The organism is Hydrogenophaga sp. (assembly GCF_011772445.1).
Classification (GTDB): domain Bacteria; phylum Pseudomonadota; class Gammaproteobacteria; order Burkholderiales; family Burkholderiaceae_C; genus Hydrogenophaga.
Genome location: NZ_WVZN01000003.1, coordinates 107,479 through 162,655, shown reverse-complemented (window position 1 = coordinate 162,655; position 55,177 = coordinate 107,479). Strand labels below are relative to the sequence as shown.

At 69.8% G+C, this 55,177-nt stretch carries 52 protein-coding genes (2 of these 52 running past the window's edge); 26 read left to right on the top strand and 26 right to left on the bottom strand.

What is annotated here, in order from left to right; all coding sequences use genetic code 11:
* The 4 genes in view from GTO19_RS01165 to wbaP are tightly spaced (at most 18 nt apart) and all read right to left on the bottom strand, a layout consistent with a single transcriptional unit that may run on beyond the window.
* Positions 1 to 139, bottom strand: the 5' portion of a protein-coding gene (locus GTO19_RS01165) for a lipopolysaccharide biosynthesis protein (protein WP_291016880.1). The gene continues 1,193 nt to the left of window position 1, outside the view; only the first 139 of its 1,332 coding nucleotides appear in the window; its start codon is at positions 137 to 139; its stop codon lies off the left edge, out of view.
* Positions 140 to 157: 18 nt separating this feature from the next.
* The gene (gene gmd, locus GTO19_RS01160; protein ID WP_291016877.1) at positions 158 to 1,306 is read right to left on the bottom strand and encodes a GDP-mannose 4,6-dehydratase; all 1,149 of its coding nucleotides are present in this window, start codon (positions 1,304 to 1,306) and stop codon (positions 158 to 160) included.
* Entirely contained in the window at positions 1,303 to 2,304 is a 1,002-nt protein-coding gene (locus GTO19_RS01155) for a GDP-L-fucose synthase (protein WP_291016874.1), read from the bottom strand. The genes gmd and GTO19_RS01155 overlap by 4 nt, the downstream gene beginning before the upstream one ends.
* Entirely contained in the window at positions 2,304 to 3,899 is a 1,596-nt protein-coding gene (gene wbaP / locus GTO19_RS01150) for an undecaprenyl-phosphate galactose phosphotransferase WbaP (RefSeq protein WP_291016871.1), read from the bottom strand. Before wbaP ends, GTO19_RS01155 begins: the two co-directional genes overlap by 1 nt.
* Before the next feature lie 345 nt (positions 3,900 to 4,244).
* On the opposite strand from wbaP, the gene GTO19_RS01145 reads away from it, so the two are divergent.
* Entirely contained in the window at positions 4,245 to 5,234 is a 990-nt protein-coding gene (locus GTO19_RS01145) for a helix-turn-helix domain-containing protein (protein ID WP_291016868.1), read from the top strand.
* Positions 5,235 to 5,495: 261 nt separating this feature from the next.
* Here GTO19_RS01145 and GTO19_RS01140 read toward each other — a convergent pair whose 3' ends face one another.
* The 7 genes from GTO19_RS01140 to GTO19_RS01110 form a co-directional block, all read right to left on the bottom strand.
* Positions 5,496 to 5,966 (bottom strand): hypothetical protein, encoded by a 471-nt coding sequence (locus GTO19_RS01140; RefSeq protein WP_291016865.1) that lies wholly within the window; start codon positions 5,964 to 5,966, stop codon positions 5,496 to 5,498.
* A 99-nt stretch (positions 5,967 to 6,065) separates the two neighbouring features.
* The gene (locus tag GTO19_RS01135; RefSeq protein ID WP_291016862.1) at positions 6,066 to 8,051 is read right to left on the bottom strand and encodes a hypothetical protein; all 1,986 of its coding nucleotides are present in this window, start codon (positions 8,049 to 8,051) and stop codon (positions 6,066 to 6,068) included.
* Positions 8,048 to 8,857 (bottom strand): hypothetical protein, encoded by an 810-nt coding sequence (locus tag GTO19_RS01130; protein ID WP_291016859.1) that lies wholly within the window; start codon positions 8,855 to 8,857, stop codon positions 8,048 to 8,050. The genes GTO19_RS01135 and GTO19_RS01130 overlap by 4 nt, the downstream gene beginning before the upstream one ends.
* Positions 8,847 to 9,305, bottom strand: coding sequence for a hypothetical protein (locus GTO19_RS01125; protein WP_291016856.1), 459 nt, complete (start codon positions 9,303 to 9,305; stop codon positions 8,847 to 8,849). The genes GTO19_RS01130 and GTO19_RS01125 overlap by 11 nt, the downstream gene beginning before the upstream one ends.
* Positions 9,302 to 9,940: a hypothetical protein gene (locus GTO19_RS01120; protein WP_291031033.1), complete on the bottom strand. Its 639-nt coding sequence runs from the start codon at positions 9,938 to 9,940 to the stop codon at positions 9,302 to 9,304. Before GTO19_RS01120 ends, GTO19_RS01125 begins: the two co-directional genes overlap by 4 nt.
* 103 nt (positions 9,941 to 10,043) lie before the next feature.
* The gene (locus GTO19_RS01115) at positions 10,044 to 10,625 is read right to left on the bottom strand and encodes a hypothetical protein (RefSeq protein WP_291016851.1); all 582 of its coding nucleotides are present in this window, start codon (positions 10,623 to 10,625) and stop codon (positions 10,044 to 10,046) included.
* Between the two features lie 194 nt (positions 10,626 to 10,819).
* Positions 10,820 to 11,323: an Lrp/AsnC family transcriptional regulator gene (locus GTO19_RS01110; RefSeq protein ID WP_291016849.1), complete on the bottom strand. Its 504-nt coding sequence runs from the start codon at positions 11,321 to 11,323 to the stop codon at positions 10,820 to 10,822.
* Positions 11,324 to 11,505: 182 nt separating this feature from the next.
* Between GTO19_RS01110 and GTO19_RS01105 the strand changes: the two genes are divergently transcribed.
* From GTO19_RS01105 to GTO19_RS01085, 5 genes are all read left to right on the top strand, one after another.
* Positions 11,506 to 15,102, top strand: a complete 3,597-nt coding sequence (locus GTO19_RS01105; RefSeq protein ID WP_291016845.1) for an indolepyruvate ferredoxin oxidoreductase family protein — start codon at positions 11,506 to 11,508, stop codon at positions 15,100 to 15,102.
* Between the two features lie 166 nt (positions 15,103 to 15,268).
* Positions 15,269 to 15,586: a preprotein translocase subunit YajC gene (gene yajC, locus GTO19_RS01100; protein WP_291016842.1), complete on the top strand. Its 318-nt coding sequence runs from the start codon at positions 15,269 to 15,271 to the stop codon at positions 15,584 to 15,586.
* Positions 15,587 to 15,713: 127 nt separating this feature from the next.
* A complete protein-coding gene (secD, locus tag GTO19_RS01095) occupies positions 15,714 to 17,597 on the top strand; it encodes a protein translocase subunit SecD (protein ID WP_291016839.1) in 1,884 nt (627 codons plus the stop codon).
* Positions 17,598 to 17,617: 20 nt separating this feature from the next.
* A complete protein-coding gene (gene secF, locus GTO19_RS01090; RefSeq protein ID WP_291016836.1) occupies positions 17,618 to 18,568 on the top strand; it encodes a protein translocase subunit SecF in 951 nt (316 codons plus the stop codon).
* A 95-nt stretch (positions 18,569 to 18,663) separates the two neighbouring features.
* A complete protein-coding gene (locus GTO19_RS01085; RefSeq protein WP_291016833.1) occupies positions 18,664 to 21,090 on the top strand; it encodes a DUF1631 family protein in 2,427 nt (808 codons plus the stop codon).
* A 22-nt stretch (positions 21,091 to 21,112) separates the two neighbouring features.
* Here GTO19_RS01085 and dprA read toward each other — a convergent pair whose 3' ends face one another.
* Both dprA and GTO19_RS01075 read right to left on the bottom strand, forming a co-directional pair.
* Positions 21,113 to 22,219, bottom strand: coding sequence for a DNA-processing protein DprA (gene dprA / locus GTO19_RS01080; protein ID WP_291016832.1), 1,107 nt, complete (start codon positions 22,217 to 22,219; stop codon positions 21,113 to 21,115).
* Positions 22,220 to 22,224: 5 nt separating this feature from the next.
* Positions 22,225 to 23,454, bottom strand: a complete 1,230-nt coding sequence (locus GTO19_RS01075) for a LysM domain-containing protein (RefSeq protein WP_291016828.1) — start codon at positions 23,452 to 23,454, stop codon at positions 22,225 to 22,227.
* Between the two features lie 273 nt (positions 23,455 to 23,727).
* Here GTO19_RS01075 and def point away from each other — a divergent pair, with 273 nt between their 5' ends.
* Genes def through GTO19_RS01050 form a run of 5 tightly spaced genes read left to right on the top strand, consistent with a single transcriptional unit; the run spans position 23,728 to position 26,813 of the window.
* Entirely contained in the window at positions 23,728 to 24,249 is a 522-nt protein-coding gene (gene def / locus GTO19_RS01070) for a peptide deformylase (protein WP_291016826.1), read from the top strand.
* On the top strand, positions 24,246 to 24,740 hold the full coding sequence (locus GTO19_RS01065; protein ID WP_291016824.1) for a hypothetical protein: 495 nt from the start codon (positions 24,246 to 24,248) through the stop codon (positions 24,738 to 24,740). Before def ends, GTO19_RS01065 begins: the two co-directional genes overlap by 4 nt.
* Before the next feature lie 36 nt (positions 24,741 to 24,776).
* Positions 24,777 to 25,745, top strand: a complete 969-nt coding sequence (fmt, locus tag GTO19_RS01060) for a methionyl-tRNA formyltransferase (protein ID WP_291016821.1) — start codon at positions 24,777 to 24,779, stop codon at positions 25,743 to 25,745.
* Positions 25,742 to 26,485: an AzlC family ABC transporter permease gene (locus GTO19_RS01055; protein ID WP_291016818.1), complete on the top strand. Its 744-nt coding sequence runs from the start codon at positions 25,742 to 25,744 to the stop codon at positions 26,483 to 26,485. Before fmt ends, GTO19_RS01055 begins: the two co-directional genes overlap by 4 nt.
* Positions 26,478 to 26,813, top strand: coding sequence for an AzlD domain-containing protein (locus tag GTO19_RS01050; protein ID WP_291016815.1), 336 nt, complete (start codon positions 26,478 to 26,480; stop codon positions 26,811 to 26,813). Before GTO19_RS01055 ends, GTO19_RS01050 begins: the two co-directional genes overlap by 8 nt.
* Positions 26,814 to 26,837: 24 nt before the next feature.
* On the opposite strand, the gene GTO19_RS01045 is transcribed toward GTO19_RS01050, so the two are convergent.
* Positions 26,838 to 29,504: a sulfatase-like hydrolase/transferase gene (locus GTO19_RS01045; protein WP_291016812.1), complete on the bottom strand. Its 2,667-nt coding sequence runs from the start codon at positions 29,502 to 29,504 to the stop codon at positions 26,838 to 26,840.
* A 111-nt stretch (positions 29,505 to 29,615) separates the two neighbouring features.
* On the opposite strand from GTO19_RS01045, the gene GTO19_RS01040 reads away from it, so the two are divergent.
* From GTO19_RS01040 to GTO19_RS01025, 4 genes are all read left to right on the top strand, one after another.
* Positions 29,616 to 30,329 carry a response regulator gene (locus GTO19_RS01040; protein ID WP_291016810.1) on the top strand — a complete coding sequence of 238 codons (714 nt, stop codon included), beginning with the start codon at positions 29,616 to 29,618 and terminating at the stop codon, positions 30,327 to 30,329.
* Positions 30,329 to 31,660, top strand: coding sequence for a histidine kinase dimerization/phospho-acceptor domain-containing protein (locus GTO19_RS01035; protein ID WP_291016807.1), 1,332 nt, complete (start codon positions 30,329 to 30,331; stop codon positions 31,658 to 31,660). The genes GTO19_RS01040 and GTO19_RS01035 overlap by 1 nt, the downstream gene beginning before the upstream one ends.
* 66 nt (positions 31,661 to 31,726) lie before the next feature.
* Positions 31,727 to 33,433: a phosphoethanolamine--lipid A transferase gene (locus tag GTO19_RS01030; protein WP_291016805.1), complete on the top strand. Its 1,707-nt coding sequence runs from the start codon at positions 31,727 to 31,729 to the stop codon at positions 33,431 to 33,433.
* Between the two features lie 62 nt (positions 33,434 to 33,495).
* Positions 33,496 to 34,695, top strand: a complete 1,200-nt coding sequence (locus GTO19_RS01025) for a phosphoglycerate kinase (RefSeq protein WP_291016802.1) — start codon at positions 33,496 to 33,498, stop codon at positions 34,693 to 34,695.
* 86 nt (positions 34,696 to 34,781) lie between these two features.
* Here the strand turns inward: GTO19_RS01025 and GTO19_RS01020 are convergent, their stop codons facing one another.
* From GTO19_RS01020 to GTO19_RS01010, 3 genes are read right to left on the bottom strand one after another with little or no spacing between them, the layout of a single operon-like run.
* A complete protein-coding gene (locus GTO19_RS01020) occupies positions 34,782 to 35,174 on the bottom strand; it encodes a YbaN family protein (RefSeq protein WP_291016799.1) in 393 nt (130 codons plus the stop codon).
* A 29-nt stretch (positions 35,175 to 35,203) separates the two neighbouring features.
* Entirely contained in the window at positions 35,204 to 35,905 is a 702-nt protein-coding gene (locus tag GTO19_RS01015; RefSeq protein WP_291016796.1) for a fumarylacetoacetate hydrolase family protein, read from the bottom strand.
* Positions 35,906 to 35,908: 3 nt separating this feature from the next.
* On the bottom strand, positions 35,909 to 36,967 hold the full coding sequence (locus tag GTO19_RS01010) for a cupin domain-containing protein (protein ID WP_291016794.1): 1,059 nt from the start codon (positions 36,965 to 36,967) through the stop codon (positions 35,909 to 35,911).
* 104 nt (positions 36,968 to 37,071) lie between these two features.
* Between GTO19_RS01010 and GTO19_RS01005 the strand changes: the two genes are divergently transcribed.
* Positions 37,072 to 37,542, top strand: a complete 471-nt coding sequence (locus GTO19_RS01005; RefSeq protein WP_291016791.1) for a MarR family transcriptional regulator — start codon at positions 37,072 to 37,074, stop codon at positions 37,540 to 37,542.
* A gap of 28 nt (positions 37,543 to 37,570) precedes the next feature.
* Here the strand turns inward: GTO19_RS01005 and GTO19_RS01000 are convergent, their stop codons facing one another.
* Together GTO19_RS01000 and GTO19_RS00995 are read right to left on the bottom strand one after the other, a co-directional pair.
* Positions 37,571 to 38,458 (bottom strand): alpha/beta hydrolase, encoded by an 888-nt coding sequence (locus GTO19_RS01000; RefSeq protein ID WP_291016788.1) that lies wholly within the window; start codon positions 38,456 to 38,458, stop codon positions 37,571 to 37,573.
* 72 nt (positions 38,459 to 38,530) lie between these two features.
* A complete protein-coding gene (locus tag GTO19_RS00995; RefSeq protein ID WP_291016785.1) occupies positions 38,531 to 39,133 on the bottom strand; it encodes a TetR/AcrR family transcriptional regulator in 603 nt (200 codons plus the stop codon).
* Positions 39,134 to 39,237: 104 nt separating this feature from the next.
* On the opposite strand from GTO19_RS00995, the gene GTO19_RS00990 reads away from it, so the two are divergent.
* On the top strand, positions 39,238 to 39,729 hold the full coding sequence (locus tag GTO19_RS00990; protein WP_291016782.1) for a hypothetical protein: 492 nt from the start codon (positions 39,238 to 39,240) through the stop codon (positions 39,727 to 39,729).
* Positions 39,730 to 39,736: 7 nt separating this feature from the next.
* Positions 39,737 to 41,107 carry a GAF domain-containing protein gene (locus GTO19_RS00985; RefSeq protein ID WP_291016780.1) on the top strand — a complete coding sequence of 457 codons (1,371 nt, stop codon included), beginning with the start codon at positions 39,737 to 39,739 and terminating at the stop codon, positions 41,105 to 41,107.
* Positions 41,108 to 41,125: 18 nt separating this feature from the next.
* Here GTO19_RS00985 and GTO19_RS00980 read toward each other — a convergent pair whose 3' ends face one another.
* The 4 genes from GTO19_RS00980 to GTO19_RS00965 all read right to left on the bottom strand — a co-directional run bounded on the left by GTO19_RS00980 (position 41,126) and on the right by GTO19_RS00965 (position 43,288).
* Positions 41,126 to 41,869: a hemerythrin domain-containing protein gene (locus tag GTO19_RS00980; RefSeq protein WP_291016777.1), complete on the bottom strand. Its 744-nt coding sequence runs from the start codon at positions 41,867 to 41,869 to the stop codon at positions 41,126 to 41,128.
* A gap of 173 nt (positions 41,870 to 42,042) precedes the next feature.
* A complete protein-coding gene (arfB, locus tag GTO19_RS00975) occupies positions 42,043 to 42,453 on the bottom strand; it encodes an alternative ribosome rescue aminoacyl-tRNA hydrolase ArfB (protein ID WP_291016774.1) in 411 nt (136 codons plus the stop codon).
* A 41-nt stretch (positions 42,454 to 42,494) separates the two neighbouring features.
* A complete protein-coding gene (locus GTO19_RS00970; protein ID WP_291016770.1) occupies positions 42,495 to 43,028 on the bottom strand; it encodes a cytochrome b/b6 domain-containing protein in 534 nt (177 codons plus the stop codon).
* Entirely contained in the window at positions 43,025 to 43,288 is a 264-nt protein-coding gene (locus tag GTO19_RS00965) for a PepSY domain-containing protein (protein WP_291016768.1), read from the bottom strand. The genes GTO19_RS00970 and GTO19_RS00965 overlap by 4 nt, the downstream gene beginning before the upstream one ends.
* Positions 43,289 to 43,417: 129 nt before the next feature.
* Here GTO19_RS00965 and mnmA point away from each other — a divergent pair, with 129 nt between their 5' ends.
* Together mnmA and GTO19_RS00955 are read left to right on the top strand one after the other, a co-directional pair.
* Complete coding sequence (gene mnmA, locus GTO19_RS00960) at positions 43,418 to 44,569, top strand: tRNA 2-thiouridine(34) synthase MnmA (protein WP_291016766.1); 1,152 nt, start codon at positions 43,418 to 43,420, stop codon at positions 44,567 to 44,569.
* A gap of 179 nt (positions 44,570 to 44,748) precedes the next feature.
* Positions 44,749 to 46,767 (top strand): sensor histidine kinase, encoded by a 2,019-nt coding sequence (locus tag GTO19_RS00955; protein ID WP_291016763.1) that lies wholly within the window; start codon positions 44,749 to 44,751, stop codon positions 46,765 to 46,767.
* On the opposite strand, the gene GTO19_RS00950 is transcribed toward GTO19_RS00955, so the two are convergent.
* A complete protein-coding gene (locus GTO19_RS00950) occupies positions 46,654 to 47,127 on the bottom strand; it encodes an NUDIX hydrolase (protein WP_291016760.1) in 474 nt (157 codons plus the stop codon). The two genes, GTO19_RS00955 and GTO19_RS00950, sit on opposite strands and share 114 nt — an antisense overlap.
* A gap of 103 nt (positions 47,128 to 47,230) precedes the next feature.
* On the opposite strand from GTO19_RS00950, the gene GTO19_RS00945 reads away from it, so the two are divergent.
* The 6 genes from GTO19_RS00945 to GTO19_RS00920 all read left to right on the top strand — a co-directional run bounded on the left by GTO19_RS00945 (position 47,231) and on the right by GTO19_RS00920 (position 53,032).
* The gene (locus GTO19_RS00945; RefSeq protein WP_291016758.1) at positions 47,231 to 48,364 is read left to right on the top strand and encodes a Re/Si-specific NAD(P)(+) transhydrogenase subunit alpha; all 1,134 of its coding nucleotides are present in this window, start codon (positions 47,231 to 47,233) and stop codon (positions 48,362 to 48,364) included.
* Positions 48,361 to 48,723 carry an aspartate 1-decarboxylase gene (gene panD, locus GTO19_RS00940; protein WP_291016755.1) on the top strand — a complete coding sequence of 121 codons (363 nt, stop codon included), beginning with the start codon at positions 48,361 to 48,363 and terminating at the stop codon, positions 48,721 to 48,723. Before GTO19_RS00945 ends, panD begins: the two co-directional genes overlap by 4 nt.
* Positions 48,724 to 48,738: 15 nt before the next feature.
* The gene (locus GTO19_RS00935) at positions 48,739 to 49,062 is read left to right on the top strand and encodes an NAD(P) transhydrogenase subunit alpha (RefSeq protein ID WP_291016753.1); all 324 of its coding nucleotides are present in this window, start codon (positions 48,739 to 48,741) and stop codon (positions 49,060 to 49,062) included.
* A complete protein-coding gene (locus GTO19_RS00930) occupies positions 49,059 to 50,480 on the top strand; it encodes an NAD(P)(+) transhydrogenase (Re/Si-specific) subunit beta (RefSeq protein WP_291016750.1) in 1,422 nt (473 codons plus the stop codon). Before GTO19_RS00935 ends, GTO19_RS00930 begins: the two co-directional genes overlap by 4 nt.
* A 99-nt stretch (positions 50,481 to 50,579) precedes the next feature.
* The gene (locus GTO19_RS00925; RefSeq protein WP_291016747.1) at positions 50,580 to 52,265 is read left to right on the top strand and encodes a long-chain-fatty-acid--CoA ligase; all 1,686 of its coding nucleotides are present in this window, start codon (positions 50,580 to 50,582) and stop codon (positions 52,263 to 52,265) included.
* A gap of 14 nt (positions 52,266 to 52,279) precedes the next feature.
* Positions 52,280 to 53,032, top strand: a complete 753-nt coding sequence (locus GTO19_RS00920) for a 5'-methylthioadenosine/adenosylhomocysteine nucleosidase (protein ID WP_291016745.1) — start codon at positions 52,280 to 52,282, stop codon at positions 53,030 to 53,032.
* Here the strand turns inward: GTO19_RS00920 and corA are convergent.
* Positions 53,024 to 54,010 (bottom strand): magnesium/cobalt transporter CorA, encoded by a 987-nt coding sequence (corA, locus tag GTO19_RS00915; protein ID WP_291016742.1) that lies wholly within the window; start codon positions 54,008 to 54,010, stop codon positions 53,024 to 53,026. The two genes, GTO19_RS00920 and corA, sit on opposite strands and share 9 nt — an antisense overlap.
* A 196-nt stretch (positions 54,011 to 54,206) precedes the next feature.
* Positions 54,207 to 55,177, bottom strand: the 3' portion of a protein-coding gene (locus GTO19_RS00910; RefSeq protein WP_291016739.1) for a patatin-like phospholipase family protein. Its footprint extends 280 nt past the window's final position; only the last 971 of its 1,251 coding nucleotides appear in the window; its start codon lies beyond the right edge, outside the window — the gene reads right to left on this strand; it ends in the stop codon at positions 54,207 to 54,209.

Here is a 55,177-nt window from a genome sequence, read left to right as displayed (position 1 = left end):
AGTGCAGGAACAGCGGCAAGGACACCAGTTGCGTGCCGATGCTGACCGCCTGCGCGTAGCCGTAGGCGCCCGCGCCCGAGGCCATGCGGCGGGCGAGTGGCGACTGGCGCAAGGCGGCGGCGCGCAGGGTGATCGACATGTCGTGGGCCTTTGGTGCTCAGTGCTCGCTGGACACGGCGACCGCGTAGCCGTGGTTCTTGAGCAGCGCGTGGCGCCGCGCCTCTTCCAGGTCGGCGACCACCATCTCCGTCACCATCTCCTGCAGGGCGATCTGCGGCACCCAGCCCAGCGCGGCCTTGGCCTTGGCGGGGTCGCCCAGCAGGGTTTCCACCTCGGTGGGGCGGAAGTAGCGCGGGTCCACCTTCACGACCACCTGGCCGGGCTTGAGCGCCGGCGCGTGCTCGCCCTCGACGGACTGCACGACGGCGCGCTCGTCCACGCCCTTGCCCTCGAAGCGGAGGGTGATGCCCAGTTCGCGCGCGCTCATGTCGATGAACTGGCGCACGCTGTACTGCACGCCCGTGGCGATGACGAAGTCCTCGGGCTGTTCCTGCTGCAGCATCATCCACTGCATGCGCACGTAGTCCTTGGCGTGGCCCCAATCGCGCAGGGCATCGAGGTTGCCCATGTAGAGGCAGTCCTCCAGGCCCTGGGCGATGTTGGCCAGGCCGCGCGTGATCTTGCGGGTGACGAAGGTCTCGCCGCGGCGCGGGGACTCGTGGTTGAACAGGATGCCGTTGCAGGCGTACATGCCGTAGGCCTCGCGGTAGTTCACGACGATCCAGTAGGCGTAGAGCTTGGCCACCGCGTAGGGGCTGCGCGGGTAGAAGGGCGTGCTCTCCTTCTGCGGGATCTCCTGCACCAGGCCATAGAGCTCGGAGGTGCTGGCCTGGTAGAAGCGCGTCTTCTTCTCCAGGCCCAGGATGCGGATGGCCTCGAGCAGTCGCAGCGTGCCCATGCCGTCCACGTCGGCGGTGTACTCGGGGCTCTCGAAGCTCACCGCCACGTGGCTCTGCGCGCCCAGGTTGTAGATCTCGTCGGGCTGGGTCTCCTGCACGATGCGGATCAGGTTGCTGGTGTCGCTGAGGTCGCCGTAGTGCAGCCTGAAGCGTGCGTTCTCGATGTGCGGGTCCTGGTAGATGTGGTCCACGCGCTGGGTGTTGAACTGGCTGCTGCGGCGCTTGATGCCGTGCACGATGTAGCCCTTGTCCAGCAGCAGTTCGGCGAGGTAGGAGCCGTCCTGCCCGGTGACGCCGGTGATGAGGGCGACCTTGGGTCGGGCGTTGGGGGTGGGGTTGGTGGTCATAGCGCGGCGAGGGCTGTGGGGTGTTGGGCGGTGTGCTTGAGGAAGTCCTGGTAGGTCAGGGCCAGCCCGCGTGGCAGGTCGACCCTGGCCTGCCAGCCCAGGCTGTGCAGGCGGCTGCTGTCCATCAGCTTGCGGGGCGCGCCGTCGGGCTTGCTGGCATCGAAGCCGATGCGTCCGGCGTAGCCGATGACGCGGGCGATGCTGTGCGCGAGCTCGGCGATGGTCATTTCCGAGCCCGAGCCCACGTTGATGTGGCTGAGCATCGCTTGCGTGTGCTGCTCGTAGCGCGCCTTGGGCAGGTTCATCACGTGCACGCAGGCCGCGGCCATGTCGTCCACGTACAGGAACTCGCGCAGCGGCTTGCCGCTGCCCCAGATGGCGACCTCGGGCGCGTCGTTCTCCTTCGCTTCGTGGAAGCGGCGGATCAGCGCGGGAATGACATGGCTGTTCTCGGGGTGGTAGTTGTCGCCCGGGCCATAGAGGTTGGTGGGCATGACGCAGCGGTAGTCCACGCCGTGGCTGGCCCCGAACTGGCGGTTGTAGCTTTCGCACAGCTTGATGCCGGCGATCTTGGCCACCGCGTAGGGCTCGTTGGTGGGCTCCAGCGGCCCGGTGAGCAGGGCGCGCTCGCTCATGGGCTGCTCGGCCAGGCGCGGGTAGATGCAGCTGGAGCCGAGGAACAGCAACTTCTGCACGCCGTTGCAGAAGGCCGCCTCGATCACGTTCGCCGCGATCATGAGGTTGTGGTAGATGAAGTCCGCGGGAAAGGTGTTGTTGGCGTGGATGCCGCCGACCTTGGCCGCCGCGAGGTACACCTGCTGCGGCTTGTGGCGCGCGAAGAAGGCGCGAACCGCGGCCTGGTCGACCAGGTTGAGCTCCGCGTGCGTGCGCGTGAGGATGCGGCTGGCGGGATGGCCGGCCGCAAGCAGTTGGCGCTCGATGGCCGAGCCGACCATGCCCTTGTGGCCGGCGACGTAGATGGTTTCCGGGGTGTTCATCAGCAGGCTCCCTCCTGTTTGAGGACCACCCGGACGGTGCGCAGCATGATCACGAGGTCGTACCAGAGCGACCAGTTGCGCACGTACCAGAGGTCCATGTTGATGCGGTGTTGAAAAGTGCTGGTGCTGCGGCCGCTGATCTGCCACAGCCCGGTGATGCCGGGGCGGGCCTTGCCGTAGGCGGCGATGCTCTTGCCGTAGTCGTCCAGCTCGCGCGGCAGCAGCGGGCGCGGGCCGACCAGGCTCATGTCGCCGCGCAGCACGTTGAAGAGCTGGGGCAGCTCGTCGATGCTGGTGCGGCGGATGAGGCGGCCGATGCGGGTGATGCGCGGGTCGTTGGCGAGCTTGAAGTTGCTGGCCAGGTACTGCACGTAGAGCTTCTCGTTCTCGGTCTTCCAGCGCTCCAGCGCGGCGTCCGCGTCCATCACCATGCTGCGGAACTTGATGAAGTCGAACAGTTGCCCGTCCACGCCCACGCGCTTCTGCACGAAGAACACCGGGCCGGCGTCGTCGCGCTTGATGCGCCACGCGACCCAGGCCAGCAGCGGCGACAGCAGCACCAGCAGCGTGGCCGCGCCCACCACGTCGAGCGCGCGCTTGAGCACCTGCGGGCCGCGGCGGTTGAGGTTGTTGCGGGCGCGCAGCAGCAGCACGTCGTGGCTGAAGAAGTGCGAAACCTCCATGCCGTAGATGGGCAGGCCGCCGAGCGCGGGCACCATGACGAGGTCGTCGCGCGTGAGCATGAGCTCCTCGGCCAGTTCGCGCAGCCAGTTGTTGTCGCGGATGCCGAGCACGCCCACCAGCTGGTGCGGGCCGGGCCGGGCGAGGAATTCGCGCACGCCCGGTGTGAGCGCCGTGGGCGCGACCATGTGCCCGCCACCGAGCTGCACCAGCCGCGCGCCGGGGTCGGGGCAGACCACGGCCACGGGCTTGTAGCCGAGCAGGGGGTCGCTGGCGAGCGCGGCGGCGGCCTTCTCGACGTCGTCCGGGTGGCCAATGAGCACGTAGGGCTGGGTGAGCAGGCCGGCGCGCAGCAGCAGCGTGCGCACGGCCAGGCGGGCCAGCGGCAGGCAGACGAGCACGAGGGCCCAGGTGGCGCCGGTCCACAGGCGAGAGAGCGGCCATTTGGCGAGGTAGATGACCATGGCGTCGAGCAGCGCCGCGAGCGCGACCACCTGGATCAGCTGGCGGGTCTCGTCCCACCAGGGCTTGCGGCGGTGCGTGCTGTAGTGGCTCTGCACGGCCCACATCCAGCTCACCATCGCGACGGCAATGGCGGCGAACAGCGTGAGGCGCAGGTGGCCGTTGGCGGCCCACCAGACGTTCATGGCCTGCGAGAAACTCACCTCGTCGCGCAGCCAGGCGGGCAGGCGCCCGGCGACGAAGCAGACGGCGAGCACGCACAGATCGGTGAGCACCAGCCAGGCCCTGGCCTGCTGTTCGCGCTGCGCGAGATTGGCCCAGGGGGCCAGGCTGTTGGCGAGGTCGTGCTCGTTGTAGAGCGGGACGACGGTGCCCGGGTGGTCTTCCGCGGGGGCGGGCCGCTCGATGCGCGGCTCGACCCGCTTGAGCGTGGGGGCGCTGGCGTGGGCCATGTCAGGGCCCCCCACGGATGGCGATGCACGGTGTGTGGGCCCCATGCGGGTGCATGGTTTGCACCCGCATGGCGCGCGCGGCTGTCTGACGGCTGATGCACGACATACATGTACTCCCGGCGTTTGTTGGAGACGGAAACGGCAACGCGGGCATGCAGCCCGCGCTGGTGATTTCATTCTTGGCATGCGGGCCGGGGCCACATGTAACGAAGCTTGAGTTAAGCCACGCGATGCACACGACGGGCGCGCGCCTGGCAAGGAGGCCGGCGCGAGGCGGCGTGGGTGCGCCTTAATTGAATGAACTTATAAAATCGCCCGATTCCGGTCCTACAGGAGGTGCAAGCGATGCGGGTGGCCGAACCGATCGAGACAGACGCGCAGACCGAGCGCGAGCTGCGCGCGCTGGCCAAGGGGCGGCGGGTGGAGGCCCGCGTGCAGCAACGCGCCAGCGTCATCCTGCTGGCGGCGCAAGGCTGGCAGAACAAGGACATTGCCGAGGAGGTGAAGCTCGACCGGCGCCAGGTGGCGCTGTGGCGCAGGCGCTTTCTGGAAGGGGGCGTGCAGGCGCTGAAGCAGGACGCCTCGCGTTCCGGGCGCGCGCCGAGCGTGACCGCCGCGCACGAGTGGTACATCCTGCGCACGACGCTGGACGAGCAGCCGGCCGAGGGCGGCAACTGGAGCACGCGCAGCCTGGCCGCGCACCTGGGGCTCAGCGCCACGACCGTGCGACGGGTGTGGCAGCGCAACGGCATCCAGCCGCACGCGCAGGGTGGTTTCGCGGCCTCGCGCGAGCTGCTGCGCTTCGAGGGCCATCGGGTCGATGTGCTGGGGCTCTACATGAGCCCGCCCGAGCGCGCGCTGGTGCTGGGCTGTCAGGGGATCCGGCCGGCACGCGCGGGCGCAGCGGTCCACGACGGCATCGGCGCGGCACGGCTGGCCGCCGCGCTCGGTACCTTGGAGCGGGCCATGCCCCGGGCGTCGCGCGAGCCGGATCGGCACAAGGCCTGGCTCAGGTTTCTGCGCCTGATCGAGCGTCAGACGCCCGAGCCCGTGCGGCTGCACCTGATCGTGGAAGGCGTTGCCACGCACCGCCATCCCGAGGTGCAGGCCTGGCTGGCACGGCACCCGCGCGTGGTGGCGCACGCGCTGCCCGCCGACGTTCCCTGGCTGAAGCGTGTCCAGCGCGTTTTGCGCGACATTGCCGGGCAAGGTCTGCGGCCCCAGAGCTTCGCCCAGGTGCCCGAGCTGTTGCAGGTCTTCGCGCGGCGCACCAACCCTGGCGTCATGAGCCGCCAGGCCTTCGTCTGGACGGCACGGCCCCGCCCGTGGCGGTGAACGGCGGCCGCCCGCCAGGACGGCCGCGGGGATAAGTGCAGAACAAAATGGCGCAGTGCAGCAAAACAGTCGCGCGCGGCGGTCAGCAAGCGCTGGCGCGGCCTTACATCCCGACACGGCGTTTCGTGGACGATCGGCCACGAAGTGGGTGCCGAACGGTCGCCGCGGCGGGGATTGGCGGCTGGCCGCGGGGTCGGAAGCCGCCGTGGCCCGCTTGTCTGCCGCTGCCGCCGGGCCCGGCGCCGCGCCCCAGCTCGGTGCTCAGAGCGCGCTGAGCTCGGTCTGCACGGGCCAGGGCAGGGGGGCTCGGGCGTCGGCGGAGTCGCGCAGCGCGAATTCGTGGTGCAGGCTGAGTGTGTGCCGGCCGTGGCGCGGCGCACAGACGCGATAACCCTCACCCGTGCGCTGCACGCTCACACCCGGCGCTCGGCTGCGAAGCGTCCAGTAGCGCACCTCGGTCGAGGTCAGCCGGAGCCGGGCGCAAAAACCCTGCGGCAGGGTCGTCAGCACCACCAGTTCCTGCTCGGCCTCTGGGGCGCCGCCCGCCGCCCACAGGCTGGCCGGGTGGCGGTTGTCCAGCACGCGGTTCATCGGCGGGATCACGATGCGGAAGTTCACGGAGGCGCTGGCCGAGGCATTGGCGCCCGTGGCCAGGCGCGCCTCGGGCCGGGCGCTCAGGGGAGCGGCCAGCAGGAGCAGGACACAGGCGACACGGACGGCGATCGGGCACATGCCGCCTTATCGGCCTTTTGGCCGGCGGCTTGAAGCGAATCCGCGGGGCTGACGTGGGCTTGGCGCCGCGCGCGACCGGCGGCGGCGTACGCTGCGCGGTTATTCGGCGCGCTGCACCGGCAGGCTCAGCCGCGTGGTTTGGCGCAACTGCACCTCGGTGGACAGCGCGCCATCGCCGACGACGTTCCAGGGCAGCGGCAGGCTGTCGGCGCGCAGCGTCACCGTGCGCGTGCCGCTGGCGACCAGCGGGAATTCGAAGCGCCCCTGGCTGTCGGTGCGGATGGCGTAGCGGTTGTCCAGGAAGACCGTGGCGTTGGGCACGCCGAGTTCATTGGCTTCCTGCACGCCGTTGCGGTTGCCATCGAAGAACACCACGCCCTCGAGCCGCCCACCCCCCTGCCCGGCCTGGCCGCCCAGAGGGAACTCGCGGTTGCCGGCCTGGAAGTCGTAACGCAGCTTCAGGTAGAAGGACCGGCCGGAGAGCGTCTGGTCGACGACCACGGGTGGCGCCAGTGGGTCGAGCGAGGCCACCACCGGCAACTGGCCGCGGTTCCAGACCCAGCTGCCCTCCAGCGTCCAGCGGTTGTTCAGGCGCCAGTTGGCGTTGAGGTTGATGGCGCTGCGTTGGGCGCTGCCCGGGCCCTGTTCGGTGCTGAGGCTGCCGCGCAGGCCCGCGCGCTGGCCCAAGGGCACGCTGGCATTGAGCGCGGCCGTCCACTGGCTGCCGGCCTCTCGGCCACCGGCAGCGTCGGCCTGGCGAGCGATGCCCAGGCTGGTGGACAGGGCCCAGCCCGCGCTCACGGGCCATTCCTGGTCGTGCACCAGGCGCGTCAGGCGGGGCCGGTTGTCGCCACCTTCCGTTTCCAGGCGCAGGCCGCTGGCGCCGAGGCCGTTGACCCAGCGCCAGTCGCCGTAGGCGCTCCAGTCGCGCCCGTCGAGATCGCGCACGGCCAGACCCACGCTCGCCTGGCTTTCGCGGCCCACGCGCCAGCGCAGGCTGCCGGTGCCGTAGAAGCCGCGGCTGTCGCGGCGGCTGATGCTGCGCAGCCAGTCGACCGCGCCGTCGGCCGACCAGCGCCGCTGCAGGTAGCGCGTGCGCAGGTACAGGCCTTCGAGGTCGCTGGCCATGGGCTGGCCGGCCCAGCTCAGGTCGGTGTCGAGCCGGTAGGCGCCCAGGCCGTGCGACCAGGCGCCGCTGTCGCTGTCCCACTCCACGTCGGCCCAGGCGCCCCGGCGGGAGCCGGCGTTCGCGCTGGAGCGGTCGCTGAGCCACTGCGCCTGCCAGCGCACGCTGCCCTCCTCGTGGCGCAGCGCCAGGCGCGTGGCATCGGCGTCCAGCAGGGGCGCGCTGTCGGGCAGGCCGAAGGGGCGCACGCCCTCGGCCCGCTCGTGCTGCAGGGCCACGCCCCAGCCGTCGGTGCTGCTGGGGCGCCATTGCGCGCCCAGCGTGTGCCGCCGCCCCGGCGTGGTGATGAAGCGCGTGTCGGGCAGGATGCTCAGGCGGCCCGGCTGCCCGCTGCTGAGTTGCCATTGCCAGCCGGCCTCGGGCCGCTCCCATTCGCCGCTGAGGCCGCGCAGGTAGCTGGAAGGCACGTACACGCGCGAAGGCAACCGGGTGAGGCCGGGCGCCAGCGAGTTGATGAGGCCCAGTTCGTGGTTGCCCACCCAGCCGCCGCCCAGCGGCACACCGCGCTGGCGCAGGGTGAACGTGCCGCTGCCGCTGCGCGGGCTGTACTGGCCGTCGAAGGACAGCGCCCCGTGGTTGGGTGTTTCCAGCAGGCCGTAGCCGCCGTAGCCCAGGTGGCTGCCGCCTTGCCGATCGAAAGGGTCGCTGGCGAGCCGGGCCTCCAGGCGCAAGTAGCGCGGCCAGCCGCTGGCGTCGTAGTCGACCGGCGCGCCGTCGTCGGGTTCATCGGGCGCCAATCCTTCGATCTCCCGGTCGGCGTAGGGCGCGGGCGACGGCGCGGATGCCGGCGCGGATGCCGGCGTTTGTGCGGATGCCTGCGCCAGCGTCAGCCCCTGCCAGGCCAGAAGAAGCGCCGACAGCAGGCGGTGGCGCCGCGGGCGCACCCCCGCGAAGGTCATGGGGCGAAGCGCGCGTCCAGCGCCAGCGTGGTGCGGCCCCACTCGAGCTTGCCCTGGATGCGCACCGGAAAACGCACCGTGGGCGCGGCCTGTTTGCCCTCGCCCAGGGCCACCAGCGGCACGCGTCGCGTCTCGCCGGGCAGGATGGGCAGGTCGGCCGGACCGAACTCGATGCGCTGCCCGGCGTCGTCCGTGCCCGACACGAAGCCTTCGAGCCGGCCATGGGCGTTGCCGGTGTTGCGCACCAGCAGCACGGGCGTTGCCTGGCCGTTCAAGGTCTCCACGCGGGTGTCGGCCAGTTCCAGGCGCGGCGCGGCGTCGCCCACGGCCGCGTAGACGATGACGCCGATGCGGCCCGCGGCCTGGACGTTGCCGCCGACGGTGGCGTCGCGCCCTTCCACCATGATCGCGAAGCGGCATTCGCGCGGCGGGGTGTCGGCCGGGGTCGTGATCTCGAAGCGGTAGCGGTAGCGGGCGCCCGGCTCCACCGTGAATTCGCGGCGTTCGATGGCCACCCAGGGCCGGCAGCTGTCGGGCGCCAGCGCGTCAGCGAATTCCACCGTCTGGTCGGGTTGGAAGACCCAGTCGTTGGTGTAGACGCGGTACTGGCCGCGCGCGTTGCCCGTCTGCTGCAGCTCGAACACCTGGCGCAGGGTCTTCCCGGGCTGCACGCGCAGCTCGAATCGCGGCGGCGTGATGTAGGCCGCGAAGCCCTGGGCGTGCGCCGCGGGAACGGTGACGCCGAAGGCCAGGGCCCACAGCGTGGTGGCGAGGACGCCGAGGCGTCGGAGTGGTTCAGTCGGCATCGAATTCGAAGTGGAAGTTCAGTCGGCGTTGGGTGCTTGGCCAGTCGGCCTGCGCGCGCAGGCGCATGTTCAGCTGGTCGTCCAGCGTGGCGCCCGGGATGACGCCCGCGAACACCAGCGTGCGCTCGCCGCTGACCACGCGGCCCGCCTGCAGGCGGCCTTGGGAGGACCACACCGCTTCCACGGGCGAGGCTTGGTCGCGCTCCAGCGCCAGGTACACGCGCCCGCTGCGCTGCACGAAGGCGCGGGTGTCGAGGCGCACGTTGACCTGCACCCAGGCCTCGACCGCGCCCGAGCCGTCGGCGCCGGCCTGCAGGGGGCGCCACTGCATTTGCACGTTGGGCGGCACGGTGTGGGTGAGCGCGTCGTCGAGCCGGTGCGTCTCGGCCCGGGCCGCGTCGGTGGCGAAGGCCGCCAGCGCGGCCAGGAGGCAGGCGGCGCGTCTCATGGGCTGGTGACGGTGTAGGTGACGCGCGCGGTGTACGTGCCGGCCCCGCGCACCGCGCTGTTGGCGTAGCGGAAGCTGTGGCAGTTCTCGATGTAGGTGTTGGCCGGAATGGTGGCCAGGAACTGCGAGCCGCCGTTGAAGGTGCCGGCCGGGATGATGTTGGGCAGGCCGCTGCCGGGGGCCGCCACCGTCCAGCTGATTTCGGAGATGGGGATGGTGTCGCCCGTGGCGTTGACGAGCGAGGGCGGCGAGCTGACGCGCAGCGTGGCGCTGGCCGGCGCGCCGTTGTTGTTGCGCTGGTAAGAGGCCCCGATGAGCAATTGGCTCGAGGGCGTGGGACAGGTCAGGTAGTTGTCGCCCTGCAGGCTGGTGGACTGCGTGCTGTTGCTCGTCATGGCCTGGGGCACGCCATTGCCCACCTGGTTGGCGGGCACAGTCACCCGGACGACGTTGATGGGCCCGCTGGTGGCGCTGTGGTTGCCGGCGGGCGCGCCATTGCCCACGTGCAGGTAGACCCGGCGGCTGGCCTGGTTGATGGAGAGCGACCAGCCGAAGGCGGCAGGGGAGCCCGCCGCGATGAGCATCAAGGCGGCGATCGATCGGGGCGGAAGCAGCCGGCGAAACATGATCGACAAGGCGCTGAGAGAAGGGACGAAGGGCAGCGGGCGGTGGCAGACCCTTCGTGGGACGGCGGGCGGGCGTCGGCCCCGCCTGCCAGGGGCGATCGCGGCGTCGCGATCAGAGCAGGGAGGCGGTGTAGGTCACTGTGCCCATGTAAGAGCCGGCGGCCGGTTTCGTGGAGTTGGCGTAGCGGTAAGTCCAGTTGGCGGTGTGGTCGGTCACGCGGCCGGCCAGGACGGGCTGGCTGGTGCCGCCGCCGAAGCCGGGCGCCGGCAGGTTGGTGTTGTCCGAGACCACCGACATCTCGGTGAAGGGAATCGTGTCGCTGCCACTGACCAGGTTGGCCGGGTTGGTGGCGGTGATGACCACCTGGCCGAGGTTGCTGAACACGCGCACCGGCAGGGTGCTGCCAGCGGTGGCCATCGACGTGTTGATTTCCGCAGCGGGGCTGTTCGTGATGCCCACCTGTTCGGGGTTGGTCGTGTAGTCGAAGACGATGGTTTCCCTGTTGCCGCCGTTGGCGATCGCCTCTGTGCCGGAGCCCACACCCAGGTACAGCAGGCCCGGGATGACCACGTTCAGGTCGAGGCGGGCCGCGGCGGAGCCGCCACCGAGGACGAGTTCGGATTCGGCCGAGGCCATCAGGGGGGACGCGATGGCCAGCGCCAGGGCGGTTTTCAGAAGGAGGTTGCGTTTCACGTCGAGATCCTCAAAGGTTGGTGAACACTTTTGTTGCGGCACCTTGGGGGAAAGGTGGCGCGATTCTGAAGACCGTTACGGGTGCTCACAATCGCCGCGGGGCGGAAATTGCCTGTTTTTCAACTACTTAAGGGAAGTTTCTGAGCCAGCGGTCGAAACTTTTCACCAAATGGTGGACGACGCCCTCAAGTTCGTTATCGCTTTGCCGAGTGACTACCTTGGTTTTCCGCAAGGTGAGTCAAAGGTATCGCTCCGCCGGCCTTGACTTCGCCCAATGAAAAGCTGGTGTGCAGGTCCTTCACGTTGGGCAGGTTGAGCAGCACCTCGCGCGCGAAGGCGCTGAAGTGGTGCAGGTCTCGGCTCACCACCTGCAGCTCGAAGGTGCCCGAGCCGCTGATGTAGTGGCAGGCCACCACCTCGGGGATGGCGCGGATGGCCTGCTCGAGTTGGCGGGTGACGTCGCCGTTGTTGCGGTCGGCGTCCAGGCGCACGAAGGCCAGCACCCCCAGGCCCAGCTTGTCGCGGTCGAGCACGGCGCGGTAGCCCTGGATGAAGCCGCGTTCCTCCAGCGAGCGCACCCGCCGCCAGCACGGCGCGGGCGACAGGCCCACGCGCTGCGCGAGTTCGGCGTTGGTGAGGCGACCATCGGCTTGCAGTTCTTGCAGGATGGCGAGGTCAAACTTGTCCAATGTTTCCATGATGGGCGAAAGAGAGAAAGTTTCTTTCTCGATCATGCAAATTCCGGGCATGAAACGCAAACACCTATCGCAAACTCGGGCATACACTGCGCGGCAGACTGGGGGCCGGTCCCTACCCGGGGCCAGCCCCCAGTCGCACGCGCGTCCACAAGACGCCCCCGCCCACGAAGGAGACACACAAGATGAACGCGCCGCTGCCCGAGCACATCCGCCTGGCCCTCGAAACCGTCACCCTGGACGACAAATACACGCTGGACCACGGCCGTGCCTTCATGAGCGGCGTGCAGGCCCTGGTGAAGCTGCCCATGCTGCAGCGCCAGCGCGACGCGCTGCTCGGCAAGAACACCGCGGGGTTCATCAGCGGCTACCGGGGCTCTCCGCTGGGCGGTTATGACCAGTCCCTGCAGAAGGCGGCGCCGCACCTCAAGAAGCAGAACATCGTCTTTCAACCCGGTGTGAACGAGGAGCTGGCGGCGACCGCGCTGTGGGGCACGCAGCAACTGGGCTTCGCGCCGCCCGGCACCAACCGCTTCGACGGCGTCTTCGGCATCTGGTACGGCAAGGGCCCGGGCGTGGACCGCTGCTGGGACGTCTTCAAGCACGCCAACATGGCCGGCACCAGCCCCTGGGGCGGCGTGATCGCGGTGGCCGGCGACGACCACGTGGCCAAGAGCTCCACCGCCGCGCACCAGAGCGACCACATCTTCAAGGCCTGCGGCCTGCCGGTGTTCTTTCCGGCCAGCGTGCAGGACATCCTCGACCTGGGCCTGCACGCCTTCGCCATGAGCCGCTTCTCGGGCGTGTGGACGGGCATGAAGACCATCCAGGAGATCGTCGAGTCGAGCTCGACCGCGCTGATCGACCCCGAGCGCGTGCAGATCGTGATTCCCGAGTTCGAGATGCCGCCCGGCGGCCTGCACATCCGCTGGCCCGACCACGCACTGGAGCAGGAGGCCCGCCTGTTCGACCACAAGTGGTACGCGGCCCTGGCCTATGTGCGCGCCAACAAGCTCAACCACAACGTCGTCGCCGGGCCCGATGACCGCTTCGGCGTGATCGCCAGCGGCAAGGCCTACAACGACACGCGCCAGGCGCTGATCGACCTGGGCCTGGACGACGCCACCTGCCGCCGCATCGGCCTGCGCCTGCACAAGGTGGCGGTGGTGTGGCCGCTGGAGGCGCAGACCACGCGCGAGTTCGCCACCGGCCTGCGCGAGATCCTGGTGGTGGAAGAGAAGCGCCAGGTCATCGAGTACCAGCTCAAGGAAGAGCTCTACAACTGGCGCCCCGACGTTCGCCCCAACGTGCTCGGCAAGTTCGAGGAAGACGAGGGCGACTACAGCGGCGGCGAGTGGTCGCGCCCCAACCCCAGCGCCAACACGCTGCTGCGTGCCAAGGCCGACCTGAACCCCGCGCTGATCGCGCGCGCCATCGCCAAGCGGCTGAAGAAGCTGGGCAACATCCCGGAAGACGTGATGGCGCGCATCGACGCGCAGCTCGCCATCCTGGACGCGCAGGAGCGTTCGCTGCAGACCCTGCTGACGCAGGGCGTGCCCGGCGCCGAGCGCCAGCCCTGGTTCTGCTCGGGCTGCCCACACAACACCAGCACCAAGGTGCCCGAAGGCTCGCGCGCCATGGCCGGCATCGGTTGCCACTTCATGAGCATCTGGATGGACCGCGCCACCGTGGGCTTCACGCAGATGGGCGGCGAGGGTGTGCCCTGGGTGGGCCAGGCGCCCTTCACCACCGACCAGCACGTGTTCGCCAACCTGGGCGACGGCACCTACTTCCACTCGGGCATCCTGGCGATCCGCCCGCGCATCGCCGCGGGCGTGAACATCACCTACAAGATCCTCTACAACGACGCCGTGGCCATGACCGGCGGCCAGCAGGTGGGCGAGCGCCCCGAGGGCCACAGCGTGGTGCAGATCGCGCAGAGCATGCGCGCGGAGGGTGTCAAGAAGATCACCATCGTCACCGACGAGCCGGAGAAGTACGAAGGCGTGACGGGCATTCCAGAGGGCATCGCGATCCAGCACCGCGACACGCTGGACGCCGTGCAGCGCGAGTTCCGCGAGATCGAAGGCACCACGGTCATCATCTACGACCAGACCTGCGCCGCCGAGAAGCGCCGCCGCCGCAAGCGCGGCACCATGGTCGAGCCGGCCAAGCGCGTCGTCATCAACGAGCTGGTGTGCGAGGGCTGCGGCGACTGCGGCGAGAAGTCCAACTGCCTGTCGGTGGAGCCGTTGGAGACGCCCTTCGGCCGCAAGCGCCAGATCAACCAGAGCACCTGCAACAAGGACTACTCCTGCGTGAACGGCTTCTGCCCGAGCTTCGTCACGGTGGAAGGCGGACAACTGCGCAAGAAGAAGGGCGCGGCCAAGGCCGAGTGGGCAGGCGCCGCGCTGCCGCACCCGGTGCTGCCGGCGCTGAGCCAGGAGGCCTGGGGCATCATCGTCGCCGGCGTGGGCGGCACGGGCGTCATCACCATTGGCCAGTTGCTGGGCGTGGCGGCCCACCTGGAAGGCAAGGGCATCGTCACGCAGGACGCCGCCGGCCTGGCGCAAAAGGGTGGCGCCACCTGGAGCCACGTGCTCATCGGCGCCTCGCAGGACCAGATCCACACCACGCGCGTGTCGGCCGCCTCGGCCGACCTGGTCATCGGCTGCGACCCCATCGTGGCCGCCAACAAGGAAACCTGGCAGCGCCTGCGCGAGGGCCGCACGCACGTGGCCGTCAACAGCAGCGCCACGCCCACCGCGGCCTTCGTGAAAAACCCGGACTGGCTCAGCCCCGCTCAGGCCTGCGTGGACACCTTGGTCAACCACCTGGGCAAGGAAGCGATCGGGGTGGTGGACGCCGAAAGCATCGCCACCCGCCTGCTGGGCGATAGCCTGTACACCAACCCGCTGATGCTGGGCTACGCCTGGCAGAAGGGCTGGATTCCGCTCGGCCAGGCCGCGCTGATGCGCGCGATCGAGCTCAATGCGGTGGCGGTGGAACAGAACAAGGCCGCCTTTGAATGGGGCCGCCGCGCCGCGCATGACCTGCCGGCCGTGCTGGCCGCCGGTGGCCTGGCGGGGCCCGCCGCGCAGGTGATCCAGTTCCAGCCGCGCGAGAGCCTGGAGCAGCTCATCGCGCGCCGGGTCGATTTCCTCACCGGCTACCAGAACGCCGGCTATGCGCGCGAGTACCGCGACTTCGTCGAGCGCGTGCGCCAGGTCGAATTGCAGGCCCTGGGCAAGACCGCGCTCACGGAAGCGGTCGCCCGCTACCTGTTCAAGCTCATGGCCTACAAGGACGAGTACGAGGTGGCGCGCCTGCACAGCGACACCGCCTTCCACGAGAGGATCGCGGCGCAGTTCGAGGGCGATTACTCGCTCAAGGTGCACCTGGCACCGCCGCTGCTGGCCCAGAAGAACGAGCGCGGCGAGCTGGTCAAGAAGCCCTACGGGCCCTTCATGTTCACGGCCTTTCGCTGGCTGGCGAAGTTCAAGGGCCTGCGCGGCACGGCGCTCGATCCCTTCGGTCGCACGTCCGAACGGCGCATGGAGCGGGCCCTGATCGCGCAGTACCGCGCCGACATCGAGGCCCTGCTGCCCGGGCTCACGGCCGACACCCAGGCGCTGGCACTGGACATCGCGCGCCTGCCCGAGCAGATCAAGGGTTACGGCCACGTGAAGGAGCGCCACGCCCAGGCCGCGGCGGTGCGCCGCGAGGCCTTGTTGGCGCGCTGGCGCTCGGGCGCCCCCGCGCCGGTGCGCCAGGCCGCCTGAATCGGAACACCCCCGCCGCGCTTCGCGCGACCCCCCCCAAGGGGGCGGCACCTGCGGCCCGGCAAAGCCGGGTCCGCGGTGCCCCTGGGGACGATCCTGGCGGAACGGGTTCTGTCAAGGGGGCGGCATACAATCGCCGGTTGTTTTGAACCCGCTGGAGACGCACGTGTTGATTTCCCCCGCCTACGCCCAGGCCGCCACTGGCGGCACCGAGTCCACCCTGCTGGGCATGCTGCCGCTGGTGCTGATGTTCGTGGTGCTGTATTTCGTGATGATTCGCCCGCAGCTCAAGCGCCAGAAGGAGCACAAGGCCATGATCGAAGCGGTGGCCAAGGGCGACGAGATCGTGACCGCCGGCGGCTTCCTCGGCAAGGTCTCCAAGATCGGCGACACCTACATCGGCGTGGAACTTGCCGACGGCCTGGAAGTCCAGATGCAGCGCACCGCTGTCGTGCAGGTGCTGCCCAAAGGCACGATCAAGTAAGGATCACCCCCGCACGGGCCGGCGTATGCCGGCCCGTTCCCCCCTTCGGGGGCAACGCGCACGGACCGGCGGAGCCGGATCCGTCGCGTTCTGGATTCCAAAGACCCTCGCGCGCCGAGTACCCGCCATGAACCGATACCCGCTGTGGAAGTACGCGATCATCGTGATCGCCCTGTTGGTCGGCGCCATCTACGCCCTGCCCAACTTGTTCGGTGAGGCGCCGGCGGTGCAGGTGTCGGCCGCCAAGGCCACGGTCCGGGTGGACACCGGCACGGTCACCCGTGTGGAGCAGGCACTGTCGGGCGCATCCATCGCGCCCAGCGCGCTCTCGCTCGAAGGCGGCTCGGTGCGCGCACGCTTCGAGGACACCGACACCCAGCTCAAGGCGCGCGACGCGATCGACCGCGCGCTCAACACCGACCCGAGCGACCCCAGCCACGTGGTGGCCCTGAACCTGGTGCCGCGCACGCCGAACTGGCTGTCGGCCCTGCACGCCCGCCCCATGTATCTGGGCCTGGACCTTCGCGGCGGCGTGCACTTCATGCTGCAGGTCGACATGAAGGCTGCGCTGGAGCGCCGCGCCGACGTGCTGGCCACCGACCTGCGCAATGCCCTGCGCGAGAAGAACATCCGGCACGGCGGCATCGTGCGCAACGGCCAGACGATCGAGCTGCGCGTGCGCGATCAGGCCGCCCGCAACGCGGTGTTCGATCTGGTCCAGGCGCAGTTCACCGAGCTGGTGCTGGCCGAAACCACCGAGGGCGGCGACACGCGCATCACTGCCACGATCCGCCCCGAGGCCGCGCGCGCCGTGCAGGACCAGGCGCTGAAGCAGAACATCACCACCCTGCACAACCGCATCAACGAACTCGGCGTGGCCGAACCCGTGATCCAGCAGCAGGGCGCCGATCGCATCGTCGTGCAACTGCCTGGTGTGCAGGACACGGCCAAGGCCAAGGACATCCTGGGCCGCACCGCCACGCTGCAGGTGCGCCTGGTCGACGAAAGCGCGGAGGGCCTGGCCGCCGAACGCGGTGTCGGTGCGGTGCCCTTCGGTTCCGAGCGCTACCTGGAGCGCGGCGGCCGCGCCATCATCGTCAAGCGCGAGGTGCTGCTCACCGGCGAGAACCTCACCGACGCGCAGGCCGGCTTCGACGGCCAGACGCAGGAACCGGCCGTGCACCTCACGCTCGACGGCAAGGGCTCGCGCATCTTCCGCGACGTCACGCGCGAGAACGTGGGCAAGCGCATGGCCATCATCCTGTTCGAGAAGGGCAAGGGCGAGGTCGTGACGGCACCCGTCATCCGCGGCGAGATCGGTGGCGGCCGAGTCCAGATCTCCGGTGCCATGACCACCACCGAGGCCAGCGACACTGCCCTGCTGCTGCGCGCGGGCTCGCTTGCCGCGCCGATGGAGATCATCGAAGAGCGCACCATCGGCCCCAGCCTGGGCGCGGAAAACATCGCCAAGGGCTTCAACAGCGTGACCTGGGGCTTCGTGGTGGTGGCGCTGTTCATGTGCGTCTACTACGCGGTCTTCGGCATGTTCTCCGCCGTCGCGCTGGGCTTCAACGTGCTGCTGCTGGTGGCCGTCCTGTCCATGCTGCAGGCCACGCTCACCTTGCCTGGCATGGCCGCCATGGCGCTGGCGCTGGGCATGGCCATCGACGCCAACGTGCTCATCAACGAACGGGTGCGCGAGGAGCTGCGCCGCGGCGCCACGCCGCAGGCCGCCATCAACGCCGGCTATGACCGCGCCTGGGCCACCATCCTCGACTCCAATGTCACCTCGCTGATCGCGGGCCTGGCGCTGCTGCTGTTCGGCTCGGGGCCGGTGCGCGGCTTCGCCGTCGTGCACTGCCTGGGCATCGTGACCAGCATGTTCTCCGCGGTGTTCTTCTCGCGCGGCCTGGTGAATTTCTGGTACGGCCGCCAGAAGAAGCTCAAGTCCATCTCCGTCGGCACGGTGTGGCGCCCCGAGGGCGATGCCACCCCCGCCAAGGCCGACTGACCCCGCACCTGGAGCCCACGATGGAGTTCTTCCGCATCCGCCGCGACATCCCGTTCATGCGGCACGCGATCGTGCTGAACGCGATCTCGTTCATCACCTTTCTTCTTGCCGTCTTCTTCCTGGTGACGCGCGGCCTGCACCTGTCGGTGGAGTTCACCGGCGGCACCGTCGTCGAGGTTGCCTACGAGCAGCCGGCCGACCTGGGCGCCGTGCGGCGCGTGGTCGAGGACCTGGGCTACCTCGAGGTGCCGGTGCAGAACTTCGGCAGTTCGCGCGACGTGCTGTTGCGCTTGCCGGTGGTCCAGGGGCAGTCCTCGGGCCAGCAGGCCGAGGCGCTGTTCGCCGCGCTCAAGGCGCAGAACCCGGCGGTGGTGCTCAGCCGCACCGAGTTCGTGGGCCCGCAGGTGGGTGAAGAGCTCGTGCACAACGGCCTCATCGCGCTGGGCCTCGTGATTCTGGGCATCATCATTTACCTGTCCCTGCGCTTCGAATGGAAGTACGCGGTGTCGGCCATCGTCGCGAACCTGCACGACGTGGTCATCATCCTGGGCTTCTTCGCCTTCTTCCAGTGGGAGTTCTCGCTGGCCGTGCTGGCGGCCACCCTCGCGGTGCTGGGCTACTCGGTCAACGAATCGGTGGTGATCTTCGACCGCATCCGCGAGACCTTCCGGCGCCAGCGCAAGATGACGCCCCAGCAAGTGATCGACCACGCGATCACCTCCACCATCAGCCGCACCATCATCACGCACGGCTCGACGCAGATCATGGTGCTGTCGATGCTGCTTTTTGGCGGCCCCACGCTCTTCTACTTCGCGCTGGCCCTGACCATCGGCATCCTGTTCGGCATCTACTCCTCGGTGTTCGTGGCGGCGGCCATGGCCCTGTGGCTCGGCGTCAAGCGCGAGGACCTGATCAAGCCGACCAAGACGGAAGGCGATCCGGACGATCCGAACGCCGGTGCCGTCGTGTAGTCCGTGGCGTCCTTGCCATACCAGGGCCGCTCAACGGCGGCGTCCAGGGGTCTCGCGGGCATGGATCGTGGGGTCTTCGTGTCATACTGAAACACATGGTGTCGCCGTCCCAACCGACCGGGTTTGCCCTTGCCCAGCAGGCGCGTGAGCGCCATGTGCTGCACGTGGGGCGGTCCCTGCCGGATCTGGCGAAGGCCATCGAACAGCGCCTCACCACCCTGCTTGACCAGCCCGGCACCTCGGTCGACGTGCAGGTGCGGCGCGACACCTGGGCGGCATTCAAGAAGCGGCAGTCGATGTGGATCGACGACTGCCGCACGGCCCTGAAGAAGCACCTCGCGGCACGCGCCGGGCTGACCGAGCCGGCCAGCCTCTCGGGCCAACTCGAGCTGGTGGCCGAGGGCGCCATCGACGACCAGATCCTGGCCTCGCGCATGGCGATGCGCGTGCTCGACAAGACTTCGTCCGAACTCAACGAACTGCGGTTGCGCGTGCAGTTCCTGGAGCGGCGCACCGAGCTTTCCAAAAGCGACATCCTGCTGCCCGACGTGCTGGCACGGCTGCTGGTGGAGCAGTGGAAATCCGCGGGGCTTGAGCGCGATGGCCTGGGCCTGGTGCAAGACCACATTGCGCCCATGCTGGGCGCGATCATGCTCGACGGCTACAAGGCCGCCAACGCGTACCTCGTCGCCAATGGCGTGATGGAAACGATCGACCTGCAGGCGCTGGTGCGTCGCAGCCCGTCCAGCACGAGCGGCGCGGTGCCCTCCACCCGGCCAGGCCCCGCCAGCGGCCCGACCACGGGCGGCGGTCTGCACACCCCGTTTCGCCGGGTGCAGGAACCTGGCCGCCCCGGTGCCAATGGGCCGGCGCCCGGCCAGTCGGGCAGTGGTGCAAACCCTTCGGGCATGGGCACCCCCGCCTCCGGCGGGCGGGGTGCTCAGCACAGCGGCTATCCCGGCTCTTCCGGCATGGGCGTGCAAGACGAAACGCGCATGCTCACGGGCACGTCTCCCCTCGCCCGCGCGCGCATGCGCGCGCAGGGGGTCGTGGGCCGCTTGCGGCGCATGCTGCTCGACCACGTCGGTCCCGAATTCGAAGCGACCGAGATCATTCCCCCATCGCCCGCGTTGCAGCAGGCCATGGCGCGTCAGGTTTCCTTCCCGAGCACCGGCTCCGGCCTCGGCGCGGCGCCCACCGGTGGTGGCGCGGTCTATGTCGATGCCGGCACGGTCGAGCGCACGGCGGTGGCCCTGCGCGAGCGCACCCAGGAACTCAAGCAGGCCGCGTCCACGCCCAGCGAGAAGGCCACCATCGAGGTGGTCGCGCTGATGTTCCAGGCCATCCTGGCCGAAGAGCGCATTCCGCCCAGCATCCGCGTGTGGTTCGCCCGCCTGCAGATTCCCGTGCTGCGCGTGGCCCTGGCCGAACCGGAGTTCTTCAGCGCGCTGCAGCACCCCGCGCGGCGGTTGATCGACCGCATGGGTTCGTGCGTGATGGGCTTCGAGTCCAACGTCGGCTCTGCCGCGCTGGAGGCCGAGATCAAGCGCGTGGTGCAGGTGATCGAGCAGTACCCCGAAACCGGGCGCCGCGTGTTCCAGCTCGTCTACGACGAGTTCCAGAAGTTCCTGTCCACCTACCTCAGCGAGCAGAGCAACGCCAGCCGCTTCGTGAGCGTGGCCCAGCAGGTCGAGCAGAAGGAAACGCTGTCGGTGCAGTACACCATCGAACTGCGCAAGCTGCTCGACGACGTGCCGGTGCGCGCCGAGGTGCGGGACTTCCTGTTCAAGGTCTGGGTCGACGTGCTGGCGGTGGCCAGCGTCAAGCACGGCATCAAGCACCCCGACACGCAGGCCCTCAAGCAGGCCGCGTCCGATCTGCTGTGGGCCGCGAGCGCCAAGCCCAGCCGCGACGACCGCGCGCGCGTCATCCAGCAACTGCCCGGCATCCTGCAGCGCTTGCGCCAGGGCATGGGCCTGCTGGGCTTTCCCCAGGGCCTGCAGGACCAGCACATCAAGTCGGTGAGCGACACGTTGGCCGATGCCTTCATGTCGCGCACCGAATCCATCGCCCAGAGCCAGCTCGACGCCCTGTCCAAGCGCCTGGCCAACCTCGAGGACTACCTGCCCGAAGGCGGTGTCGGCGACTTCGATCTCAACGCCGACAGCATCGAGCTGATCACGGGCGTGGACGCGAGCAACATCGAGGTCATCAACCAGGGCGGCAGCCAGCCCAACGAGGCCATGCGCGCCTGGGCCGTGGAGCTTCAGATCGGCTCGTGGTTCGGCCTCGACCACAATGGCAAGCTTGGCAGCGTGCAACTGGCGTGGCGCAGCCAGCATGGTCAGCTGTACCTGTTCGTGAGCAATGGCGGACGCTGCTACCTCATGCCGGCCACGCGGGTTGCCGCCTACCTGCAGGCCGGTCTGTTGGTGCCGAGCGAGGACGAAGCACTCACCGTGCGCGCCACGCGCGAGGCGCTCGCCAAGCTCGACGCCAACCCCGAGCGCCTTCTGGCCTGAGGACCGCCGTCGGCGGGGCGGCTCAGCCTTGCCCCACCCGCTGCAGCAGGCCGCCTGGCAGGCGCGCCACCAGGCCCTGCAATTCCAGTTCGAGCAGTTGCGCCTGCAAGGCGCTGGTGGGCAGGCCCGTGCGGGCTTGCAAGGCGTCCAGGTTCACGGGGTCGTGGCCCATCGCTTCGAGCAATTCGCCTTCCGGCCCGAGGGGCTGGGCCGCCGGCCCGCCATCGGTGCTCGAAGGTGCCGTGTCCGCCAGCCGAAGTTCTTCCAGCACGTCCTGCGCCGATTCCACGAGCTTGGCGCCCTGGCGGATCAGGGCATGACAGCCGCGTGACTGTGGCGAATGGATGGATCCCGGGATGGCGAAGACTTCCCGCCCTTGCTCGCTGGCCAGGCGAGCCGTGATCAGCGAGCCTGACTGCAGCGCCGCTTCGACCACCAGCGTGCCCATCGACAGGCCGGCGATCACGCGGTTGCGCTGCGGGAAGTTCTGCGCCAGTGGCGGCGTGCCCAGCGGGTACTCGCTGATCATGGCGCCGTGCGCCACGATGCGGTGAGCCAGATCGCGGTGGCGGCTGGGATACACGCGGTCCAGCCCGGTGCCCACCACGGCCAGCGTGAAGCCGCCTGCGCGCAGCGCGCCCTCGTGTGCGGCGCCGTCGACACCCAGCGCGAGGCCCGAGACGATGCACAGACCGGAGGCGGCCAGCGAATGAGCGAAGGCTTCGGCGTTCTGCGCGCCCTGCGGCGTGGGGTTGCGACTCCCGACAACGGCCAGCCGCTGCGGCTGCGACAGCGCCTCCAGGCGGCCATGAACGAACAGCATCAGCGGCGGATCGGCCGTGTCCAGCAAGCTAGCCGGGTAGCGCGGGTCCGCGAGGGTGAGCACGTGCCGCGCGTTGTCCTGCGCCAGCCAGCGCTCGTGGGCATTCAGCGCCGCATCGAAGCCTTCTGGCGGCTGCGCCATGGCCTTGGCCAGTGAGGGCTCCACCACGCCGTCCCAGCTGTCGGGCGCTCGGGCCCAGATCGCCTCGGGCAGTCCGAAGGCGGCCAGCAACTGTCGGGCCGTGCTTCGGCCCAGACCCGGCGTCAGGAGCAGCCGCAGCCAGGCGGCCAGCTCGTCACGCGGCATCGGGGTCAGGGATTGAGAAAGCGGTCGCCCACCTGCACGCCGTCGGCGATCTCGAGCACGATGGCGTAGGAGACGCGGTCGAAGGTGCGGAACACCATCATGAGGCCGTTGCGTTCGCCGGGCAGGCGCATGTCGGGACGCGCGCTGTCGGTGGTGTCCTTGACGATGTTGCTCTCGCGCAGCAGGGCCAGCACGTGTCCAGGCTCGATGCCGTTCTGTTTGCCGCGGTTGATGGTGACGACCATGTTCTGTGCGGCGTAGTTCACGGCGTTGCCATACACCGAAACGATCTGGCCGGACTGCGGGCTCTGCGGCGCACGCGGCACGAAGTTGAGGAATTCGCGCGGCGGCTCGGGCAGCAATCGGTCGCCCACGCGCATTTCTTCCTTCGCGGCGGTGATGTCGATGCCGGCCGGCACGATTTCTTCGACCTTCTGACCCTTGGCATCGAGGCCTTCGCGGCGGCGCTCGTTGGAGACCACGTTGGCCTTGCCCACGTACTGCGCTTCGAAGCCCAGGATTTCGTTCGTGGTGGGGTCGCGCAATGGCGTGGCGTTGCGGAACACGCGGTAGCCGATGGAACGCCCGTCCACCACGGCCAGCGGTTGGGCATCAGGGTGATCGCCGGAGATCGAGCGCGCGTACGCGCGGTCACCGCGACTGAGCAGCACGCGGTTCTCTTGCGTGGCCACGATGCGGGGCGCGCGGTTGATGGCGTTCTCGTCAACGATCAGCGCCTCGGTCAGGAAGGACTCGATGGTCTGCAGCGAGATCGGCGGGATCGCGGTGTCGGACAAGGACTCGTAGCGCGTGCGCGGGGACACCTTGACGGTGCCGGGCTCGCCACCCGGCCCACGCGTGCTGAGCGTGGCGCGGCCGTTGGCCTTGATGAGGTACAGCGTCTGACCCGGGTAGATCCGGTGGGGGTTCTTGATGTCGTCGAGGTTCATGCCCCACAGCTCGGGCCAGCGCCACTGGCTTCGCAGGAAGATGCCCGAGATGGCCCACAGCGTGTCGCCGCTCTTGACGGTGTAGCTGTCGGGGGCGTTGGGGGCGAGTTCGGAGAGCGGCACGCCGGTCTGGGCGACCTGGTTGGCGGTGGCGCGCTGGCCGGGGGTGACGGGGTAGCGCTGTTCGGCCGGAATGACCGTACTTTGCGCAAAGGCCGCCTGTGCGGCGCAGGCCAGGCCGACGGCGCTGGCGATGGTGGAGATCAGGCGGGTGTTCGATCGCATGTTCGGGGGCCCCTGGGCGGCTGCCGTCGGCCGGTGCGATGACGCCGTGTGAGCCGGCGTCTCGATCGTGGCCTGGGGCGCGCGAGTCTTGACAAAGCGCGTTGGATTCTGCGCGCAAGCCTTTGATTGCGCAATGTTTCTGGCAGCCCGCGATTTCGCGTCGTCGTGAAAGTGGCGAAAATAGCGACATCGGTTTCCGCCTGTCAGCGTGCCACTGCCTGCCGTCGCCCCTGGCCCCATCGGAGACCTCTTGCGATACTGCTTCAACGAGTCATGAGCGCCCTCGATACCCTGCCGATACTGCATTACCCCGACCCCCGCCTGCACACCGTGGCCAAGCCCGTGGCGGCGGTGGACGAGCGCATCCGCGCGCTCATTCCGCGCATGCTGGCCACCATGTACGAGGCCAATGGCATCGGCCTGGCCGCGACGCAGGTCGACGTGCACGAGCGGCTCATCGTCATCGACGTGAGCGAGTCGCGCGACAAGCCGATGGTGCTGATCAACCCGGTGATCGAATGGGCCAGCCCGGAGACGCGCAAGGGCGAAGAAGGTTGCCTGTCGGTGCCCGGCATCTATGACGGCGTGGAGCGCTCGGTGGCGGTGCGCGTGCGCGCGCTCGATGGCGAGGGCGTGGAACGCACCATCGAGGCCGAGGGCATGCTGGCCGTGTGCATCCAGCACGAGATGGACCACCTCATGGGCAAGGTCTTTGTGGAGTACCTTTCCCCGCTCAAGCGCAACCGGATCAAATCCAAACTCGTGAAAGCCCAACGGGAAGCCCTGCGCGCATGAAGCCTGCCACCGCCCTTCGCTGCCTCTGTCTGCTGGCCCTCGTGTGGCTGACGGGGTGCGCGGGCATGCCCGAACGGCTGGAACCCGGCACCTCGCGCGCGCAGGTGATCGATCGGCTGGGGCCGCCCAGTGCGGAGTACGCGTTGACGGACGGCGCGCGCCTGCAGTACTCGCGCCAGCCGCTGGGCCGTCAGGTCTACAACCTCGACTTCGACGCCGAAGGCCGTCTGCGCCGCGTGGTGCAGGTGCTCGACATCAACTGGATGCTGAAGAACATCGCGATCGACCGTTGGACGCGCGACGATGTGCTGCGCCACATGGGCCGGCCCGCGCTGGTCGAACGCGTCGCGCGTTTCGACGGCGACATCTGGACCTACCGCTTCTCCGAGAACAACAACGACCGGCTCGCGCACGTGCACATCGACCGCGCCGGTGTGGTGCGCCAGCTCATCTTCCTGGATGAGCACATCCCGCCTTCCGATCGCCTCTGACCCCTGGCCGGCCTTCCCGGTCCGGCCCGTCCCCAGATGAAACTCATCTTCGCCGGCACGCCGGCCTTCGCGCGTGTCGCGCTGGAACGCCTGCTGGCCGCAGGCTTCGACGTTCCCCTGGTGCTCACGCAGCCCGACCGGCCTGCCGGGCGCGGCATGAAGCTGCAGGCCTCGCCGGTGAAGGCGCTCGCACTGGAGCGCGGCATCGCGGTCTCGCAGCCGCGCGGTCTTCGGCTGGATGGCAGGTACGCCGATGACGCCGCTGCCGCGCGCCAGGCCATCGACGCCGTGCGCGCCGATGCGATGGTGGTGGCCGCCTACGGCCTGATCCTGCCGCGCTGGGTGCTCGACGCGCCGCGGCTCGGCTGCCTCAACATCCACGCCTCGCTGCTGCCGCGCTGGCGCGGCGCCGCGCCCATCCACCGGGCGATCGAGGCGGGCGACACGGAAACCGGCGTGACCATCATGCAGATGGACGAGGGTCTGGACACCGGCGACATGCTGCTGCGCGAGCGCATCGCCATCCGCGAGAACGACACCACCGGCAGCCTGCACGACCGCCTGGCCGTGCTCGGCGGGCGGCTCATCGTCGAGGCGCTGGAGATCGCGGCCTGCGGTGGGCTGCGCGCCGAGCCGCAACCGCAGGAGGGAGTGACCTACGCGCACAAGATCGAGAAGGCCGAGGCCGTGATCGACTGGACGCAGCCGGCCACCGCGATCGCGCGGCGCGTGCGCGCCTTCGACCCCTTTCCCGGCGCGCACACCACCCACGCGGGCGAGGCGATCAAGGTCTGGGCGGCCGAGCCCCTGGCCGAACCCCGTGCCGGAAAGGGCCGCGCTGGCGAGGTGCTGGCGATCGGGCCCGAGGGCATCACCGTGGCCTGCGGCGAGGGCGCGCTGCGACTGACGGCCTTGCAGCGGGCAGGCGGCAAGCGCCTGCCGGCGGCCGATTTCCTGCGCGGCTTCGCGCTCGCGACCGGCGAGGTGCTGGGGGGCGGCGCGTGATCCTCTTCCTCAAGCGCGAGCACCGCGCGCACCCCGAGTACTTCGAGGGCATCCGCGACCAGTTCTCCGTCGCCATGGGCATCGGTGCCTGGGGCCTCATGACCGGCGTGGCCATGGTGCAGTCGGGCCTGTCGCCGCTGGAGGCGGTGCTGATGACCCTGATCGTGTATGCCGGCAGCGCGCAGCTCGCGGCCATCCCCATGATGGCGGCGGGCGCGCCGCTGTGGGTGATCCTGGCGGCGGCCTTCTGTGTCAACCTGCGCTTCGTGGTGTTCTCGGCCCACCTGCGGCCCTACCTCATGCACCTGCCGCGCTGGGAGCGCCTGGCCAGCGGCTACGTCACCGGCGACCTGAGCTACGTGTTTTTTGCGCGCCGCTACCCGCACCCCAGCGACGACCCCGCCAAGCGCGCTGCACAGCAGGCCTATCTGATGGGCAATTGCGCCGTCAACTACGGCGCGTGGATGGGCACCAGCCTGCTGGGCGTGGCGCTGGCCAATGCCATTCCGCTGGCCTGGGGCCTGGGCTTCGCGGGCATCCTGGCGCTGCTGGGGGTGATGTGCTCGCTGGCGACCTCGCGGCTGCGCATGGTCTCCGCTGGCGTGGCAGGTGCCGCCGCCGTGGTGGCCTTCGCCTTGCCGCTCAAGCTCAACATCCTGGTGGCCATTGGCTGCGCGGTGGCCTTGTGCCTGCTGCTCGAGCCATTGCGTCCCACCCGTCAAGGGACCGGCCATGCTTGATCTCGACCCCTGGACGCTGCTGACCATCCTTGCCCTGGGCGTGGTCACGGTTGTCACGCGCGGCTTCTTCTTCCTGTCCGACAAGCCCTGGACGCTGCCGCATTGGGCGCAGCGCGGCCTGCAGTACGCGCCCATCGCCGCGCTGTCGGCCGTGGTCGTGCCCGAGGTCGTGATGAGCCAGGGCGCGCTCGTGAGCACCTGGCAGGACGCGCGACTCTATGGCGCGCTCGCGGGCGCGGCCTGGTTCTTCTGGCGGGGCGGCGTGCTGGGCACCATCGTGGCCGGCATGCTGGTGTACCTGCCGCTGCGCATCGGGCTGGGCTGGTAGGCCGCGCGGCGCCTCAGCGGTGGCTCAACGGTGCCACCGCTCCTGGTAGGCCCACTGCGCAAAGCGCGCGTGGGCCTGCGCCTTGTCGATCAGGTCCGCGTTGCCACCTGCGTGGTCGCGCAACTGTCCATCGCGGTAAGTCATCAGGCGCGCGGGCGCATCGGGCTGCAGCACCGCGACCTGCGTCTCGCCGCCGGGCGTGTCTTCCAGGTACGCCTGCGTCTTGTCGAACTGCAGGATCGCCCGGCCCGGCCGCCTGGCCTGCGCCGGATCGCTCAGGTCACGACCGATCAGCGGGTGCTCGCCGCTCAGGCCCATCAAGGAAATCAGCGTCGGCGCCAGGTCGATCTGGCTGGCCAGGGTGTGAATGCGCCGGGCCTCGGCGATCGGCCCGCCCACGATCAGCCCCGGGATGTGGAAGCGGTCGATGGGCACCAGCGAAGGACCGTACACGCGAGAGTTGTGATCGGCCACGATCAGGAACAGGGTGTTCTCCCAATAGGGGGAGCGCCGCGCCCGCTCGATGAAGCGGCCGAGCGCGTGGTCCGCGTACTTCACCGCGTTGTTCACTGTGCCCTTGGGCTGTTCGACCAGTTCGATGCCGTGATCGGGAAACTCGAAGGGCGCGTGGTTGGACGAGGTGAAGACCAGGGCGAAGAAGGGCTTGTCGGCGGGCTGTCGCTCGAAGGCCCGGTGCGCCACCTCGAACAGGTCGCCATCGGACGCGCCCCAGGTGCCGATGAAGGCGTCGGCGGGCATGTCCTTCTGCTCGACCACGCGGTCGAAACCGTTGCCCATGAAGAAGCTGCGCATGTTGTCGAAGTGGGACTCGCCGCCATAGAAGAAGGTCGACTCGTAGCCGTGCGGCTTGAGAAAGCTGGCCAGCGTGAAGAAGTCGCGCTGCGACTTGGCGAGCTTGACCGTGCTGACGGCCGAGGTGGGCGGAAAGCCCGCGGTCACCGCCTCGATGCCACGCACCGAGCGCGTGCCGGTGGCGTACAGGCGCTCGAACCACAGGCCCTCGCGCGCGAGGCGATCGAGGTTCGGCGTGAGCGGCAGCCCGCCGAGCGCACCCACGAACTCCGCGCCCAGGCTTTCCTCCAGCACGATCACCAGATTGAGTGGTCGCGCGCGCGGGTGCGCCGTGGCCTGCCAGTGCCGCGTGGGCAGGTCGTCGCGGGTGAAGGCGCTGTCGGGCAGGCCCGTCTCGCGGCGCACGCGCTCGATCACGTGCGCGCGCGGCAGCTCGGCATAGGTGATGCCGGCCTCGCTCTTGCGCGACTGGTAGATGGCGTACGCCACGGTGTAGAGCGAGTTGAGTGGCAACTCGTTGACGAGGTGGTCGCTGGTCAGCGCGGCGCTGGCCGGATTGGCCGCGCGGTGCCCGAGCGCGCCACGCCCCGCGACGGCCAGCGACACCAGCAGCAGCGCCGACCAGGCCAGCGCCTGCCACGCACGCGGCGGCGTGGGCGGCGTTCCCGCCCGGCTCAGGCGCGCGAAGGCCCAGGCCCCCAGGGGCAGCAACACAGCCGCGGCCAGCAGGTGCGCGGCGTGGTCCTTCAGCAGCGTGCCGCCCACTTCCTTCGTGTAGCCCAGGTACTCCACGAACAGGTAGTTGGGCCGGGCGTCGTACTGCGCCACGAAGGCCGGGGTGGCCAACTCCATGAATCCGATCAGCAGCAGCGCCAGGCCGCCATAGACGCGCAGGAAGGCCGTCCAGGCGTGCCAGGTGCGCCGGTGCAGCGCCATCCACGGTGTGAAGGCGGCCGGCAGCACCCAGATGAAGCCCAGCAGCACGCCGTCGAAGCGCAGGCCCTGCCCCAGCAGCAAAGCCCAGGCCCGCTCATGCGACACCCGATCGGCCTGCCAGACCGACAGGCCCAGGCGCGACAGCCACAACACCGCCAGCGTGCAGGCCATGGGCACCAGCAGCGGGCGCAGCAGGCGCAGGCCCTCGCGCCACCCGTGGCGCACCCGTGCAATGGCTGGGCCGTGCGAACCGGCCTGCGCCAGTCGCCAGCCCGCCAGCGACACCCCGGCGCAGATCAGCAGCGTCCACAGTGTGTGGCTGGGGTAATGCGCCCCCCGCAGCGTCTGCACCGCGCCCGCGAGCGCACCGACGCCCAGCGCGGCGGCCAGCCAGCGCAGGCCCGCCGTGCGCCGTCGCACGACACCGGCCGGTGGCGCCAACCAGGGCAGGCTCAGCGCCAGGAAGGCAAAGCCACTGCTTGCGTGACCGCCGGGGAAACAGCGCCCTGGCCCGCCATCGGCCTGGCCCCAGGCCCAGTGCGACACCCAGCGCGCGGTGCCGCCGAAGGCTTGCAGATCCCAGGGACAACTGGTGAGGCCGGTGTTCTTGATCAGGCTGACCGCGAGCAGCGACAGCGCGGCCAGCAGGGCCACGGTCATGCGCTCGCGCCGCGTCAGCGACGCGCGCGGCCACAGCGCCCAGCCGCACAGCAGCAGGAAGGCCAGCGCCATGGCCTGGCGCAGGCCGTCGTGCAGCGCGCGCGCCAGCAGCCACTGTTCGCGCAGCGCAAAGCCGTGCCCGGCACCGATGGCGCGCATCACGGCCATGTCCAGTCCGGACAGATCCCACAGCAAGGTCAGCACGAGCAGGCCGCACAGCCAGCGTTCGGGCAACGGGAAGGCGCGGCCCGCGGCCGTCGGTTCAAGGGACAGGGTCGACATGGCGTGGCACTGTCGGGCGCTGCCATTAGCTGATCCTTAAACCGCTTAATGCCCGGCTAAGGTGGCGCCCGATAATGGGCAGCCCCATCTCCAGGCTCCGAAGAACCCGACATGCGCGCACTCGTGGTGGAAGACGACCCCGGCATCGCCAGCGGGCTGGAGCAAGCCTTGCGACGCGCCGGCTATGCCGTGGACCTGTGCGCCACGCGTGACGCCGCCTGGCTCGCCCTGTCGGTCGAACCCTTCGACGTGCTGCTGCTGGACCTGGGGCTGCCCGACGGCGAGGGCCTGGACCTGCTGGCCCGGTTGCGCCAACAGCCCGCGCCCGCGGCTGGCCGCGAGACGCTGCCGCACAAGGACATGCCGGTGCTCATCATGACCGCGCGCGACGGGGTGAGCGACCGCATCGGCGGCCTGGACGGCGGTGCCGACGATTACCTCGTCAAACCCTTCGACGCCAACGAGCTGCTGGCGCGCTTGCGCGCCATGCTTCGCCGCGCGGGCGGTCGCAGCAACCCCCTCATCGAACACGGCGATCTGGTGATCGATCCCGCGGCCCACACCGTGCTGCGCGCCGGCCAGCCGGTGGTGCTGGGGGGCAAGGAGTTCGCGCTGCTGCTCACGCTCATGCAGGCGCGTCCGCAGGTGCTGTCCAGGACGCGGCTGGTGTCGGCACTCTACGGATTCGGCGAAGAACTGGAGAGCAACGCCATCGAGGTCCACATCCACCACCTGCGTCGCAAGCTCGGTGAGTCGCTGATCAAGACCGTGCGCGGCGTGGGCTATTTCATCGCGCGCGACCCGGCGACGGCGGACAAGCCGTGATGACGAGCCAGTCCCGGCCGCGCCTGCTGCGTCACTACCTGCTGCGCTGGACCCTGGGCGTGGTGCTGGTGATCTGGCTGGCCGTGGTGGCCCAGGCCTGGTCGACCGCCTTTCGCGAGGCGCGCAAGTTCTCCGATGGCCAGATGGTGGCCGTGGCGCGGCTGTGGCTGGCAGCCGCGCCCACGGGCGCGGTGCGGCCGTTGCCGCCCGAGGGCGCCGACCTGGCACACGAGTTCCTGCAGGACGTGGCCGTGCTGGCCTGGGAAGGCGGCCGCCTCGTCACCGACACGCACGGACTGGCACCCGGCCTGGACGCCAATGCCCTGCCGGCGTCGGGCTTCTCCACGGTCGAGGTGCGCACGCCCGGTCTGCCGGGATCGTGGCGGACCTTCTCTGTCGAGACCGGCGAGGGCGCCGCGCGGCGCCGCGTGGTGGTGTTGATGGACATGGGCCAGCGCCACGAACTCGGCAAGGACATTGCCGAGCACGTGGCGCAGCCTGCGCTGTTGTTGTTGCCCCTGGTGCTGCTGCTGCTGTGGTGGACCGTGCGCCGTGGCCTGCGCCCGCTCGACAAACTGTCGAGCGAGGTGGCCGCGCTCGACGGCTTCGCCGGCCAGCGTCTGGACACGGCGCGCCGCTTCAGCGAGTTCGCCAGCACCGTCACCGCCATCAACGCCCTGGTGGACACCCTGCAGGCGCGCGCGCAGCGCGAGCGCGAGTTCGCCTCCGACGTGGCGCACGAGTTGCGCACACCGCTGTCCGCGCTGGCGCTGCAGGCGCGCGCGGCGCAGCACGACGCCTCACCCGAGCGACTTGAACAACTGGAGCGCGAGTCGCTGCGCGCCGGACGCATCCTGCACCAGCTGCTGGACCTGGCGCGCGCGCAGCGAAAGCCCGCCAGCGACGACGACGAACCGGTCGCGCTGGGCGAGCTGGCGGCCAGGCTCGTGGCCGCGCACGCGCTGGCGGCGCACGAGAGCGGGCACGACATCTCGCTGCAGCAGCCCGATGAACCGGTGCGGGTGAAAGCCCAGCCCATGCTGCTGGAACTGGCCTTGCGCAACCTGATCGAGAACGCGCTGCGCCACACCCCGGCGGGCACGCAGGTGGTGGTCGCGGTGTGGCGCGAGGCGGGCGCGGTGGGCGTATCGGTCAGTGACGACGGCGGCGGGCCGGGCGGTGCGGCGGCGCGCCCCGCCGAATCGGGCGGCCTGGGGCTCGGCCTGCGTCTCGTTCAGCGCATCGCCGAGCAACTGGGCGCCCGTCTCGAATCCGGCCCCGCCGAGGCGCCCATGACCACGCGCTTCGGTTTGCGCTGGACCAGCGCCTAAGGTTCATCTAATCCGGGGCGCACACGCTCCCGGGGGCCGCAACAAGCGGTCGCCCGAGAGCCGTTCATGCAGACCCCGTTTCCCTTTTCGTTTCCAGGATCGCTGGCGCCGTCGGCCGCCGCACCGATCTCCCGCGTCCCGCGCGCGGCCGTCACCGTGTGGGGACTGGCCTTGTGGCTGGCCTTGGTCGGCAACCTGCCGCTCTGGCAACGCATCCACGGCCTGGGTGGTCCCTTGGTCCACCGCGCCGCGCTCATCGCCGGCCTGGGCGCGCTGCTCACCGGCGCCATCGCGGCGCAGTTGTGGCTGCTGGCCTGGCCGCGGGTGTTGCGCCCGGTCGCCAGCGCCCTGCTGCTGGTGACGGGGGCGAACGCCTACTTCATGTGGCGCTACGGCGTGGTGATGGACCCGACCATGCTGGCCAACGCCCTGCACACCGACACGCGCGAGGTGCGCGATCTGCTGTCGTGGTCTCTGCTGGCGGTTCTGCTGATCGTGGCAGGCCCCCCGCTGTGGGCGCTGTGGCGGCAGCCGCTGGGGCTGCGCGGCGGCTGGCGCCGCGCGGGGCGCAACGCCGTGGGCGCGCTGGCCGCGTGCGCGCTGCTGGTGCTTGCGGCGCTGATCGACTTCCAGGGCCTGGCCTCGCTGATGCGCAACCACAAGGACCTGCGCTACATGGCCAATCCGCTCAACAGCGTCTACGCCGCCGCGCGCGTGGCGGCGGAGCACCTGCCGCGCCAGGCTCGTCCGCTGCTGCCCGTGGGCGAGGACGCCGCGCTGGGCGCCAGCTACGAGAGACAGGCGCGCCCGCCCCTGCTGCTGCTGGTGATCGGCGAGACGGCCCGCGCGCAGAACTTCGGCCTCGACGGCTACGCGCGCGACACCACGCCGGCGCTGGCGCGCTGGCGGGCCAGTGGTGACCTGCTCAACTTCAGCCAGGTGCACTCCTGCGGCACCAACACCCTGGTGTCCGTGCCCTGCCTGTTCTCGCCGCTCACGCGCGCGCAGGGCGGCGACCAGCCACCCGACCGCGAAAACCTGCTCGATGTGCTGCAGCGCGCCGGCCTGGCCGTGTTGTGGATCGACAACCAGGCCGGCTGCAAGGGCGTGTGCGACCGCGTGCCGCACGCGTACACGAACGACCAGCCGGTGCCCGCCCTGTGCCCCGGCGGCGAATGCCTGGACGAGGCCATGCTCCACGGCCTGGACGCCCGCCTCGACACGCTGGACTCCGCACGCCGCGCGCGCGGCGTGGTGCTGGTGATGCACCAGATGGGCAGCCACGGCCCCGCCTACGCCAGCCGCTCGCCCGAAGGCGCCAAGCCCTTCCTGCCCGAATGCCGCAGCAACGCGCTGCCCGAGTGCTCGCACGAGGAACTGGTCAACGCCTACGACAACTCCATTGCCTACACCGACCGCTTCCTCGACCAGGCCCTGCGCTGGCTGCGCACGCGCGCCGAACAGGGGCGCAACGACAGCGGCCTGGTCTACGTCTCCGACCACGGCGAGTCGCTCGGCGAGAACGGCCTCTACCTCCACGGCCTGCCCTACGCGCTGGCCCCCGAGCAGCAGACGCATGTGCCCATGGTGGCCTGGTTCTCGCCGGGCCTGCGCGAGCGCGCGGGCCTGTCGATGGACTGCCTGCGCGCGCGCTCGGCCGAACCGCTGTCGCACGACCACTTCTTCCATACCGTGCTGGGGCTCATGGACGTAAGCACCCGCGCCCGCCAGCCGTCGCTGGATGCGTTGGCGCCCTGTGCCGCCGCCGGCTGACATCCGGCGAGCGCGCTTTCCTACAATCCCGGGGTTTGTCCACAGAACCCGGGATCGCCGACATGACCGCCTTCATCCGCTTCACCGACCTTTGCGCGCAGGGCCGCGCCAAGGGCCAGCGCGTCTTCATCCGCGCCGACCTGAACGTGCCACAGGATGAGCAGGGCCGCATCACCGAAGACACGCGCATCCGCGCCAGCGTGCCCGCCATCCGCCTCGCCCTGGACGCTGGCGCGGCGGTGATGGTCACCTCGCACCTGGGCCGCCCCACCGAAGGCCAGTTCAAGCCCGAGGACTCGCTGCAGCCCGTGGCCGTGCGCCTGGCCGAGCTCCTGGGCCAGCCCGTGCGCCTGATCGCCGACTGGGTCGATGGCGATTTCTCGGTGTCGCCCGGCGAGGTGGTGCTGCTGGAGAATTGCCGCCTCAACGTGGGCGAGAAGAAGAACAGCCCCGAACTCGCGAAGAAGCTCGGCGCCCTGTGCGACATCTTCGTGCACGACGCCTTCGGCACCGCGCACCGCGCCGAAGGCACCACCTACGGCATCGCCGAGACCGCGCCCGTGGCCTGCGCGGGCCCGCTGCTGGCGGCCGAGATGGACGCCATCGCGAAGGCCCTGGCGAACCCCAATCGCCCGCTGGTGGCCATCGTGGCCGGCAGCAAGGTCAGCACCAAGCTCACCATCCTGCAGAGCCTGGCCAGCAAGGTCGACCAGCTCATCGTGGGCGGCGGCATCGCCAACACCTTCATGCTGGCCGCGGGCCTGCCGATCGGCAAGAGCCTGGCCGAGCCCGACCTGCTGGGCGACGCCAAGGCCGTCATCGAGGCCATGAAGGCACGCGGCGCGGACGTGCCCATCCCCACCGACGTGGTGGTGGCCAAGCGCTTCGCCGCCGACGCCGAGGCCACGGTGAAGCAGGCCGCCGACGTGGCCGAGGACGACCTGATCCTCGACATCGGTCCCGAGACCGCCGCCAAGCTGGCGGCGCAACTGAAACAGGCCGGCACCATCGTGTGGAACGGCCCGGTGGGTGTGTTCGAGTTCGCGGCCTTCGAGGGCGGCACCAAGGCCATCGCTCAGGCCATCGCGTCCAGCGAAGGCTTTTCCATCGCGGGCGGCGGCGACACGCTCGCGGCGATCGCCAAGTACGGCATCGAGAAGGACGTGGGCTACATCTCCACCGGTGGCGGGGCCTTCCTGGAGGTGCTGGAGGGCAAGACCTTGCCGGCGTTCGAGGTGCTGGCCCGCAGAGCTCAGGCCTGAGGAGTACGATCCGCCGCCGGGCCGCCCCAAGGCGGATCAGCCCCCTTGGGGGGCAGCGACCCGCGCAGCGGAGGAGCGTGGGGGCGTCAGGTTTCGCGTGTAGGGATGCGAGCCACGACCCACACGCCGATCACCGCCGCCACCAGCACCACGCCCAGCAGCACGGGCCGATCGCGCAGCCCCCAGGCCGAGAGCGACACCATCACCAGCATGCTGAGCTGCGCGAAGCGCTTGGTGCGTTTGCGCAGGCTGCGGTGCTCCTCCCAGTCGCGCACCATGGGGCCGAAGAAGCGGTGCCCGCGCAACCAGCCGTGCAGGCGCGGCGAGGCCTTGGCGTAACAGGCCGCCGCCAGCAGCACGAAGGGCGTGGTGGGCAGACCCGGCAGCAGCACGCCCAATAGGCCCAGGCCCAGCGACACCGTGCCGGCCAGCCAGAGCAGCCAGCGCAGGGCGCGCGGGGATTCTTCAGGAGAAGGCATGCGCCGGCATGATAGCCAGCGCAGGGGGATCAGGCCGCCGCGCCGATCGTGAGCGACACGCTGCCCACGCCCTCCACCCGGCCCTCGAGCACATCCCCGCTGACCACTGCGCCCACGCCTTCCGGCGTGCCGGTATAGATCAGGTCGCCGGCCTGCAGGTGGTAGAAGCGCGAGAGGTCTTCGATGATCTCGCGGATGTTCCAGATCAGCTTGTCCACGTCGGACTTCTGCTTCGTGGCGCCGTTCACCGTCAGCTCGATCGCGCCGCGCTCGATCACCGTGGACGGCATCGGCACGATCTCGCTGCAGACCGAGCCCTGCTCGATGTCCTTGCCCAGGTCCCAGGGGCGGCCCTTGTCGCGCGCCACCAGTTGCAGGTCGCGCCGCGTCATGTCCAGGCCGGCGGCGTAGCCGTAGATGAGCTCATGCGCGTCGGCCGCGGCGACGCGGAAGCCCGCGCGGCCGATGGCCACCACCAGCTCCATCTCGAAGTGGTAGTTGCTCGTCTCGCTGGGGTAGGGCACGGTGCTGCCCGAGGGCGTGAGCGTGCCGATCGACTTGGTGAAATAGAACGGCCGCTCCGCCGATTTGTCGACCGGCTTGCCCATCTCGACCGCGTGCGCGTGGTAGTTGCGGCCGACGAAGAACAGGCGGTTGACGGGGAACCGTTCGCTCTTGCCCTGGATGGGCAGGGCGGCGATGGCGGGCGGGTTGAAGAGGTACTGGGCCATGGTTCAGGGCATCTGCGGTTGGTTGTCGGGGCGCACCTCGTAGACGCCGAGCTTGCGGTGCAGCGGCGACTCGTCGGCGACGAAGAGGAAGGCGGGTTCGCTGGCCGAGGCATTGACCAGCGTGGTGGGCGTGTAGCCCGGGATGCAGCAGGTGTCGGCTTCCTTCAGGTCGAAGTCGTGTCCCTGCACGCTCACGCGCGCGCGGCCTTCGATGGCGTGGTACACGCAGGCCGGCGAGCGCGCGGGCAGGGTGAGCGCCTGGCCCGGGCGCAGCATGAGCGCGTGAAAGCCCAGCACGTTCTCGGCGTCCTCGCCGGTCTCGGGGTTGGTATAGGTGACCTGCACGTGGCCCAGCGCGGGCTGGTCCTCGGCGATCGACAGCAGCGCGGCCTTTGCGTCGGCCCAGGGGTAGCGCAGCATGGGGTAGCGCTGGCCGGCGCGGCCGAACACGGGCGTGGGCACCACGCCCGCGCGCGAGTAGGCGCGATCGCCGCGACCGGGCTTCACGTCCTGGCGGCCGCCGTTGAGGTGGTAGCTCACCTCCAGGTAATACATGAGCGGCAGGTCCAGCACGTCGAGCCAGATGACAGGCTCGGTGCCATCGTGCCCATGTTCGTGCCAGCGGCCGGTGGGCGTGAGGATCAGGTCGCCCCGGCTCATGGGGCACTTCTCGCCGTCCACCGTGGTCCAGGCGCCTTCGCCCTCCACCACCATGCGCACCGCGTTGGGCGTGTGGCGGTGGCTGGGCGCCCACTCGCCCGGCAGCAACAGTTGCATGCCCAGGTAGAGCGCGGCGCTGGCCTGCATCTTCTCCAGCGTGTGGCCGGGGTTGGCCAGCACCAGCACGCGGCGCTCGGCCTTCTCGATCGGCGTGAGCTCACCGGCCTTCAGCAGCAGCGGCTTGATGTCGGCGTAGGCCCAGTGCGTGGGTTTCGTCTGGCGCGTGGGGATCTGCGGCGGCAGCACGCCGCGCAGGCTGGGCCACAGCGGCACCAGGTTGCGCTCGCGCAGCGCGGCCACGTAGTCGGCGGGCAGGTCTTCCAGGCGGCCGAGGTCGTTCATGCATGTCTCCGGGGCGTGGTCAATTTGATAAGTGTACTGATCATCAGCATTCTCATCTTAAGTGCCCTGCTAGCATGCTGTCCACTTCCTCCCGTCGCCCCTCCATGAAACGAACCGAGCCGTCCGGCGTCAGCATCGACGATCAACCGGGCTACTACATCCGGCGCCTGCACCAGATCTCGGTGGGCATCTTCATGCAGGAGTTGTCCGGGCTGGGCGTGACGCCGGTGCAGTACGCGGCGCTGCAGACGGTGTCGAACCAGCCCGGCATCGACCAGCGCACGCTGGCGCGCACCATTGCGCTGGACGCATCGACGACGGGCGGCGTGGTGGACCGGCTGGAACAGCGCGGCGTCCTGGAGCGCCGCACGGCGCCCACCGACCGGCGTGCCCGCCAGCTCTGGCTCACGGCCGAGGGCCGCCGCCTGCTGGCCGAGTCGGTGCCGGCCATGCTGCAGGCGCAGCAGCAGATCCTGGCGCCGCTGACGGAGCGCCAGCGCGCCGAGTTCATGCGCCTGCTGCGCCGGGTGGTGGACCGCAACAACGCGCTCAGCCGCGCGCCGAGCGACGCCTGAAGCGGGCCTCGGAAGCGGGGCCGCGGGCTCAGCCGCGCACGTGCGCCACCACCGCCTGCAGCACCTCGTCGTCGCGCAGCAGGCGCGTGTGGCCCAGGCCGCTGGTCTCCAGCAGGCGCGCGCCGGCGATCGCGTCCCGGAAGGCTTCGGCGTCGGCGAAGCGGTTGATGCGGTCCTCGCGGTCGTGGACGATGAGCGTGGGTTGCGCCACGCGCGGTCCCACCGCGGCGGGCTCGAACTGGCGCATCAGGATGCCCTCGCGCGCCTCCACCCGCTGCTGCAGCCGCGCACGCGTCTCTTCGCTCAGGCCAAAGACCATGGCGAACAGCCGCGTGTAGGCGTAGGGGGAGGCCGGCGGCGCCAGCAGCGCCAGGCGCGGCACGGCCAGGCCGCGCGCCGCCGCGTAGGCCAGCGCATTGGCCGCCAGCGAATGCGCCACCACCGCCCGCACCTCGTGGCCCTGCTGCTGCAGGCGCGCGGTGAGGTACTCGATGGCGCGCGCGAACTGCGGCAGGTTGCTGGTGCTGCCCTCGCTGCGGCCGTGCGCCGGCAGGTCCACCAGCGCGGGACGCAGCCCCTGCGCGATCAGGGCCTTCGCCAGCGGCAGCATCTGCTGGGCGTAGCCGCCCCAGCCGTGCAGCAGCAGCACCACCGGCCCGTGCGGCCCGGGCGGCGGCTGGTAGAGCGTGAGGCTGGCGTCCTCGAAGGGCAGACGGGTGAGGTTCCAGCGGGCCAGGTCCGGCTGGCGCCGGTGCAGCCACTTGGACGGCAGCGGCGTGCCGAACACGCGGTAGGCGCCGCGCACGGCCAGGGCCGGCCACACGCGCTCCGACAGGCCGAGCGCCCAGCGCAGCCAGCGCGTACCGGGGTTGGCCTGGTAGTACGCCGAGGCGGTTTGCAGTGAGGTGCTGTTCATCGCGGATCTCCTGAAATCGCACGACTGTGCGAAATATGGCCAAACAAAAAGGAACGGCAACGTGGCCGTTCCTCAGCTTTCGTAAGTCTTGAGCAGGCGGGCCCAGGTGGCCTGGGCGCGTTCGGTGGCTCGCGGGTCGCGCAGGAAGCGCACGTCGTGGACCAGCCCGATGGCCAGGCTGCAGATTTCGCCGACCAACTGCTCCGGGTCGGTGTCGGCCTTGAGGTGGCCGGCTTCCATGGCCTGCATGACCGTGCGGCGCAGGGCGGCGCGCCAGCGCGTCACCTCGCTCAGCAGCAGGTCCCGCAGCTCGCCTTCGCGGTCGTCGAGCTCGAAGGCGCCCGAGGTGTAGAGGCAGCCGGTGTGCGCTTCCACGTCGCGCAGGCGGATCAACCAGCGCCGCACGATCTCGCTCAGGCGCGGCAGGCCCTTGGGCGCCTGCATGGCCGGCACGAACACGTCGGCCAGGAAACGCCGGCCGAACTCTTCGATGACCGCCTTCTGCAGAGCCTCGCGCGAACCCACGCGCGAGAACACGCCGCTCTTGGACAGGCCGATGCGGTCGGCCACCGCCTGCAGGCTGATGGCCTCCAGGCCTTCGGCCGAGGCGAGATCCAGCGCGGCGCCGACGATGGCGGCGCGCGTCATTTCGCTTTTCTGGGTCCGGGCGTCCATGGCGGCGCAATTTAGCACGACTGTGCGGAAAGGCAAATGCCCCCAGGCACTTGGTCGATGAAAGGCCGCTGGCTATGATCCCCGCGATCCGCGCCGCAGGCCCCATGGACACCCCCCTTCCCCCACTCAAGCCCGAGTTCCTGGCCATGCTGGCCAAGGGGGTGTCGCTCATGCTGGCCAGCGTGGACCACCGGCTCAACCCCAGCGTGATGCGCGCCGTGGGCAGCCGCATCGAGGACGGCGGGCGCCGCGTCACCGCCTATGTCGGGCGCACGCAGTCGCGACAGTTGCTGGCCGATATCGCGACCAGCGGCCGCCTCGCCGCCGTCTTCAGCCAGCCCAGCACCCACCTCACGCTGCAGCTCAAGAGCCGCCGCATCCACCTCCGCGAGCCCCGGCCCGACGACTGGCCCCACATCGAGCGCTATCGCCGCTCCATGGAGGAGGAGCTCGCGGTGCTCGGCTTCGCGCCCGTTTATGTCCAGGCCCTGCTGGCGCACGCGCCGGACGACCTGGTCGCCGTCGAGTTCGAGCCCGACGAGGCCTACGACCAGACGCCCGGCGCCCAGGCGGGCAGTCCGCTGCTGGCGCAATGATCGGCACATGAACGCACCCGAGGCCTTCGCCGTCGAGCAGCGCGCCACCATGGCCGAGCTGAGGCCCTGCCTGGACGGCGCCATCCCGGCCGTGATGGCGACGGTGGCGGCCGACGGCACGCCCAACGTGGCCTACCTCTCGCAGGTGCACCACGTGGACGAGCAGCACGTCGCGCTGTCCTTCCAGTTCTTCAACCGCACCCGGCAGAACCTGTTGGCGCACCCGCGTTCCACGGTGCTGCTGATCAACCCGCTCAACATCCTTTTCTATCGCCTGCACCTGCGCTACCTGCGCACGGACGACGAGGGCCCGGTGTTCGAGCGCATGCGGGCGCAGCTGGCGGGCATCGCCTCGCACGAGGGCCTGGAGCAGGTGTTTCGCCTGCGCGGTGCCGACATCCACCAGGTGCTGGCGATCGAGCGCGTGCCGGTGTCCAGCGCGCCGGCCCTGCCGCCGCCGCCGGTGCGGCCCGAGCCCCTGGCCGTGCTGCGCCGGGCCAGCACGCGCCTGGCCAGCGCGCGCACGCTCGACAGCCTGCTGGAGGCCGCGCTGGACTGCCTGCAGCACGAGCTGGACATGCCGCAGGCCATGGTGCTGATCGCCGACGCCGCCACGCAGCGGCTCTACACCGTGGCCAGCCGCGGCTACGCCACCTCCGGCGTGGGCTCCGAGATCGCGTTGGGCCATGGCGTCATCGGCGTGGCCGCGCGCGAAGGCACGCCGGTGCGCATCAACCACGTCACCAGCGCCACGCGCTACAACCAGGCCCTGGTGGACAGCCTGGGCGGGCGCGACGCCGGTGCCGAGATTCCCTACCCTGGCCTGGCGCAACCCGGCAGCCAGGTGGCTGTGCCGCTCATCTCCACGGGGCGGGTGGTCGGCGTGCTGTTCGTGGAGAGCGAGCAGGAGATGCGCCTGAACCACGAGGACGAGGACCTGCTGGTCACGCTCGCCGGTCAGCTCGCGGCAGCCATCGACCTGATGCACGAATCCGAAGAGCCTTGCAGCCAGGACGCCGACGCGGGCGAGGCCGACCCGACGGGCGCGGACGCGGTGCCGTTGCTGCGCGTGCGCCGCTACCGTCGCGACGACAGCATCTTCGTCAACAACGCCTACCTCATCAAAGGCGTGGCCGGGGCCATTCTCTGGAAGCTGCTCAACGACCACCGAGCCGGCCGCAGCGACTTCACCAACCGCGAGCTGCGGCTGGACAGCTCGCTGGGCCTGCCGGATGTGAGCGACAACCTCGAGGCGCGCCTGCTGCTGCTGCACCGCCGCCTGGGCGAACAGTGCCCCGCACTGCGGCTGCAGAAGACCGGCCGCGGCTGCTTCCGCTTCGACGCGCTGGCGCCGGTGGAACTGAGCGAGAGCGCCTGAGCGGCGCCCACGCCAGGTTCAGGCGCTCATCAGGCCGGGCACCGGCGGCAGGTTGATGCCGCGCGCCAGCTTGGCCCAGTCGCGCGCCGCCAGGTGGGCGCGCGCCAGGTCCAGGATCGCCGCCACCGCCGGGGCGGGTGCCTTGGCCTGCAGGTCGTTCACCAGCAGGCAGCGTTCCTCGGCGTTCATCGCGGGCAGCATCCAGCGCACCACGCCCATCATTTCCTCGGGCGGGATGCTCGCCACCAGCTCGTCGTGGATCGCCAGCAGCTCGAAGTCGTTGTAAGCGGTCCAGAGCGCGGCGTTGTGGCGCGTCTCCTCGGCGTGCATGTGCTGCAGGTTGTCGGCCACGAACAGGGCCAGCGCCAGGTACAGCGCGTGCAGGGCGCCGGCGCGCTCGGCGGCCGGCACGCCGGCCAGGCCGCGCGCCGCGTCGGCCAGGTGGGCGGTGTGGCGCAGGTGGTCCTCGTGGTCGTCGGCCACCGCGTCGCATACGCCGGGGCAGCGGGCGCGCAGCGCGGGGTGGATGAAGCGGTTCTCGTGCTCGACGTGGCGCTCGAACATTTCCATCAGCTCGACCACGCGGTCGCAGGCGTCGTGCACCTCGGCCTCGTCGGCCGGGTCGGCGCGTCCGACGGCGGCCAGGGTGTCGGTCATCACGGCGCGCAGCGCCTTGTGGATGCCGGCGTACATGTTGAAGCGGCCGTCGCCGGTGCGGGCGGCGGCGGCGATGGCGGTGAACTCGATCGGGTGCGATTGCATGCTGGGGTCCTTGGGCGCCGGTGACGCCCGGCGACGGGGCGGTGGGGCGGCGCCCCATGCGCCGCTCGTCCATGCCGGCAAGTCTCGCGAAGGCACCGTCTTCGCGCCGCTAAATGACGCTTAAGTGCTTCCTAAAAGGACCTTAAGCCTCCCCCAGGCGGAGGAGAAAGTCCTCAATCCGGCCCGCGGATGCGCCCGCGGGCCTGCTTCACTTCCGAGCGTTGGGCCTTGCCTTGCAGACGCCGCTCGCGCGAGGCGCGCGTGGGCCGCGTGGCGCGGCGTTGCTTGGGCGGCACGGCCACCGCGTCCACCAGGGCCTGCAGCCGGGCCAGGGCCTCGGCCTTGTTCTGCTCCAGGCTGCGGCTGCCCTGGGCCTTGATGACGATCACGCCCTCTTGCGTCAGGCGCGTGTCGCTCAACGCCAGCAGCCGCGCCTTCACCGCCTCGGGCAGCGATGACGCCCGCACCGCGAAGCGCAGGTGCACCGCGTTGCTCACCTTGTTCACGTTCTGTCCGCCCGCGCCCTGCGCGCGGATGGCGGTGAAGTCCACCTCGGCGGGGTCGATGGTCGGGCGCTCGGGCATGGGCGCAGTCTAGGGCCTGCGCGTGCGCACATGCCCTGTGCTCAGTAGCGCTCTTTCACGCCCGTGAGCATGGCCTTGACCAGCCGGGTGCGTTCCAGGCGCCCCATCAGCAGGGCCGCCGCCGCGTGCAGGCCCGCCAGCAAGAGCAGCCCGTTGGCCAGCGCCTCGTGCAGGTCCTGCACGGCCTCGTTGCCCCAGAAGCGCTCGGTGCCCTGCAGCCAGCCGGTGAAGCCGAGCAGCAGCACCAGTGCCATGAGCGTGAGCATCATCAGCGCGCCCAGGGGGTTGTGACCCGGCGTGGCGGGCGGCCTCGCGCCGTGCCGCCAGGCGCGCAGGTGCGCACTCACGCGCGCTGGCGTGGGCCAGAAGTCGGCAAAGCGCGCGTGGCGCGTGCCAATGAAGCCCCAGACCACCCGAAGCAGCACCAGCGTGACCGCGGCGTACCCCGCCCATTCGTGGGGCGCTTCGCCTTCTTCCAGCACCCACAGGTTGAGTACGACCAGGCCCACCAGCGACCAGTGAAAGCAGCGGACAAACGGGTCCCACACCCGTTCGCTGGCGGGCGCGTGCTTCATTCGGACTTCACCGGTTTGCCCGAGACCGGGTCGAAATAGATCTCCACCTTCTTGCCGGCCTTGTCGTGGCCGTAGATCTCGTAGCAATTGCCCTTGGTGACCTTGAAGACCTGGATCCGGTAGCCCTGCGCCTGCAAGTCCTTCTTGAACTCGGCCTCCGGCTTCCAGCCGTTCCTGTCGGGTGCGCAGGTGGGGCCTGCAAGGGCGGTGCCTGCCAGGGTCAGGCCCAGGAGGGTGACAGCGATGGCGTGGGATTTCATCTGGGAACACTCCGGTAAAGCCCGCAGATGCGGGCCGCGCCATTGAAAGGCTGGTGTCTGAAACGCACCTTAAATGCGCACGGCCCCGCGCGCGCCGGGGTTGAAGGCCCGCTGGGATAATCCCGCCCCATGGCAGCAAAGCAGCGCGTGGTGGTGGGTTTGAGCGGGGGCGTGGACTCCGCGGTGAGTGCGCACCTGCTCAAGCAGCAGGGGCACGAGGTCGTCGGCATCTTCATGAAGAACTGGGAGGACGACGACGACAGCGAGTACTGCAGCAGCCGCCAGGACTGGCTGGACGCCGCCAGCGTGGCCGACGTGATCGGCATCGACATCGAGCACGTGAACTTCGCCGCCGAGTACAAGGACCGCGTGTTCGCCGAGTTTCTGCGCGAGTACCAGGCCGGGCGCACGCCCAACCCCGACATCCTCTGCAACGCCGAGATCAAGTTCAAGGCCTTCCTCGACCACGCCATGCGCCTGGGCGCCGAGAAGATTGCAACGGGCCACTACGCTCGCGTGCGCGAACGCGCCGGCCGCCACGAGTTGCTCAAGGGCCTGGACCCGCTGAAAGACCAGAGCTACTTCCTGCACCGCCTCAGCCAGTCGCAGCTGGCCAAGACGATGTTTCCCGTAGGCGAACTGCCCAAGACCGAGGTGCGCCGCATCGCCGCCGAGATCGGCCTGCCCAACGCCAAGAAGAAGGACAGCACCGGTATCTGCTTCATCGGCGAGCGCCCCTTCCGCGAGTTCCTCAACCGCTACATCGCCAGCGCGCCCGGCCCCATCAAGGATCAGCGCGGCCGCACCATCGGTGAACACGTGGGCCTGAGCTTCTACACCCTGGGCCAGCGCCAGGGCCTGGGCATCGGCGGCGTGCGGGCCAAGGGCGCGCAGAAGGGCGGCAGCGAGCACGAACCCTGGTTCGTCGCTCGCAAGGACATCGCCCACAACACGCTGTGGGCCGTGCAGGGGCACGACCACCCCTGGCTGCTGTCGCCGCGCCTGCGCGCGCAGGACGCGAGCTGGGTGGCCGGCGAGCCGCCGCGCGCCGGCGCGCTGGCTGCCAAGACGCGCTACCGCCAGGCCGACGCGGCCTGCACCGTCGAGCCCTTGGGCGAGGACGGCTTCGTGCTGCGCTTCGAACAGGCTCAGTGGGCGGTCACTCCCGGCCAAAGCGCGGTGTTGTATGACGGCGAGGTCTGCCTGGGCGGCGGCGTCATCGTCACGGAGGCGGCCTCGGGCGACGAGGCCTATGCGCCGGCCGCCGCGCTGACGGCCTGAATCGGTCGCTGAAGACACCCCTACCCCCAGGGGATCTACTGCCATCGCAGTATTGAGGCCGCCGCCCGCTGCACAAATACTGCCCCTCACTCGGTTGGCCCGCGGCCCTCGCGGGCCGCGCGTATCGCGGGGTGTGCATGCACGGTGAAGCGCCGGTCGGTCAGGGGTGGCGGTGGGTCATGGCCTTTGCCTGGCTGTGGCTCGTGGCGCAGCCCTGCGCCGCGCACGGCGGCCCCGCGGTGATCGAGGTGGGCGCCCGGTCGGATCGTCTCGAAGTCACTCCCTGGCTGCAGTACCTCGACAACGGCGTACATCCCTGGCGGCCAGACCAGGCCGACGCGGCCTCCGCCACGTTCCGCCCCCTGCCGCCGGGCTGGCGGCAGGGCAATTTCGGCATGGCGTCCATCGACCTCTGGTTTCGCGTGCTGTTGCGCGCCGGTCCCGATGCACCCGGCGACTGGATGTGGGTGGTGGGCAACGCCAACCTCGATCTGGTCGAACTGTGGACCGCTGCGCCGGGCCAGCCCTTCACCCGGCGCCGCAGTGGCGACAGCTTGCCGCCCGGGCAGCGCGCCCATTCGCACCACCTGCCGGTGATTCCGCTCGCCCTGGCGCCCAACACCGACACACTGGTCTACCTGCGTGTGCGCACGGCGGGCGTGGCCCAACTGCCGGTCACCCTCTGGCAGCGCGAGGCGCTCGCCCACCGGGACCAGTGGGTCTACGGCCTCCATGGCGCGTACTTCGGCCTGCTCGCGGGGCTGATCCTCTACAACACCTTGCTGTATTTCAGCATCCGCGACCGCGCCTACCTGTACTACGTGGGATCCACCACCGCCCTGGGCTTGTGGCAGTTCGGCAACTCCGGCTTCGGGGCCCAGTACCTGTGGCCCGGCAGCGCGCTGCTGCAGCACTACCTGGTCAACCTGCCGTTGGCGCTGGGCTGCGGCCTGCTCTTGCCCTTCGCGCGCAGCTTCCTGCAGACCGCCGCGCACGCGCCGGCGCTGGACCGTGCCGCGCGCTGGCTCACCTGGGCCTGGGCCGCGGCATTCCTGCTGACCCTGCCCCCGCCCCTGTCGCCCGGCCAGGTGATCGCGCCCTGGCTGGTGGCCGTGACGACCTTGCTGCTGGTGGCCATGGCGGTGGATGGCCTGCGCGACCGCCGGCCGGCCGCCTTGCCTTTCACTATCGCCTGGGCCTGCCTATGGACGAGTGCCCTGCTCAATGTCTTCTACCGCCTGGGCTGGCTGCCCGAGCAGGCGCTGGTGGTGCACGCACCCATGATCGGTGCGGCCCTGGAGATGGTGCTGCTGTCCTTCGCGCTGGCCGACCGCTTCCGCGTCGAGCGCGAGTCGGCCGAGCGCGCGCATGCCGGCCGCCTGCGCTCCGAGCTCGAGCGCGACCTGGCGCGCCGCGCGACCGACGAGAAGTCGCGCTTCCTTGCCGCCGTCAGCCACGACATGCGCCAGCCGCTCTATGCCATCACGCTGGCGGCCGAGTCGCTCGAGCGCCAGCGTCCGCTGCGCAACCCCGGTCCTCTGCTGGCGCAAATGCGGGCCGGGCTGGAGACGGCCGACCGCCTGCTCGATGCGGTGATGACGGTGGCGCGGCTGGAAACCGGCTCGCTGCAGCCGCGCCGCGACATCTTCTCGCTCGAGACCCTGCTGGACCAGGTGGACGAGCGCTTCGGGCCACAGGCGGGAGCCAAGGGGCTGCGCTGGTCGATCACGCCCTGCCTGGCGCAGGTCGCCACGGACGCCACCCTGCTGCAGCGCATCGTCTTCAACCTCGTGAGCAACGCCGTGACCTACACCGAAGCGGGTGGCGTGCTGGTCTCTTGCCGCCCGCGTCGCGAGGGTGTCCTGCTGCAGGTGTGGGACACCGGCGGCGGGTTGCCCTCGGAGCCGGAATCGCAGGTGTTCGAGCGGCACTTCCGCGGTGAAGCCGGCACCGAAACCGACAGCGGGGTCGGACTGGGCCTGGTCATCGTCAAGCAGACGGCGCAGCTGCTGGGGCTGGGGCTGTCGGTGCGTTCGCGCACGGGGCACGGCACCTGCTTTTCCTTGTGGCTGCCTTTGGCGCCTTCAACCGCCGAAGACGCTGGCGTGGGTGTGCAGGACGTCCAGCGGCAGGCGGCGCCCGGCCAGGTGGTCCTCGATGCACTGCAGCACCAGGGGGCTGCGGTGCCGCCCCCTTGAGGCGCGCACCTCGTCCGGCGTGAGCCAGCAGACGCGCACGATCCCGCTGTCGAGCGCCCGGCCGGCGATGGCCTCGCCCACCTGGCCGGCAATGGCCACGCGCAGGTAGGTGATGGGCTCGCCCGCGCGCTCGAAGCGGGCCAGGTACACGCCCACGAGCGCCTCCGGCGTGAAGGGGTGCGCGGTTTCCTCCAGCGTCTCGCGCGCAGCGGCCTGCACCAGGCTTTCACCCGGTTCCAGGTGGCCGGCGGGGTTGTTCAGGCGCAGGCCCTCGGGCGTGTGCTCTTCGATCAGCAGGTAGCGGCCTTCGCGTTCGGCGAGGGTGGCCACGGTGACGCTTGGTGCCCAGCGGGAAGTCATGGGCGGCCATTATGGGCGGCGGCGTCCCGCGTGCGCGGGCTCTCGCGCGGGCTTTCAGTTAAGCTCGCCCGCTGATTTCAGACCCGAGCGCGAGGAGACACCCATGCTCATAGGCGTACCCGCCGAAACACTGGCGGGCGAGACCCGTGTAGCCGTCACGCCCGAGACGGCGAAGAAGCTGGTGGCCCAGGGCCACGTGGTGCGCGTTCAGGCCGGTGCCGGCCTGGCGGCCAGCGCCACCGACGCCGCCTACGAAGCGGCCGGCGCGCAGATCACCGACGCCGCCGGCGCCCTGGGCGCCGACCTCGTGCTCAAGGTGCGCAGCCCGCAGGCCGGCGAACTGCCCCTGATGAAAGCCGGCGCCACCCTCGTCGCCATGCTCAATCCCTTCGATGCCGCCGGCCTGCAGGCCCTGGCCTCGGCCGGGCTCACCAGCTTCGCGCTGGAGGCCGCGCCGCGCACCACGCGCGCGCAGAGCATGGACGTGCTGTCCTCGCAGGCCAACATCGCCGGCTACAAGGCCGTGCTGCTCGCGGCCAACGCCTACGCCAGGTTCTTCCCCATGCTCATGACGGCCGCCGGCACCGTGAAAGCCGCGCGCGTGGTCGTCCTCGGCGTGGGCGTGGCCGGGCTGCAGGCCATCGCCACCGCCAAGCGCCTCGGTGCGGTCATCGAAGCTTCCGACGTGCGCCCCAGCGTGAAGGAACAGATCGAGTCCCTGGGCGGCAAGTTCATCGACGTGCCCTACGAGACCGCCGAGGAGAAGGAAGCGGCCGAGGGCGTGGGCGGCTACGCCAAGCCCATGCCGGCGAGCTGGCTGCAGCGCCAGGCCGCCGAGGTGGCCAAGCGCGTGGCCCTGGCCGACGTGGTCATCTCCACCGCGCTGATCCCGGGTCGCGCCGCGCCCACGCTGATCACCGAGGAGATGGTCAGGAGCATGAAGCCGGGCTCGGTGATCGTCGATATCGCGGCGGGCAAGGGCCCGAACGGTGTCGGCGGCAACTGCCCGCTCACCGAAACCGACAGGACCGTCGTGAAGCACGGCGTGACGCTGATTGGCGAGACCAACCTGCCCGCGCTGGTGGCGGCCGACGCCTCCGCGCTGTACGCGCGCAACGTGCTGGACTTCCTCAAGCTCGTGCTGCCCAAAGACGCCACGGCGGTGCAGGTGCCGCTGGACGACGACATCGTCGTGGCCTGCCTCATGACCCAATCGGGCGAAGTGAAACGCAAATGAACCGAGTGATGCTGCGCGCGAAGCTGCACCGCGCCACCGTGACCGAAGCCGACCTGCACTACGAAGGTTCCTGCGGCATCGACGAAGACCTGCTCGACGCCGCCGACATGCGCGAGTTCGAGAAGATCGAGCTCTACAACGTCAACAACGGCGAGCGCTTCTCCACCTACATCATCAAGGCGGCACGCGGCTCGGGCGCCATCTCGCTCAACGGCGCCGCCGCGCGCAAGGCGCATGTGGGTGACCTGCTCATCATCTGCACCTACGCCCCCGTGGCCGACGACGTGGTGCCGCACTGGAAGCCACGCGTGGTGCTGCTGGGCGAGGGCAACCGCATCGCCGAAATCAAGAAGGTCTGAACCGAGGAGCCGACCATGGACGCCGTCTCACCCACCCTGATCAACCTCATCATCTTCGTGCTGGCCATCTACGTGGGCTACCACGTGGTGTGGACGGTCACACCTGCGCTGCACACGCCGCTCATGGCCGTGACCAACGCCATCTCGGCCATCGTCATCGTGGGCGCCATGCTGGCCGCCGCGCTCACCGAGACACCGCTGGGCAAGACCATGGGCGTGCTGGCCGTGGCGCTGGCGGCGGTCAATGTCTTCGGCGGTTTCCTGGTCACGCGGCGCATGCTGGAGATGTTCAAGAAGAAAGAGAAGAAGGCACCGGTCGCCGAGGGGAGCGCCAAATGAGCATGAACCTCGTCGTCCTGCTGTATCTCGTCGCCTCGGTCTGCTTCATCCAGGCCTTGAAGGGCCTGAGCCACCCCACCACCTCCATCCGCGGCAACGTCTTCGGCATCACCGGCATGGCCATCGCCGTGCTCACCACCGCCGCGCTGATCGTCGAACTCTCGGGCGGCAAGGCCCAGGGCATGGTCTACGTGCTCGCCGGCCTGGTGGTGGGCGGGGGCGTGGGCGCCTACATGGCCAACAAGGTCGAAATGACCAAGATGCCCGAGCTCGTGGCCTTCATGCACAGCATGATCGGCCTGGCTGCGGTGTGCATCGCCGTGGCCGTGGTCGCCGAGCCCTGGGCCTTCGGCATCGTCACCCGAGGCGAAGGCATTCCTGGCGGCAACCGCATCGAACTCGCCTTGGGCGCGTTCATCGGCGCGGTCACCTTCAGCGGCTCGGTCATTGCCTTCGGCAAGCTCAGCGGCAAGTACAAGTTCCGCCTGTTCCAGGGCGCACCCGTCACCTTCGCCGGCCAGCACAAGCTCAACCTGGCGCTGGGCCTGGCCACGGCCTTTTTCATCTTCGGCTTCTGGCACTCGCAGAGCTGGATCGACATCGTGCTGGTCATCGCCCTCGGCTTCGTCCTGGGCGTGCTCATCATCATCCCCATCGGCGGCGCCGACATGCCGGTGGTGGTGTCCATGCTCAACAGCTACTCGGGCTGGGCCGCCGCGGGCATCGGCTTCAGCCTGAACAACCCCATGCTGATCATCGCGGGCTCGCTGGTGGGCAGCTCGGGCGCGATCCTGAGCTACATCATGTGCAAGGCCATGAACCGCTCCTTCATCAGCGTCATCCTGGGCGGCTTCGGCGGCGAGGCGGGCGCGGCGGCCACCGGCGGTGTGCAGCGCACGGCCAAGAGCGGCAGCGCCGACGACGTGGCCTTCATCCTGGGCAACGCCGAGACGGTGGTGATCGTGCCGGGCTACGGCCTGGCGGTGGCGCGCGCGCAGCACGCGGTCAAGGAGCTCGCGCACAAGCTGGGCGAGAAGGGCATCACCGTGAAGTACGCCATCCACCCGGTGGCAGGCCGCATGCCGGGGCACATGAACGTGTTGCTGGCCGAGGCGGAAGTGCCCTACGACCAGGTCTTCGAAATGGAAGACATCAACGGCGAGTTCGGCCAGGCGGACGTGGCCATCGTGCTGGGCGCCAACGACGTGGTGAACCCGCTGGCGCTGCAGAAGGGCTCGCCCATCTACGGCATGCCGATCCTGGAGGCCTACAAGGCCAAGACCGTGATCGTGAACAAACGATCCATGGCGGCGGGCTACGCCGGCCTGGACAACGAGCTGTTCTACATGGACAAGACCATGATGGTCTTCGGCGACGCCAAGAAGGTCGTGGAGGACATCACCAAGGCCGTGGAGTGAGCGCGTCGCGCGCCTGACAACACCGGGACGGTCCGGGTGTCGGCGCAGCGGTCGCTCACCGTATAGTGCCGCCGTTCTCAAAACGACAGGAGACTTTGCATGCCGACCGCCACCGCCGACCGCCCCTGGCTTGCCGCCTACCCCGAGGGCGTGCCCGCCGACATCGACGTGAACCAGTACCCCTCGCTGGTGCACCTGATGGAGGAGAGCTTTCGCCGCTTCGGCGACCGCACCGCCTACAGCTTCATGGGCAAGGAGGTGAGCTTCGCCCAGACGGACACGCTGTCGCAGGCATTTGCCGCCTACCTGCAGGGGCTGGGTCTGGTCAAGGGTGACCGCGTGGCGATCATGATGCCCAACGTGCCGCAGTACCCGGCGGTGGTCGCCGGCATCCTGCGCGCGGGGCTGGTGGTGGTGAACGTGAACCCGCTGTACACCGCGCGCGAGCTGGAGCACCAGCTCAAGGACTCGGGCGCCAAGGCCATTGTCATCATCGAGAACTTCGCGCGCACGCTGGAGCAGTGCATCGCGGCCACGCCGGTCAAGCACGTGGTGCTCGCCGCCATGGGCGACCTGCTCGGTTTTCTCAAGGGTGGCCTCGTCAACTACGTGGTGCGCAATGTCAAGAAGATGGTGCCGCCCTTCAACCTGCCGCAGGCGGTGCGCTTCAACGACGCCATCGCGCGCGGCTCACGCGGCGCGCTCAAGAAGCCCGAGATCAAGGCCGACGACATGGCCGTGCTGCAGTACACCGGCGGCACCACCGGCGTGAGCAAGGGCGCGGTGCTCCTGCACCGCAACATCATCGCCAACGTGCTGCAGTCCGAGGCCTGGAACGCGCCGGTGATGAGCAAGGTGCCGGCCAATGAACAGCCCACGGCCGTGTGCGCGCTGCCGCTGTACCACATCTTCGCGTTCACCGTGAACATGATGCTGAGCCTGCGCGTGGGCGGAAAGACCATCCTCATTCCCAACCCGCGGGACCTGCCCGCGGTGTTGAAGGAACTGAGCAAGCACCGCTTCCACAGCTTCCCCGCCGTGAACACCCTGTTCAACGGCCTGGCCAACCACCCCGATTTCAAGTCGGTGGACTGGAGTCACCTGAAGGTCTCGGTGGGCGGTGGCATGGCCGTGCAGGGCGCGGTCGCCAAGCGCTGGCTCGAGCAGACCGGCTGCCCGATCTGTGAAGGCTACGGCCTGTCCGAGACCAGCCCCTCGGCCACCTGCAACCCCACCACCAGCACCGAGTACACCGGCACCATCGGCGTGCCCCTGCCCAACACGCGCCTGAAGTGCCTGGACGACGACGGCAACGAGGTGCCCGTGGGGCAGCCCGGCGAGATCGCCATCCACGGCCCGCAGGTGATGGCGGGCTACTGGCAGCGCCCCGACGAAACCGCCAAGGTCATGACGCCCGACGGCTACTTCAAGAGCGGCGACATCGGCATCATGGATTCGCGTGGCTACTTCAAGATCGTGGACCGCAAGAAGGACATGGTTCTCGTCAGCGGCTTCAACGTCTACCCGAACGAGGTGGAAGACGTGGTGGCGCAACTGGCCGGCGTGCTGGAGTGCGCGGTGGTGGGCGTACCCGACGAGAAGACCGGCGAGGCCGTCAAGCTCGTCATCGTGAAGAAGGACCCGTCGCTCACCGAGGAGCAGGTGCGCGAGTTCTGCCGCGCCAACCTCACGGGCTACAAGCAGCCGCGCGTGATCGAGTTCCGCACCGAATTGCCCAAGACGCCCGTGGGCAAGATCCTGCGCCGCGAGCTGCGCGACAAGTGAAGGGCTGAGCCGCCGTGACGCTCGCGCTGATCAGTGCCATGCCGGAGGAGTTGCAGGCCGTGCTGGACCTGCTGCCCGATGAGCAGCGCATCAGCCTGGGCGGGCGCAGCTACTGGCAGGGCCACTTGCACGGGCAGACCGTGGTGGCCGTGCTCTCGGGCATCGGCAAGGTGGCCGCGGCCACCACCACCGCGCTGCTGCTCCAGCGCTTTCGCGTAAGCCGTGTCGTGGTGACGGGCGTGGCGGGCGGCATCGGCCCGGGCGTCAAGGTGGGCGACGTGGTGGTGGCGAATGAACTGCTGCAGCACGACCTGGACGCCTCGCCGATCTTTCCGCGTTACGAGGTGCCGGGCTACGGTCTCCTGCGCTTCGGGGCCGACGCCGAGCTGAGCGGGCGGGTGGCGCTCGCCTGCGAGTCCACGCTGCGCGAGGCGCCGGCCGCGCTGGGCGCCGAGGTGGTCCAGGCCTTCGGCCTGCAGGGCTCGCGTGTGCACCGCGGCCTGCTGGTCACGGGTGACCGTTTCGTCTCGCGCACCGCCGAGAGCGAGGCCCTGCAGCGCGACTTGCCCGATGCCCTGGCGGTGGACATGGAGAGCGCGGCCGTGGCCCAGGTCTGTGCCGATTTCGGCGTGCCGCTGGCGGTGGTGCGCACCATCTCCGACCGCGCCGACGACGCGGCCCATGTGGACTTTCCGCGCTTCCTCACGCAGGTGGCCAGCCGCTACAGCGCGGCCATCGTCGAGCGCCTGCTCGGCGCCTCAGCGTAGCCAGCCGCGCTTCCTGAAGTAGAGCATCGGCACCACCGCCGACAGCACCATCAGCCCGATCGCCAGCGGGTAGCCGAAGCGCCAGGTGAGCTCGGGCATGAACTGGAAGTTCATGCCGTAGCTGCTGGCCACCAGCGTCGGTGGCAGCAGCGAGACGCTCGCCACCGAGAAGATCTTGATGATCTTGTTCTGGTTGATGTTGATGAAGCCGACCGTGGCGTCCATCAGGAAGTTGATCTTGTCGAACAGGAAGGCGGTGTGACCGTCCAGCGAATCGAGGTCGCGCAGGATCTGGCGCGCGTCCTCGAACTGCTCGGCGCTCAGCAGCCGGCTGCGCATCATGAAGCTCACCGCGCGGCGCGTGTCCATCACGTTGCGGCGGATGCGGCCCGACATGTCCTCGTGCTGCGCGATGGCCGACAGCGCCTCGCCCAGGGCCGAGTCGCTGGCCTCGCTGGAGAGCACCTTGGCGCTCACCGTCTCGAGGTCGTCGTAGATGTTCTCCAGCGTGTCGGCGCAGTACTCGGCGTCGGCGTCGAACAGCATCAGCAGCACGTCCTTGGCGTCGTCGATCAGGCCTGGCATGCGCCGCGCGCGCATGCGCAGCAGCCGGAACACGGGCACGTCCTCGTCGTGGATGGAGAACAGCACGCCCCGGCTTTTGAGCGTGTCGTTGTGCTCGTTGAGGATGAAGGCCACGCGCACCGCGCGCGGGTCCTCGTCGTCGTCGATGAGGAAGTCGCTGCGCACATGCAGTTCGCCGTTGTCTTCTTCGAAGAAGCGCGCGGATTCCTCGATGTCCTCGTCCATCGCGTCTTCGGGGATGGACAGGCCGAAGTGCTGCTTGACCCAGCGCCGCTCCTCGGGCGTGGGGTCTTCCAGGTCGACCCAGATGGGCTTGAACTGGGCGAGTTCTTCCAGGGACTCGATTTCTTCCTGGAAGAGGCGGCCGTTGGCCAGGGTGAAGACGTTGAGCATGGCGCGCTCCTGCGTGTCGAGAACGGTCTGGCGGTGGCCGGGGTTGCCCCGGCCGGCGGGGTCGGTGGCGCTTTCAGCCAGCCGCCCGTCCAGGCCGCAGCGACAGGGCGCTGCTCAGACGGTCGCGGAGAGGGCTGAAAGCACACGACTGGGGGGTGTGCTGTCCATCAAGGGCTCCGTGTGAAAACGGGGGCGATTATCGCACCGGGTCCGCGGTGGCGTTCGCGCCGGCAGAGGCCAGAAAGGCTTTCAATTCGTCCTGGCGCCGCCAGGCGTCGTGCTCACCCAGGGCCATGAGCGCGTGAACGAAGCCGGGTTCGAACAGCAGGTAGCTCGCCAGCGCCGCGGCGCTGGCGTTGGCGCCGCGCCGGGTGTCCAGCGCGCCCAGGCCGATGAGCGTGTGGCGCGTGGTCACGGGCAGCTCGTTCACGTGCTTGAGCGCGAGTTCGTCCAGCGACACGCTGGGCTGGATGGCCATCACCTCCACCGGGTGGTAGGGCAGCAGGGACGACACCTCGGGCGGCAGGCGCGCGAGAGTCTGGCTCACGCGCATGGTCTGCTCCACATCGGCCTGCAGGGTGTCGTGGAACACGCTGGCCATGGCGTGGCCGGCGATGGTGCCCGCCGTGAGCTCGGCGGTGTCGTGCCGGCCGGTGAGGCCGGCGCGCTGCGGCTGGCCCACGCCGACGACCAGGATGCGGCGCGCGCCGAACTGGATGGCCGGCGACAGCGGCGAGAGCTGGCGCATGGAGCCGTCGCCGAAGTGCTCGCGGTGCCCGCTCACCCACAGCGGCACGGCGGGGAACAGGAAGGGGATGGCGCTGGAGGCCATCAGGTGTTCGATGGTGATGGGCTGGAACTCGGCGCGCCGCCCGGGCCGGTGCCAGGCCGGCACGGTGCTGTCGGCGCGGGTCTGGCAGAAGGTCCAGTGCTCGCCAGTGGAATAGCTCGAGGCGGTGACCCCCAGCGCGTCGATCGAGCCGCGCTCCAGCGCCGTCTCCAGACCTTGCAGGCGGATGTGCTGGTGCAGGGTGTTCACCAGGGGCAGGGTGTCGAGCAGCGCTCGGTGGCGCTTGACCTGGCGCGCCAGCGTCCAGCCCGCCAGCACGCGGCTGGCGCGCACCCAGGTGGGCGCTTCCAGCCGGTACACGTGCTCGGAGCGCAGCT

Excerpts from the sequence above, each read along its gene's own strand:
- gmd (WP_291016877.1), bottom strand. The coding sequence starts at position 1,306 with ATGACCACCAACCCCACCCCCAACGCCCGACCCAAGGTCGCCCTCATC.
- GTO19_RS01155 (WP_291016874.1), bottom strand. The coding sequence starts at position 2,304 with ATGAACACCCCGGAAACCATCTACGTCGCCGGCCACAAGGGCATGGTC.
- wbaP (WP_291016871.1), bottom strand. The coding sequence starts at position 3,899 with ATGGCCCACGCCAGCGCCCCCACGCTCAAGCGGGTCGAGCCGCGCATC.
- GTO19_RS01145 (WP_291016868.1), top strand. The coding sequence starts at position 4,245 with ATGCGGGTGGCCGAACCGATCGAGACAGACGCGCAGACCGAGCGCGAG.
- GTO19_RS01140 (WP_291016865.1), bottom strand. The coding sequence starts at position 5,966 with ATGTGCCCGATCGCCGTCCGTGTCGCCTGTGTCCTGCTCCTGCTGGCC.
- GTO19_RS01135 (WP_291016862.1), bottom strand. The coding sequence starts at position 8,051 with ATGACCTTCGCGGGGGTGCGCCCGCGGCGCCACCGCCTGCTGTCGGCG.
- GTO19_RS01130 (WP_291016859.1), bottom strand. The coding sequence starts at position 8,857 with ATGCCGACTGAACCACTCCGACGCCTCGGCGTCCTCGCCACCACGCTG.
- GTO19_RS01125 (WP_291016856.1), bottom strand. The coding sequence starts at position 9,305 with ATGAGACGCGCCGCCTGCCTCCTGGCCGCGCTGGCGGCCTTCGCCACC.
- GTO19_RS01110 (WP_291016849.1), bottom strand. The coding sequence starts at position 11,323 with ATGGAAACATTGGACAAGTTTGACCTCGCCATCCTGCAAGAACTGCAA.
- GTO19_RS01105 (WP_291016845.1), top strand. The coding sequence starts at position 11,506 with ATGAACGCGCCGCTGCCCGAGCACATCCGCCTGGCCCTCGAAACCGTC.
- secD (WP_291016839.1), top strand. The coding sequence starts at position 15,714 with ATGAACCGATACCCGCTGTGGAAGTACGCGATCATCGTGATCGCCCTG.
- secF (WP_291016836.1), top strand. The coding sequence starts at position 17,618 with ATGGAGTTCTTCCGCATCCGCCGCGACATCCCGTTCATGCGGCACGCG.
- GTO19_RS01085 (WP_291016833.1), top strand. The coding sequence starts at position 18,664 with ATGGTGTCGCCGTCCCAACCGACCGGGTTTGCCCTTGCCCAGCAGGCG.
- dprA (WP_291016832.1), bottom strand. The coding sequence starts at position 22,219 with ATGCCGCGTGACGAGCTGGCCGCCTGGCTGCGGCTGCTCCTGACGCCG.
- GTO19_RS01075 (WP_291016828.1), bottom strand. The coding sequence starts at position 23,454 with ATGCGATCGAACACCCGCCTGATCTCCACCATCGCCAGCGCCGTCGGC.
- def (WP_291016826.1), top strand. The coding sequence starts at position 23,728 with ATGAGCGCCCTCGATACCCTGCCGATACTGCATTACCCCGACCCCCGC.
- GTO19_RS01065 (WP_291016824.1), top strand. The coding sequence starts at position 24,246 with ATGAAGCCTGCCACCGCCCTTCGCTGCCTCTGTCTGCTGGCCCTCGTG.
- fmt (WP_291016821.1), top strand. The coding sequence starts at position 24,777 with ATGAAACTCATCTTCGCCGGCACGCCGGCCTTCGCGCGTGTCGCGCTG.
- GTO19_RS01050 (WP_291016815.1), top strand. The coding sequence starts at position 26,478 with ATGCTTGATCTCGACCCCTGGACGCTGCTGACCATCCTTGCCCTGGGC.
- GTO19_RS01045 (WP_291016812.1), bottom strand. The coding sequence starts at position 29,504 with ATGTCGACCCTGTCCCTTGAACCGACGGCCGCGGGCCGCGCCTTCCCG.
- GTO19_RS01040 (WP_291016810.1), top strand. The coding sequence starts at position 29,616 with ATGCGCGCACTCGTGGTGGAAGACGACCCCGGCATCGCCAGCGGGCTG.
- GTO19_RS01035 (WP_291016807.1), top strand. The coding sequence starts at position 30,329 with ATGACGAGCCAGTCCCGGCCGCGCCTGCTGCGTCACTACCTGCTGCGC.
- GTO19_RS01030 (WP_291016805.1), top strand. The coding sequence starts at position 31,727 with ATGCAGACCCCGTTTCCCTTTTCGTTTCCAGGATCGCTGGCGCCGTCG.
- GTO19_RS01025 (WP_291016802.1), top strand. The coding sequence starts at position 33,496 with ATGACCGCCTTCATCCGCTTCACCGACCTTTGCGCGCAGGGCCGCGCC.
- GTO19_RS01020 (WP_291016799.1), bottom strand. The coding sequence starts at position 35,174 with ATGCCTTCTCCTGAAGAATCCCCGCGCGCCCTGCGCTGGCTGCTCTGG.
- GTO19_RS01015 (WP_291016796.1), bottom strand. The coding sequence starts at position 35,905 with ATGGCCCAGTACCTCTTCAACCCGCCCGCCATCGCCGCCCTGCCCATC.
- GTO19_RS01010 (WP_291016794.1), bottom strand. The coding sequence starts at position 36,967 with ATGAACGACCTCGGCCGCCTGGAAGACCTGCCCGCCGACTACGTGGCC.
- GTO19_RS01005 (WP_291016791.1), top strand. The coding sequence starts at position 37,072 with ATGAAACGAACCGAGCCGTCCGGCGTCAGCATCGACGATCAACCGGGC.
- GTO19_RS01000 (WP_291016788.1), bottom strand. The coding sequence starts at position 38,458 with ATGAACAGCACCTCACTGCAAACCGCCTCGGCGTACTACCAGGCCAAC.
- GTO19_RS00995 (WP_291016785.1), bottom strand. The coding sequence starts at position 39,133 with ATGGACGCCCGGACCCAGAAAAGCGAAATGACGCGCGCCGCCATCGTC.
- GTO19_RS00990 (WP_291016782.1), top strand. The coding sequence starts at position 39,238 with ATGGACACCCCCCTTCCCCCACTCAAGCCCGAGTTCCTGGCCATGCTG.
- GTO19_RS00985 (WP_291016780.1), top strand. The coding sequence starts at position 39,737 with ATGAACGCACCCGAGGCCTTCGCCGTCGAGCAGCGCGCCACCATGGCC.
- GTO19_RS00980 (WP_291016777.1), bottom strand. The coding sequence starts at position 41,869 with ATGCAATCGCACCCGATCGAGTTCACCGCCATCGCCGCCGCCGCCCGC.
- arfB (WP_291016774.1), bottom strand. The coding sequence starts at position 42,453 with ATGCCCGAGCGCCCGACCATCGACCCCGCCGAGGTGGACTTCACCGCC.
- GTO19_RS00970 (WP_291016770.1), bottom strand. The coding sequence starts at position 43,028 with ATGAAGCACGCGCCCGCCAGCGAACGGGTGTGGGACCCGTTTGTCCGC.
- GTO19_RS00965 (WP_291016768.1), bottom strand. The coding sequence starts at position 43,288 with ATGAAATCCCACGCCATCGCTGTCACCCTCCTGGGCCTGACCCTGGCA.
- mnmA (WP_291016766.1), top strand. The coding sequence starts at position 43,418 with ATGGCAGCAAAGCAGCGCGTGGTGGTGGGTTTGAGCGGGGGCGTGGAC.
- GTO19_RS00955 (WP_291016763.1), top strand. The coding sequence starts at position 44,749 with ATGGCCTTTGCCTGGCTGTGGCTCGTGGCGCAGCCCTGCGCCGCGCAC.
- GTO19_RS00950 (WP_291016760.1), bottom strand. The coding sequence starts at position 47,127 with ATGACTTCCCGCTGGGCACCAAGCGTCACCGTGGCCACCCTCGCCGAA.
- GTO19_RS00945 (WP_291016758.1), top strand. The coding sequence starts at position 47,231 with ATGCTCATAGGCGTACCCGCCGAAACACTGGCGGGCGAGACCCGTGTA.
- panD (WP_291016755.1), top strand. The coding sequence starts at position 48,361 with ATGAACCGAGTGATGCTGCGCGCGAAGCTGCACCGCGCCACCGTGACC.
- GTO19_RS00935 (WP_291016753.1), top strand. The coding sequence starts at position 48,739 with ATGGACGCCGTCTCACCCACCCTGATCAACCTCATCATCTTCGTGCTG.
- GTO19_RS00930 (WP_291016750.1), top strand. The coding sequence starts at position 49,059 with ATGAGCATGAACCTCGTCGTCCTGCTGTATCTCGTCGCCTCGGTCTGC.
- GTO19_RS00925 (WP_291016747.1), top strand. The coding sequence starts at position 50,580 with ATGCCGACCGCCACCGCCGACCGCCCCTGGCTTGCCGCCTACCCCGAG.
- corA (WP_291016742.1), bottom strand. The coding sequence starts at position 54,010 with ATGCTCAACGTCTTCACCCTGGCCAACGGCCGCCTCTTCCAGGAAGAA.